This window comes from Oceaniglobus trochenteri (assembly GCF_020529025.1).
GTDB lineage: Bacteria > Pseudomonadota > Alphaproteobacteria > Rhodobacterales > Rhodobacteraceae > Oceaniglobus > Oceaniglobus trochenteri.
Map to the genome: position 1 here is coordinate 1 of NZ_JACNMM010000015.1, position 57457 is coordinate 57457.

General features: G+C 64.9%; 52 protein-coding genes and 1 tRNA gene (1 of these 53 cut by a window edge). 23 read left to right on the plus strand and 30 right to left on the minus strand.

Annotation, left to right across the window (positions count from 1 at the left end; translation table 11 throughout):
* Positions 1-457: 457 nt before the first annotated feature.
* Positions 458-1066, minus strand: coding sequence for a protein-methionine-sulfoxide reductase heme-binding subunit MsrQ (gene msrQ / locus H7828_RS19590; protein WP_226782763.1), 609 nt, complete (start codon positions 1064-1066; stop codon positions 458-460).
* Positions 1067-1110: 44 nt separating this feature from the next.
* On the minus strand, positions 1111-2040 hold the full coding sequence (gene msrP / locus H7828_RS19595) for a protein-methionine-sulfoxide reductase catalytic subunit MsrP (RefSeq protein WP_226782764.1): 930 nt from the start codon (positions 2038-2040) through the stop codon (positions 1111-1113).
* A gap of 203 nt (positions 2041-2243) precedes the next feature.
* Between msrP and H7828_RS19600 the strand changes: the two genes are divergently transcribed.
* The 7 genes from H7828_RS19600 (at position 2244) to H7828_RS19630 (ending at position 7099) form a co-directional block, all read left to right on the plus strand.
* Positions 2244-3164 carry a LysR family transcriptional regulator gene (locus H7828_RS19600; protein ID WP_226782765.1) on the plus strand — a complete coding sequence of 307 codons (921 nt, stop codon included), beginning with the start codon at positions 2244-2246 and terminating at the stop codon, positions 3162-3164.
* A 112-nt stretch (positions 3165-3276) separates the two neighbouring features.
* On the plus strand, positions 3277-3720 hold the full coding sequence (msrB, locus tag H7828_RS19605) for a peptide-methionine (R)-S-oxide reductase MsrB (protein ID WP_226782766.1): 444 nt from the start codon (positions 3277-3279) through the stop codon (positions 3718-3720).
* Positions 3720-4229: a peptide-methionine (S)-S-oxide reductase MsrA gene (msrA, locus tag H7828_RS19610; protein WP_226782767.1), complete on the plus strand. Its 510-nt coding sequence runs from the start codon at positions 3720-3722 to the stop codon at positions 4227-4229. Before msrB ends, msrA begins: the two co-directional genes overlap by 1 nt.
* A 102-nt stretch (positions 4230-4331) precedes the next feature.
* Positions 4332-4829, plus strand: a complete 498-nt coding sequence (locus H7828_RS19615; protein ID WP_226782768.1) for a peroxiredoxin family protein — start codon at positions 4332-4334, stop codon at positions 4827-4829.
* Between the two features lie 62 nt (positions 4830-4891).
* Entirely contained in the window at positions 4892-5431 is a 540-nt protein-coding gene (locus H7828_RS19620) for a GNAT family N-acetyltransferase (RefSeq protein WP_226782769.1), read from the plus strand.
* On the plus strand, positions 5424-5888 hold the full coding sequence (locus H7828_RS19625) for a carboxymuconolactone decarboxylase family protein (protein WP_226782770.1): 465 nt from the start codon (positions 5424-5426) through the stop codon (positions 5886-5888). Before H7828_RS19620 ends, H7828_RS19625 begins: the two co-directional genes overlap by 8 nt.
* Positions 5889-5890: 2 nt before the next feature.
* Entirely contained in the window at positions 5891-7099 is a 1209-nt protein-coding gene (locus tag H7828_RS19630) for a cation:proton antiporter (RefSeq protein ID WP_226782771.1), read from the plus strand.
* A 5-nt stretch (positions 7100-7104) separates the two neighbouring features.
* Here the strand turns inward: H7828_RS19630 and H7828_RS19635 are convergent, their stop codons facing one another.
* Positions 7105-8070, minus strand: a complete 966-nt coding sequence (locus H7828_RS19635; protein ID WP_226782845.1) for a CorA family divalent cation transporter — start codon at positions 8068-8070, stop codon at positions 7105-7107.
* A 5-nt stretch (positions 8071-8075) separates the two neighbouring features.
* On the minus strand, positions 8076-8777 hold the full coding sequence (locus H7828_RS19640; protein ID WP_226782772.1) for a hypothetical protein: 702 nt from the start codon (positions 8775-8777) through the stop codon (positions 8076-8078).
* A 194-nt stretch (positions 8778-8971) separates the two neighbouring features.
* On the opposite strand from H7828_RS19640, the gene H7828_RS19645 reads away from it, so the two are divergent.
* The 4 genes from H7828_RS19645 (at position 8972) to H7828_RS22885 (ending at position 17619) form a co-directional block, all read left to right on the plus strand.
* Positions 8972-9634 (plus strand): ImuA family protein, encoded by a 663-nt coding sequence (locus tag H7828_RS19645; RefSeq protein WP_226782773.1) that lies wholly within the window; start codon positions 8972-8974, stop codon positions 9632-9634.
* Positions 9537-11069, plus strand: coding sequence for a Y-family DNA polymerase (locus H7828_RS19650; protein WP_226782774.1), 1533 nt, complete (start codon positions 9537-9539; stop codon positions 11067-11069). Before H7828_RS19645 ends, H7828_RS19650 begins: the two co-directional genes overlap by 98 nt.
* Before the next feature lies 1 nt (position 11070).
* Complete coding sequence (locus H7828_RS19655) at positions 11071-14373, plus strand: error-prone DNA polymerase (protein ID WP_226782775.1); 3303 nt, start codon at positions 11071-11073, stop codon at positions 14371-14373.
* Positions 14374-14661: 288 nt separating this feature from the next.
* The gene (locus H7828_RS22885) at positions 14662-17619 is read left to right on the plus strand and encodes a PIG-L family deacetylase (protein WP_281070787.1); all 2958 of its coding nucleotides are present in this window, start codon (positions 14662-14664) and stop codon (positions 17617-17619) included.
* Between the two features lie 64 nt (positions 17620-17683).
* On the opposite strand, the gene doeB is transcribed toward H7828_RS22885, so the two are convergent.
* The 8 genes from doeB to ehuR form a co-directional block, all read right to left on the minus strand.
* Positions 17684-18676, minus strand: coding sequence for a N(2)-acetyl-L-2,4-diaminobutanoate deacetylase DoeB (doeB, locus tag H7828_RS19665; RefSeq protein WP_226782776.1), 993 nt, complete (start codon positions 18674-18676; stop codon positions 17684-17686).
* The gene (doeA, locus tag H7828_RS19670; RefSeq protein ID WP_226782777.1) at positions 18673-19857 is read right to left on the minus strand and encodes an ectoine hydrolase DoeA; all 1185 of its coding nucleotides are present in this window, start codon (positions 19855-19857) and stop codon (positions 18673-18675) included. Before doeA ends, doeB begins: the two co-directional genes overlap by 4 nt.
* Before the next feature lie 30 nt (positions 19858-19887).
* Entirely contained in the window at positions 19888-20685 is a 798-nt protein-coding gene (locus H7828_RS19675; protein WP_226782778.1) for an aspartate racemase/maleate isomerase family protein, read from the minus strand.
* A gap of 12 nt (positions 20686-20697) precedes the next feature.
* Positions 20698-21138 carry a universal stress protein gene (locus tag H7828_RS19680; RefSeq protein ID WP_226782779.1) on the minus strand — a complete coding sequence of 147 codons (441 nt, stop codon included), beginning with the start codon at positions 21136-21138 and terminating at the stop codon, positions 20698-20700.
* A gap of 18 nt (positions 21139-21156) precedes the next feature.
* Positions 21157-22443: a TRAP transporter large permease gene (locus H7828_RS19685; RefSeq protein WP_226782780.1), complete on the minus strand. Its 1287-nt coding sequence runs from the start codon at positions 22441-22443 to the stop codon at positions 21157-21159.
* Between the two features lie 3 nt (positions 22444-22446).
* On the minus strand, positions 22447-23049 hold the full coding sequence (locus H7828_RS19690; protein WP_425354962.1) for a TRAP transporter small permease: 603 nt from the start codon (positions 23047-23049) through the stop codon (positions 22447-22449).
* 109 nt (positions 23050-23158) lie between these two features.
* On the minus strand, positions 23159-24175 hold the full coding sequence (locus tag H7828_RS19695; RefSeq protein ID WP_226782782.1) for a TRAP transporter substrate-binding protein: 1017 nt from the start codon (positions 24173-24175) through the stop codon (positions 23159-23161).
* Positions 24176-24327: 152 nt separating this feature from the next.
* Positions 24328-25731 (minus strand): MocR-like ectoine utilization transcription factor EhuR, encoded by a 1404-nt coding sequence (gene ehuR, locus H7828_RS19700; protein ID WP_226782783.1) that lies wholly within the window; start codon positions 25729-25731, stop codon positions 24328-24330.
* Positions 25732-25803: 72 nt separating this feature from the next.
* Between ehuR and H7828_RS19705 the strand changes: the two genes are divergently transcribed.
* From H7828_RS19705 to H7828_RS19725, 5 genes are all read left to right on the plus strand, one after another.
* Positions 25804-26286: an Lrp/AsnC family transcriptional regulator gene (locus H7828_RS19705; RefSeq protein WP_226782846.1), complete on the plus strand. Its 483-nt coding sequence runs from the start codon at positions 25804-25806 to the stop codon at positions 26284-26286.
* A gap of 135 nt (positions 26287-26421) precedes the next feature.
* Positions 26422-27906 (plus strand): NAD-dependent succinate-semialdehyde dehydrogenase, encoded by a 1485-nt coding sequence (locus H7828_RS19710; protein ID WP_226782784.1) that lies wholly within the window; start codon positions 26422-26424, stop codon positions 27904-27906.
* A 50-nt stretch (positions 27907-27956) separates the two neighbouring features.
* Positions 27957-29330, plus strand: a complete 1374-nt coding sequence (locus H7828_RS19715) for an aspartate aminotransferase family protein (RefSeq protein ID WP_226782785.1) — start codon at positions 27957-27959, stop codon at positions 29328-29330.
* 186 nt (positions 29331-29516) lie between these two features.
* Complete coding sequence (locus H7828_RS19720; RefSeq protein WP_226782786.1) at positions 29517-29954, plus strand: RbsD/FucU family protein; 438 nt, start codon at positions 29517-29519, stop codon at positions 29952-29954.
* A gap of 52 nt (positions 29955-30006) precedes the next feature.
* Positions 30007-31050: an aldo/keto reductase gene (locus H7828_RS19725; protein WP_226782787.1), complete on the plus strand. Its 1044-nt coding sequence runs from the start codon at positions 30007-30009 to the stop codon at positions 31048-31050.
* Positions 31051-31098: 48 nt separating this feature from the next.
* Here the strand turns inward: H7828_RS19725 and H7828_RS19730 are convergent, their stop codons facing one another.
* The 11 genes from H7828_RS19730 to H7828_RS19780 form a co-directional block, all read right to left on the minus strand.
* A complete protein-coding gene (locus tag H7828_RS19730) occupies positions 31099-32583 on the minus strand; it encodes a hypothetical protein (RefSeq protein ID WP_226782788.1) in 1485 nt (494 codons plus the stop codon).
* A 78-nt stretch (positions 32584-32661) separates the two neighbouring features.
* Positions 32662-33363, minus strand: a complete 702-nt coding sequence (locus H7828_RS19735) for a class I SAM-dependent methyltransferase (protein ID WP_226782789.1) — start codon at positions 33361-33363, stop codon at positions 32662-32664.
* On the minus strand, positions 33356-34336 hold the full coding sequence (locus tag H7828_RS19740; protein ID WP_226782790.1) for a glycosyltransferase family 2 protein: 981 nt from the start codon (positions 34334-34336) through the stop codon (positions 33356-33358). Before H7828_RS19740 ends, H7828_RS19735 begins: the two co-directional genes overlap by 8 nt.
* A 191-nt stretch (positions 34337-34527) precedes the next feature.
* Entirely contained in the window at positions 34528-35172 is a 645-nt protein-coding gene (locus tag H7828_RS19745; protein WP_226782791.1) for a TetR/AcrR family transcriptional regulator, read from the minus strand.
* A gap of 65 nt (positions 35173-35237) precedes the next feature.
* Positions 35238-36977, minus strand: coding sequence for an aldehyde dehydrogenase family protein (locus H7828_RS19750; RefSeq protein WP_226782792.1), 1740 nt, complete (start codon positions 36975-36977; stop codon positions 35238-35240).
* A 3-nt stretch (positions 36978-36980) separates the two neighbouring features.
* A complete protein-coding gene (locus tag H7828_RS19755; protein ID WP_226782793.1) occupies positions 36981-38606 on the minus strand; it encodes a long-chain fatty acid--CoA ligase in 1626 nt (541 codons plus the stop codon).
* A gap of 21 nt (positions 38607-38627) precedes the next feature.
* Positions 38628-40274 carry a GMC family oxidoreductase gene (locus H7828_RS19760; RefSeq protein ID WP_226782794.1) on the minus strand — a complete coding sequence of 549 codons (1647 nt, stop codon included), beginning with the start codon at positions 40272-40274 and terminating at the stop codon, positions 38628-38630.
* Between the two features lie 215 nt (positions 40275-40489).
* The gene (locus H7828_RS19765) at positions 40490-41251 is read right to left on the minus strand and encodes an ATP-binding cassette domain-containing protein (protein WP_226782795.1); all 762 of its coding nucleotides are present in this window, start codon (positions 41249-41251) and stop codon (positions 40490-40492) included.
* Positions 41248-42192, minus strand: a complete 945-nt coding sequence (locus tag H7828_RS19770) for an iron chelate uptake ABC transporter family permease subunit (RefSeq protein WP_226782796.1) — start codon at positions 42190-42192, stop codon at positions 41248-41250. Before H7828_RS19770 ends, H7828_RS19765 begins: the two co-directional genes overlap by 4 nt.
* Positions 42185-43129 carry an ABC transporter permease gene (locus H7828_RS19775; protein WP_226782797.1) on the minus strand — a complete coding sequence of 315 codons (945 nt, stop codon included), beginning with the start codon at positions 43127-43129 and terminating at the stop codon, positions 42185-42187. Before H7828_RS19775 ends, H7828_RS19770 begins: the two co-directional genes overlap by 8 nt.
* A gap of 4 nt (positions 43130-43133) precedes the next feature.
* Entirely contained in the window at positions 43134-44036 is a 903-nt protein-coding gene (locus tag H7828_RS19780; RefSeq protein WP_226782798.1) for a siderophore ABC transporter substrate-binding protein, read from the minus strand.
* A 103-nt stretch (positions 44037-44139) separates the two neighbouring features.
* Here H7828_RS19780 and H7828_RS19785 point away from each other — a divergent pair, with 103 nt between their 5' ends.
* Positions 44140-44442 carry a DUF2218 domain-containing protein gene (locus H7828_RS19785; RefSeq protein WP_226782799.1) on the plus strand — a complete coding sequence of 101 codons (303 nt, stop codon included), beginning with the start codon at positions 44140-44142 and terminating at the stop codon, positions 44440-44442.
* A gap of 78 nt (positions 44443-44520) precedes the next feature.
* On the opposite strand, the gene H7828_RS19790 is transcribed toward H7828_RS19785, so the two are convergent.
* From H7828_RS19790 to H7828_RS19820, 7 genes are all read right to left on the minus strand, one after another.
* Complete coding sequence (locus H7828_RS19790; protein WP_226782800.1) at positions 44521-44823, minus strand: cytochrome o ubiquinol oxidase subunit IV; 303 nt, start codon at positions 44821-44823, stop codon at positions 44521-44523.
* Entirely contained in the window at positions 44820-45437 is a 618-nt protein-coding gene (locus H7828_RS19795; RefSeq protein WP_226782801.1) for a cytochrome c oxidase subunit 3, read from the minus strand. Before H7828_RS19795 ends, H7828_RS19790 begins: the two co-directional genes overlap by 4 nt.
* Positions 45434-47509, minus strand: a complete 2076-nt coding sequence (locus H7828_RS19800) for a cbb3-type cytochrome c oxidase subunit I (RefSeq protein ID WP_226782802.1) — start codon at positions 47507-47509, stop codon at positions 45434-45436. Before H7828_RS19800 ends, H7828_RS19795 begins: the two co-directional genes overlap by 4 nt.
* Entirely contained in the window at positions 47506-48483 is a 978-nt protein-coding gene (locus H7828_RS19805) for a cytochrome ubiquinol oxidase subunit II family protein (protein WP_226782803.1), read from the minus strand. The genes H7828_RS19800 and H7828_RS19805 overlap by 4 nt, the downstream gene beginning before the upstream one ends.
* A gap of 6 nt (positions 48484-48489) precedes the next feature.
* Positions 48490-50205, minus strand: a complete 1716-nt coding sequence (locus tag H7828_RS19810; RefSeq protein ID WP_226782804.1) for a thiamine pyrophosphate-dependent enzyme — start codon at positions 50203-50205, stop codon at positions 48490-48492.
* A gap of 9 nt (positions 50206-50214) precedes the next feature.
* Positions 50215-51864 carry an FMN-binding glutamate synthase family protein gene (locus H7828_RS19815; RefSeq protein WP_226782805.1) on the minus strand — a complete coding sequence of 550 codons (1650 nt, stop codon included), beginning with the start codon at positions 51862-51864 and terminating at the stop codon, positions 50215-50217.
* Between the two features lie 212 nt (positions 51865-52076).
* A tRNA-Leu gene (locus H7828_RS19820) sits at positions 52077-52161 on the minus strand.
* A 219-nt stretch (positions 52162-52380) separates the two neighbouring features.
* On the opposite strand from H7828_RS19820, the gene H7828_RS19825 reads away from it, so the two are divergent.
* The 6 genes from H7828_RS19825 to phnC form a co-directional block, all read left to right on the plus strand.
* Positions 52381-52845 (plus strand): Hint domain-containing protein, encoded by a 465-nt coding sequence (locus H7828_RS19825; protein WP_226782806.1) that lies wholly within the window; start codon positions 52381-52383, stop codon positions 52843-52845.
* Positions 52846-53002: 157 nt separating this feature from the next.
* On the plus strand, positions 53003-53680 hold the full coding sequence (locus tag H7828_RS19830) for a Crp/Fnr family transcriptional regulator (RefSeq protein ID WP_226782807.1): 678 nt from the start codon (positions 53003-53005) through the stop codon (positions 53678-53680).
* Positions 53681-54084: 404 nt separating this feature from the next.
* Positions 54085-55842: a SulP family inorganic anion transporter gene (locus H7828_RS19835; RefSeq protein WP_226782808.1), complete on the plus strand. Its 1758-nt coding sequence runs from the start codon at positions 54085-54087 to the stop codon at positions 55840-55842.
* Positions 55835-56740, plus strand: coding sequence for an MBL fold metallo-hydrolase (locus H7828_RS19840; RefSeq protein WP_226782809.1), 906 nt, complete (start codon positions 55835-55837; stop codon positions 56738-56740). Before H7828_RS19835 ends, H7828_RS19840 begins: the two co-directional genes overlap by 8 nt.
* A gap of 141 nt (positions 56741-56881) precedes the next feature.
* Positions 56882-57271 (plus strand): hypothetical protein, encoded by a 390-nt coding sequence (locus H7828_RS19845; RefSeq protein WP_226782810.1) that lies wholly within the window; start codon positions 56882-56884, stop codon positions 57269-57271.
* A gap of 150 nt (positions 57272-57421) precedes the next feature.
* Positions 57422-57457: the 5' portion of a phosphonate ABC transporter ATP-binding protein gene (gene phnC / locus H7828_RS19850; protein WP_226782811.1), read on the plus strand. The gene runs 780 nt beyond the window's last position; 36 of the gene's 816 nt are visible here — the first part of the coding sequence; it begins with the start codon at positions 57422-57424; its stop codon lies off the right edge, out of view.

Here is a 57457-nt window from a genome sequence, read left to right on the forward strand (position 1 = left end):
ACACAAAGAACAACCACGCTGTAAAAACCAACAGCGCCATCCGCTCCGCATGTTCCAGTAACTTTCGCGTCTCGTCTCCGTCTGTCTGCGTTTCCGCGTCCGTCCGGCCCGTCTGGCGCCCCGTTGGTGCATCTCTGCGCCGCCGGTGAGGGGGGTTCTACGGTTAGTGGTGGGGACCCGCAACCCCGATTTTCGATAAAGATGCATTTTTTGTGACGAACCCCGATTTTCCCGTGAAATCTGGGGGTTGGCGCAATCTGTGAGTCACGGAACCGCCCTTTCGCGCAATAAACATACCCGCCGAGGGCGCATCAGCCGGGGAATCGCAGGCCTGGCCCGAGTCGTTTTTGACCATCCGGCAAAAACGGCTCAGCCCGCGGCCCGATTCCGGCATCGGGAGGGGGAATCGAAGGCGAATCCCGGTGCACCGGCGCCCCTGCCCGAATCTGCCGGGTGGTCAGGTTCGGGCCAGCGCGCGGGGCATGGGCAGGCGCAGCGTCAGGAGAAACAGGATCGCGCCGAGATACAGAAGCGGTTCGATCTGCCAGCCCTTGACCAGAAGCACGAAATGCAACGCCCCCAGGATCGCCGAAAGATAGACAAGCCTGTGCAGCAGGCGCCAGCGCTTGGGCCCAAGCTTGCGGATCGAGATCGCGTTGGACGTGATCGCCAGCGGGATCATCAGCACGAAGGCCGCCATGCCCACGGTGATATAGGGACGCTTCAGGATATCGGCCCAGATCTGGCTCAGGATCTGCACGTCCAGCACAAGCCAGACCAGCAGGTGAAGCGATATGTAATAGAAGGTCACCAAGCCCAGCATCCGCCGGAACCGGATCAGGTTGATCCCGGCGAAGGTCCGCAAAGGGGTGACGCAGAGCGAGGCGATCAGCACCTGCAACCCCAGCTCGCCCAAGCGATGCTCCAGCGCCTCGATCGGTTCGACACCCAGCCCCCCGGTCAGGCCCAGGTAAAGCCACCACAGCGGGATCACACCGAAGATCGCGTAGAACGGCCAGGTCGGCACCCTGCGCTGAAACCTGTTTATGCTGTCGGCAATCGCCATGGCGCGTCTCCATCACGGGGCGCGGATCGCGCGCCCCGAAGGCTTCAGAAATTCTTGCTCAGGTCCATTCCCTCATAAAGCGAGGCCACCTCGTCGCCATAACCGTTGAACATCAGCGTCGGCTGGCGCTTGGCAAACAGCCCGCCCCCCACCTTGCGTTCGCTCGCCTGGCTCCAGCGGGGGTGATCCACCTCGGGGTTCACGTTGCTGTAGAACCCGTATTCGCGGGCGTTGGCCATGTTCCAGCTGGTGGGCGGCTCGCGGTCCATGGCCGAGATGCGCACGACGCTCTTGATCGACTTGAACCCGTATTTCCACGGCACCACCAGGCGCAGGGGCGCGCCGTTCTGGTTGGGGATCGGTTCATCGTACAGTCCGGTCGCCATGATGGTCAGCGGATGCATCGCCTCGTCGATACGCAGCCCCTCGCGGTAGGGCCATTCAAGATAACCGCGCGAGATGCCCGGCATCTCTTCGGGGCGCACGGCGGTTTCAAAGGCGATGTATTTCGCCCCCGGCTGCACACCCGCCCGGGTCAGAAGATCGGCCAGTTCGAACCCGGCCCAGGGAATGACCATCGACCAGGCCTCGACACAGCGGAACCGGTAGATGCGTTCTTCCAGGGTGACGTTCTTCATGATGTCGTCGAAGGCATAGTCGCCCGGCTTGTCCACCAGTCCGTCGATCTTCACGGTCCAGGGGTCGGTGGTCAGGGCGTCGGCATAGCGGGCCGGGTCTTCCTTGCCGGTGCCGAATTCGTAATAGTTGTTGTAGGTGGTGATCTCTTCCAGGCTGTTGGGTTCGGCATCGGTCGAGAATTTCGACGGTGCTGCATCCAGCTTGGCCAGCGCCGGCCCCCCGATCGAGCCAAGCGCAACCGCACCGGCCCCCGCCATCAGTTGCCGACGGTTCAGAAATGCCGATTTCGGGGTCACATCCGACCAGTTTAGGTCACTCTTGAAACGTCCTGCCATCTTCAAATCCTCGCATTTACAACGTGTGGTCTGGTGAAGAACCTAACGTCCCTATAGCCCGGGAACAGCCATTGCGGTTTCACGATCCCGTTCAGCCACTGAAACAATGGCACCCGAAGACACGGCGCCGGGCGGCGAAAGTTTCGCGGGGGCAAGCACGCCAAGGCTTGATCGGGCCGGCGGAACAGTGCCACTCTCGCACCATGGATCTGAACCAGATCAGATATTTCCTGCATCTCGCAGAGACGCTGAACTTCACCGAGGCGGCGCGCCGCTCGGGCGTATCCCAGCCCAGCCTGACCAAGGCGATCCGCCGGCTCGAGGATGAGTTGGGCGGACCGCTGATGTATCGTGACGGCAAGGATTCACGGCTCACCATGCTGGGCCGCGAGGTGCAGGTCGAGTTCATGCGGATCGAGAAGATCCAGCAGAAGGTGATCGAACTGGCCGAGAATTCGGTGCTGGGGCGCAGCCGGGTGCTGAACATCGGGGTCGGCACCACCATCGCGCCGCGCAACTTCACGCAGTTCATCGAACGGGTGCTGGCCGCCCTGCCCGATCTGCGCATCAACATCCATCCCCTGGCCCCGACCGAAGGCGCGGCCGAGGTCCTGTCGGGCCGGTACGATGGCTGCATCCTGCCCACCCCCCCGGCCGACAGCCCCAAGCTGGCGGTTCAGCCGCTGTTTTGCGAACGATACGTGCTGGCCACCGCCCTGTCCCACCCCCTCGCCCGGCAGAACGAAATCCCGCCCGAGGAATTGTCGCGCCACCCCTATGTCGATCGCCTGCACTGCGAATTCCGCACCCAGCTTGTCACCTACTTCATGGACCGCGACATCGTGCTTCACCCCCGGTTCAGCTCCGAAAGGGAAGACTGGGTGCAACAGGTGGTGGCGGCGGGGGATGGCATCTGCCTGATGCCCGAACGCTCGGCCATCGTGTCGGGGCTGGCCGGCGTGCCCATCGCCAACCTCGACCTAGAACGCGAGGTGGTGCTGGTCACCGTCTCGGGTTCGGGCAGCGCGCGGGAATTGCGGCAGATGTTCAGGATGGCCGCACAGTTCGACTGGGCGCTGGATTACCCGCCGGCGCCTGAACGCGCCGCCCCCGCCCCGCGCTGACCTGACAAGGCCCGGCGCGCCGGAATTGAATCTATAGCCGCCAGGCATTGGCAATCGGGCGCATTCGTTGCCATCTTCCCCTCAACGCCAACAGACAACCAGAGAGGGCCCGATGAAATACGCCAGAACCGAAGACGCCATTGCCCGCCTGACGCCCGAACAACGCCGGGTGACCCAGGAAAGCGGAACCGAACGCCCCGGCACCGGCGAATACCTGAACAACCATGAACCGGGGATCTATGTCGACATCGTGTCGGGCGAACCGCTGTTCGCATCGTCGGACAAGTTCGAATCCGGCTGCGGCTGGCCCAGCTTCACCAAGCCCATCGTCCCGGCCCACGTGAACGAACTGCGCGACACGACCCACGGCATGATCCGCACCGAGGTCCGCTCGACCCATGGCGACAGCCACCTGGGCCATGTCTTTCCCGACGGGCCGCAGGATCGCGGCGGGCTGCGCTACTGCATCAACTCGGCCTCGCTGAGGTTCGTGCATCGCGACGAAATGGAGGCCGAAGGCTACGGCGACTATATTGATCAAGTGGAGGATATCTGATGGCACAGGAACGTGCAGTTCTCGCAGGTGGTTGCTTTTGGGGCATGCAGGATCTGATCCGCAAAATGCCCGGCGTAACGGCAACCCGCGTCGGCTATACCGGCGGCGATGTTGAAAACGCCACCTATCGCAACCACGGCACCCACGCCGAGGGGATCGAGATTCTCTTCGACCCCGAGGTGACGAGCTATCGCAAGATCCTGGAGTTCTTCTTCCAGATCCACGATCCCTCGACGCCCAACCGTCAGGGCAACGACAGGGGCAGCTCGTATCGTTCCGCGATCTACTACGTGGACGAGGATCAGAAGGCCGTCGCGCTGGATACCATCGCCGACGTCGATGCCTCGGGCCTCTGGCCCGGCAAGGTGGTGACCGAGGTGGAGCCCGTCGGCCCCTTCTGGGAGGCCGAGCCAGAGCATCAGGATTATCTGATGCACCGGCCCAATGGCTATACCTGCCATTTCGCCCGGCCCGACTGGGTTCTGCCCAAACGGGCCGCCGCCGAATAACCACGCCACAATGACACTCCAGCGGCATCGACATGCCGCTGGCTTCCCGGCGCCGGCACCCCCGTCGGCGCCCTGGTGACGCTCGCCTTGAAAGGACATAAGTTGCAATTTGGATCAATCCACCAAACCGCCCAGGAACTGCGTGTCTCCCATTGGATCGATGGCGACGGCAAGCAGATGAAACCGCTGAAGCTCTCGGATCTCGGTGACGACTACAAGATCATCTACAGCTTTCAGCACTGGTGCCCCGGGTGTCATTCCCGCGGCTTCCCGACACTGAAGCTTCTGCATGATCGGCTGGCCGACAAGGGCGTCGGCTTTGCCGCCATCCAGACCGTCTTCGAAGGGGCCGAGTTCAATACCCCCGACAAGCTGCGTCTCAACCAGGAGCAATACGGGCTGAAGATTCCCTTCGGCCACGACCTGCCGCAGAAGGGGGATCGCCACCCCAGCTTCATGGAGGATTACCGCACCGGCGGCACGCCATGGTTCACGGTGATCGACCCGGCAGGCCAGGTTGTCTTTGCCGATTTCCGGCTGGATGCCGCGCGGTTTCTGAAGGCGATGGACGCCGAAACCCTCGACATGAACGCCGCCTGACACCGGGCGCGGCCGGGCACCGTGCCTGGCCGCGCCCTGCCCGATGCAGAACCGGAGGCAAGATGGAACACGACCTGACCCTGTTCGGTGAACTGCGCTGCCACAAGACGCGGTTCTACCGCGACGCGCTTATGGAACGCGGTGTCGCCTTCGAACTGGCCGAGGTGGACAAGGCCCCCGAAGCCGCCCGCAGGCTCACCGCCCTTGCCGGAGATGCGTCGAAATTCCCGACGCTTGCGGTGAAGGGGCGCAAGCTGCGCAACCCCACCCTGCCCCAGCTTGACAAGGAACTTGCCCACGCCGGGCTTTTCGACCCGGGCCTGGTTCATGATGCCCGTTCGCAACGGTTCGTGCGCCACATGTCACCGACCGACGCTTTCGTCAGCTATTCGTGGCAGGGTGGCCGGATGGTGCTGGGCCATATCGAGGTCGATCCGCGCCTGCGGGGCCTTGGTATCGGAACCCGCCTGGCGAAAGAGGTGTTTGATATGCTCGGGCGGGAACCCCACGAGATCAGGCTGACATGCCCCTTCCTGCGGAAGGTGGCCGCAACACGCGCCGAATGGCGCAAGAGATTCAACATGGAGAACAGAAATGAATGACATCGAATTCCGCGACACACGTTTTGACCCCGACCTTGTCGAATTTCACGGCATCGCCCAGCAGATGGCGAAATCAGTCGGCTATACCGCCGACCTCTCTGTCGATGGCAAGCTGGCCCAGCTTCTGCGCCTGCGCGTCGCACAGATGAACGAATGTTCCTATTGCCTGATCCTGCACACCCAGGCGGCCCACGATCAGGGTGTCCATCCCGCCAAGACCGCCCATCTGTCAAGCTGGCGTGAAAGCAGGATGTTCACCCCCGAGGAGCAGGCGGCCCTGGCCTATTGCGAGGGGCTGACCGCCTATGACCTGCCGGGCTTCGCGGCCCTGCACGATGCGCTCAAGGCGCATTTCGACGAAAAGGCCATCGCCGAGATCGCGGCCATCGTCATCAACATGAACCTCTGGACCCGGCTCAAGCTGGCCCAGGGCGCAATCCCTGTCCTGAAGGACTGACGATGCATCACATGGGCCCGAATGTCGAAATCATCCTGCTGGGCATTCTGGCCTGTGTGATCGTCTATTCCCTTCTGACCAAGGCGATCAGCCGAACCATACTGACGCTGCCGATCATCTTCATGGTGATCGGCCTGCTGGCCTCGGCGCCGATGACGGCGCTTGCCCCGCCTGCGGTCATGCATGATTTCAGCCGCCTCCTGGCCGAGATCACACTGATCCTGATCCTCTTCGCCGATGCCAGCCACGTCCGGTTCGCCAGGCTGAAGGGCAACATCCAGTATCCGCTGCGCATGCTGGTCATCGGAATGCCGCTGACCATCCTTCTCGGAACTCTCGTGGTCTACATGCTCAGCCCGACAGGCGGGGTGGCCATGGCGCTTCTTACCGCCGCGGTGCTGACCCCGACCGACGCCGCCCTGGGGCAAACCGTGGTGTCCAGCCCCGACGTCCCACCCCGGCTGAGCCAGACGATCAACATCGAAAGCGGGTTGAACGACGGTCTGGCACTGCCCTTCGTGCTTCTGGGCGCGATCCTGGCCTCGGCCGGGATGGAGCAGGCCCGGACCGAGGGGCTTGCCATCGCGGCATTGCTTCAGCTTGTCCTGGGCCCGGCCGTCGGCGTCCTGGTCGGCTGGGCCGTCGCCCGCGCGCTGGACATGGCGTTCGATCGCGATTGGGTGGCGGAAAGCGCGCAGGGTGTCGTCTTCCTCGCCACGGCCTTTGCCGCCTATCTCCTGGCCGAACTGATCGGGGGCAACGGGTTCATCGCGGCCTTCGTCGGCGGGGCCGTCTTCGGCAATGCCTTCCGCCACGACATCCACTTCATCACCGAGTTCATGGAAAGCCAGGGGCAGCTTCTGACCATGTCGGCCTTCCTGATCTTCGGCGCCGTCCTGTTGCCCGCGGGCCTGAACCACATGACCCCGACCGCCGTCATCATCGCCGTGCTGTTCCTGACGGTGGTGCGGATGGGGCCGATCGTCCTGTCGCTGGCGGGATCGCGGCTGAACCTGCGCGAAAAGCTGTTCCTGGGCTGGTTCGGGCCACGCGGCATCGCCTCGATCCTGTTCACGCTGATCATGATCGACGAATACGAATTCCCCCGCGAGGACGAGCTTCTGGCCTGTGTCTCGATGACCGTCTTCCTGTCGATCCTGCTGCACGGGGTGTCGGCGACGCCGCTGGCAAGACGCATCGGGCGGGCGTGACGGCCCTATAGCCACTTGCGCCAGCGGAAGAACCCCACCAGCCCGAGAACCAGCACGACACAGAAGACGGCAAGTATGGCGAAACCTGCCGGGTGCCCCTCGATCGGGATGCCCTTCAGGTTGACGCCGAACATCCCCGTCAGGAACCCCAGCGGCAGGAAGATCGTCGCCGCCACCGTGAAGATATAGGATGTCCGGTTCAACTGGATGTCGCGCAGCCGGTTGATCTGTTCGTTCAGGATGACCAGCCGCTCGCGCACGTCCTGCAAGGTTTCAAGCAGCCTCAGCAACTGGTCCAGGTTCTCGCCGATCCTGTCGCGGTCGCGAGGCGACAGCAGGCCGGTTTCGCTTTTCAGCAGATCCTCCAGCACGATGCGCTGCGGCCTGAGATGCCGCAGGAAGCCGGCCGCGCGCTGCTGCATTCCGGTCAGCCCGTTGCACACCCTGTCCATCTCGCTGCTGGTGACATGCTGTTCGGCCAGCCCCACCTGATCTTCCAGCGCCTCGACCGTGGGTTCGACGATATCGAAATGCAGATCCATGATATCCGCCAGAAAGGCGCCCGGCGTGCGCGGGCCGGCGCCCTTGCGGATCCTGTCGCGCATCTCGTGGATCGGATCGACATCCAGTTCGCGGGTCGTGATGATCCGGTTGTCGTCGATCCAGATCCGCAGCGATACCATGTCTTCCGGGGCCGCCTTGTCGGTCAGGTGCATCGCCTTCAGCAGCACCATGATGCCGCCATCCAGGATACGCACCCGCGACCGGGTGTCTTCGGCGGTCATCGCATCGACCACCAGATCATCCAGCGCGGCAACATCCATCAGGAAGGTGGCCGTCGCCTTGTGCCGGATACACATGTGCAGCCAGCGGGGCGGCTGGCCGGCGGGAAAGACATCGGCGTCGCTGCCGTCCAGTTCCTGCGGATTGCCAAGTTCGCAGAGGTGCAGGAACCCCGGGTTCTCGTTCATCGGTTTCAATGGGCTCTCCGCCGGGTCTGCTTGCGTGAAGGATCGCCGAAGCGGTCCGCGAAAATCTCGTGCGCCTCGGCCGAACCCATCAGGATCAGAAGATCCTCGGCGCCCGGTGCGATGGGGCCGGTCGCATCGCGCAGCGCCCTGTCGCCCGGGGCGCGGATGCCGAGGGGCAGCAAACCCTCGATCCCCCAATCGGCCACCGAAGGCGGCAATCCTTCGCGGGTCCAGTGTTCGGCGATGCTGCGGTCATCGGCAAACTGGAACAGCGTCACATAGCTGCGCCCGAAATCGCCATGGCGGTTCAGCCACCGATAGGCGGCGCCACAGATCAGGTCGTCGACGTATTTGCTGAACAGGACATAGCGCACGAAAAGCAGCGCCAGCACCAGCGCCACCCCCTGCAAGACCAGCCCGTCCATCTCGGTGCTGACGTTCAGGGCGCTGACGATCAGCGTTGCCGCCACCGAGGCGATACCGACACTGCCCGCGATCATCAGGAAGGTCAGAACCCTGCGGCGCGCGGGATGGCGCAGCAGGTCTTCGGATTCCGACGTGGTGAATCCCGTACCGCTAAGCGCCGACAGGGCCTGAAGCCGGGCCACCGACCGCGGAATCCCCGAGTGTTCCAGCACCACACCGGCAACCCGCACGATCGTGCTGGAAACGGCGAACAGAAATACGATCGTCAGCGCGGCGCCCATGCATGTCCCTCTTCTTTTTCAAGGTTAAGCGGGGGATGGCGGGGCCGCAATGCCAAGGCTCCGATTTCCGCGCGCCCCTTGCCCCTGCGCCGCGACGGCAAGGGGCCTCAGGGCCCGCTGGCGAGTTGTCAGGGCCGCACGGAGAGAGTAGAACATATGGTGAACATTGTCGGGAATCACCTGTGCCGTGCAACTTGTCGAACACACGCAACCAACGCCCCACGCCCCTGTCCTGCCCCGAGGGGCATACCCTGTCCGAGGTCTTCTCGGCCAGCGCGACGGATGCGGCCGCCATCGGCTTTCTGGTGGCCAGGCTGCCCCGGGCCGATGCACCGCTTTTCTGGGTGCAGGACCGGTTTTCCCAGCAGGAGGCGGGCCAGCCCTATCTGCCCGGGCTGGCCGGGCGGCGGATCATCCGCGCCGACCTGAACCGCCCGGTCGATGTGCTCTGGGCGATGGAAGAGGGGCTGCGCTGCACCTCGCTTGCCGCCGTGATCGGCGAGGTATGGGGCAACCCCAGGGCGCTGGATTTCACCGCCACCAAGCGGCTGGTGATGCGGGCCGAACGCCATGGCGTGCCCTGCTGGCTGATCCGGCGTGGCGCCGCGCCCGATCTCAGCTCGGCGCGCAACCGCTGGCGGGTCCTGTCGCTGCCTTCGCAGGCCAACCCGGACGACCCCGGCGCGCCCGGCGATCCGCGCTGGCAGGTCGAACTGTTCCGCTCGCGTCACATGCGCCCCGGCACATGGATCGCAACCCATGACAGGGCGGCGGATCGTGTCGATCTCACTGCCCCATTTCGCGATGGAGCGGTGGCACAGGACGATGGAGCGCCGGAACGTCGCGCCGCCCGATGACCTGGCCGTGGTCCTGGCGACCGAGGGGCGGCACGGCCCGGTGATCCATGCCGCGAACCGCGCCGCCCGCCTGGCCGGAATCGACGCCGGGGCGCGGATCGTGGACGTGAAGGCCATCTGCCCGGATCTTCAGGTGGAATATGCCGACATCGCGCAGGACAGGGCAGCGCTGGAACGTCTCGTGCTCTGGGCGCGGCGCTGGTGCCCCTGGAGCGCGGCGGATGGCGCCGACGGCCTGATCCTTGAAACCACCGGCGCCGATCACCTGCTGGGCGGCGAGGCGGCGATGCTGCGTGACATGGAAACGCGCCTGTCGTTCCTGGGGCTGACCGCGCGGCCCGCCGTCGCGCCGACCTGGGGCGCGGCCTGGGCGCTGGCCCGTTACGGGCCGGTCAGGGCGATCTGTCCGCCCGAAGCCCTGGCAGACCAGCTTGCCCCGCTGCCGGTTGCGGCCCTGCGGCTGGACGGTGACACCCTGCTTCTGCTGAACCGCCTGGGGCTGAAGACCATCGGCGCCCTGGCCCGTGCCCCGCGCCTGTCGCTGGCCCGCCGTTTCGGGCGCGAACCCCTGCGCGCCAACCCCCTGTTGCGGCTGGATCAGGCCATGGGCCACCTGGCCGAACCGGTGGCAAGCAAGGACGCACCGCCGCGCATCCAGGCCCTGGCACGCCTGGCCGAACCGATACAGGACCCGGCACCGCATCTGCCCGGCCTCTGCGCCGATCTCTGCGCCCAGCTTGTCCGGCACGGGCTTGGCTGTCGCCGCCTGACCCTGACCGTCTTTCGCACCGACGGAGAGATCCGCGCGATCACCGCCGGCACCTCGGCCCCCAGCCGCGATGCCGATCACCTGCGGCGCCTCTTCGACGACCGGCTGGAGCGGATCGACCCCGGCTTCGGCTTCGACCTCATCAGCCTTGCGGCCGGAACGGTGGAAACCATCGAAACGGTGCAGACCCGGCTTGACGGGCGCGCGGACGAGGATCTGCAACTGCCCCACCTCATCGACCGGATCGTGGCGCGGTTCGGGGAACGGTCGGTCCGGCGCACGGTGCTGCGGGCCAGCCACCTGCCCGAACGCGCCCAATCCCTTGTCGGCGCCGTGGCCCCCCCCGGCGATGAAATCGCCCCCCCGGCGCGCGAACGCCCCGTCCGCCTGCTGTCCTTTCCCGAAGAGGTGCGCGTGATCTATGCGGTGCCCGAGGGCCCGCCGGTACAGTTCATCTGGCGCCGCCAGACCCACAGGGTGGCGCGCTTTGCCGGCCCCGAACGCATCGCGCCCGAATGGTGGAAGGACCGCCCCGGCACCCGGCTGCGCGACTATTTCAAGGTCGAGGATCAGAACGGCAAACGGCTGTGGCTGTTCCGCGAAGGGCTGCACGAGGACGGGCGCGGCGGCGATCCGCGATGGTTCATCCACGGGATGTTCACCTGATATGCCCGAGAAGGACCATCAATACCCAAGACGCACGCTGGCCCGGGGCGGTTTCACGCCCAACCCGCGCGCCGCCTTTGTCGAACTTGGCGTCACCACCTGTTTTTCCTTCCTGCGCGGGGCCTCTGACGCGGTGGACCTGGCCGCGACCGCCTGGGCGCAGGGCCACGATGCCCTTGGCGTGGCCGACCTGAACACCATGGCCGGTGTCGTGCGGCTTCACACCGAGGCGCACAAGGCCGGCCTGCGCCCCGTGATCGGCTGTCGGCTGCACCTGGTCACGGGCGAGATGTTCCTGGCCTATCCGCGCGACCGCGCCGCCTATGGCCGGCTTTGCGAACTGCTGTCGCGGGGCAAGATGCGCGATACCGATGGCCACTGGCAGGCCAAGGGCGTGTGCGACATCACGCTGGGTGACCTGGCCGCCCATGCCGATGGCGTGCAGCTGATCGCGCTGCCCGGCGACGATCTGGGCCATTTCGCCGCCAGCCTGCGCCGCCTGGCCCGCACCCTGCCCAGCCTGCGCCATGTCGCGGCCAGTTACCTTTACCGGGGCGACGACCGGGCGCGCATCAACCGGCTGGACCGGATGGCGCGGCGGCACGGCCTGTCGATCCTGGCCACCAACGACGTGCATTACCACGCCCCCCAGCGCCGCCCCCTTCAGGACGTGATGACCTGCATCCTGCACAAGACCACCATCGCGCGGGCCGGATACCTGCTGCACGCCAATGCCGAACGGCACCTGAAATCGCCTGCCCAGATGCAGCGCCTTTTCGCCGAATGGCCCCAGGCCATCCGCGCCACCCGCGAGGTGGCCGATGCCTGCACCTTCGATCTGCGCCAGCTGTCCTATGAATACCCCCAGGAAACCATCCCCCAAGGCCGCACGCCCCAGGACTACCTGACCGAGCTGACCTGGAAGGGCGCGGCCCGCCGTTACCCCGGCGGCACCCCGCAAAAGGTGCGTACCGCGCTGGAAAAGGAACTGGCGCTGATCGGCAAGCTGAACATCGCGCAGTATTTCCTGACCATCTACGATGTCATCCAGTTCGCCCGCCACCAGGTCAGCCCGCCGATCCTGTGCCAGGGGCGCGGCTCGGCGGCCAATTCGGCCGTGTGCTATGTGCTGGGCATCACCGTGGTCGACCCCGACAAGAGCGATCTTCTGTTCGAACGCTTCATCAGCGAGGAACGGACCGAGCCCCCCGATATCGACGTGGATTTCGAACACGAACGCCGCGAAGAGGTGATCCAGCATATCTATGCCCGCTATGGCCGCGACAGGGCGGGGCTTTGCGCCACCGTCATCCACTATCGCCCGCGCATGGCGGTGCGCGAGGTGGGCAAGGTGATGGGCCTGTCCGACGACATCACCAGCGCCCTGGCCAAGACCATCTGGGGCAGCTGGGGGCGCGAGGTGGGCGCCCGCGAGGCCGCCGAGGCCGGGCTTGACCTGCGCGACCCGGTGATCGCGCGCACGATCCGGCTGGCCGACATGATGATCGGGATGCCCCGCCACCTGTCGCAGCATGTCGGCGGCTTCATCCTGACCCAGACCCCCCTGACGCAGATGGTCCCCATCGGCAACGGCGCCATGAAGGACCGCAGCTTCATCGAGTGGGACAAGGACGACATCGACGAGTTGCGCATCCTCAAGATCGACGTTCTGGCCCTGGGGATGCTGACCTGCATCCGCAAGGCGTTTGACCTGATCGCGGCGCATCACGGCAAGCGGTTCGACCTGGCGACGGTGCCCCAGGAAGACCCCGCCGTCTATGACATGCTGTGCCGGGGCGACAGCCTGGGCACCTTCCAGGTGGAAAGCCGGGCACAGATGAACATGCTGCCCCGCCTTCGCCCGCGCGAATTCTATGATCTCGTGATCCAGGTCGCCATCGTCCGCCCCGGCCCGATCCAGGGCGACATGGTGCACCCCTTCCTGCGCCGGCGCAGCGGGCGCGAGCCGGTGGAATACCCCTCGCCCGGCCCCGCGTACGACCCGGACGAGTTGAAGAACATCCTGGGCCGCACCCTGGGCGTTCCGATCTTCCAGGAACAGGCGATGAAGATCGCCATCGACGCCGCCCGCTTCAGCCCGGCCGAGGCGAACGAATTGCGCAAGGCCATGGCAACATTCCGGTCGCGCGGCACGATCGAGGCCCTGCAGGAAAAGATGGTCGGGCGGATGAAAGAGCGCGGCTATGACCCGGATTTCGCCCAACGCTGTTTCGACCAGATCAAGGGCTTCGGCGAATACGGCTTTCCCGAAAGCCACGCCGCCAGCTTTGCGCTGCTGGTCTACATCTCAAGCTGGATCAAGTGCCACTATCCCGATGCCTTCTGCGCGGCGCTTCTGAATTCACAGCCCATGGGGTTCTACGCCCCCGCGCAGATCGTCCGCGACGCCCGCGAACACGGGGTGAAGGTCCGCCCCCCCGACGTGAACTACAGCGCCTGGGACAACACGCTGGAACCCGTGGGCGCGGGCGCCTTCGCCGTCCGCCTTGGCCTGCGCCAGGTCGACGGCATGTCACGGGCGGCGGCCGAACGGATGATGCAGGGCCGCCATCACCCCTTCACCGACCTGCCCGATTTCAAGACACGCAGCCGTGCCGACGTGGGCACCATCCGCCGCCTGGCCGCCGCCGACAGCTTCCGTTCCATGGGGCTGGACCGTCGCCAGGCCCTGTGGGAGGCGCGCGCCCTGCGCGATGCCCCCGACCTGCCCCTGTTTCACGACGGCGCCGATGAAGGCGCGGAAACCGCCTTTGCGATGCCACGAATGCCGACCTGCGAACATGTCGTGGCCGACTATCAGACCCTGCGCCTGTCGCTGAAGGCCCATCCCATGGCCTTTCTGCGGCGCAGCCTGTCGCGCCAGGGCTATGCCGCCGCCGCGGATCTGGACAGGATGCGCAGCGGGCAGAAGGTATCACTGGCCGGGATCGTGCTGATCCGCCAGCGCCCCGGCAGCGCCAAGGGCGTGTGCTTCATCACGCTGGAGGATGAAACCGGCGTGGCCAACCTGGTGGTCTGGCCCAAGGTGATGGAGGCCTTTCGCAAGACCATCATGCAATCGCGCCTGATGGACGTGCGCGGCACGATACAACGGGGCGACAACGTGCTGCATATCGTCGTCGAGGGGCTGGTCGACCGCAGCGATGCGCTTGACCGGCTTGCCAACGATGCCCTGCGCGTTCCGCTGGCCCGGGCCGACGAGGTGCGCCGCCCCCTGCCCCAGACCACGCACCGCCACCCCCGCGACGTGCGGATCATCCCGAAATCGCGCGATTTCCACTGATCGCGAAGGCAGCACGGTGCACCCGCGCAAACCGGCAGGGTGATTCCCGGCCTGTCCGCCTGACACAGGATCAGGACCGACACAATCGGGCCACTGAAACAGAACCGTTTCCAAAGAGGCCGGCAATTCAAAGTGACGTTACGGGACAGATTGCCGCCCGCATCGCGCAAGTCATTGATATTGCTAGAACTGACCCAGCGGCACCGTTTCAGAAAACTTGAATTTATTCGCATTCTCGTCTTTAAGAGGCCGCAATTACCGACAAATCTTCACAACAAGGCTTAGAAAATGCCCCTTTTGAATTCCGCAGGATCGACTCTTTCCGTCGTCGCCCATGCAGACGATGACCTGCTGTTTCAAAATCCCGACATCCAGCACAGCATCAGCGATGGTGGCGGTCATACCACCGTCTACCTGACCGCGGGCGATGCCGGGCAGGATGCCGATTACTGGGAAGGCCGCGAGGCCGGGGCCAAGGCCGCCTATGGCCACATGGCCGGGGCAAACGACTGGGTCGATACCGTGGCCACCTTCGGCGCCGGCGACTCCAGCTTCGACGTGCAGACCTCATATCTTGAAAGCAACCCCGAGGTGCGGCTGTATTTCCTGCGCCTGCCCGATGGCAACCCCAATGGCGGGGGCTATTCCGGTACCGGCGAACAAAGCCTTGAACAGCTTTGGAACGGCGACATCGAAAGCATCTCCAGCGTCGACGGGGCAAATGCCTATACCGCAGACCAGGTATCAGGCCTGCTGCTTGGCCTGATGGAGCATCATCAGCCCGATGCCGTCCTGATCCAGGATCACAGCTCGCAGCATGCCGGCGGCAACCATTCCGACCATGTCCATTCATCGCAGTTCGCCTTTGACGCCCAGCAGCACTATTCCGGCGATCACCAGGTGATCTCCTATGTCGAATATGCCTCGTCCGGGCTTGACGCGAACCTGTCGCCCGAGGACGCCGAGCAGAACCTCGAAACCTTCTATGCCTACGCAGCCCATGACCCGCATGTCTCAAGCGGGACAGACGCCCAGGGCAATCCCGTCATCTCCGACCGCTACCACGCCTGGACCCAGCGCAGCCACGAGGTGGACAACCTGCCCGACACGCCCGCCGGCACGGAACCCGAATACGAAACCCTGGCCTTCGTGTCGGAAGCCAACCCGCCCGAGGCCGATCCGCTGACCCTCACCGGAACCGAGGGCGACGATATCCTGCTGGGCGGCGAGGGTGACGAAACCCTTCTGGGCCTTGGCGGTGACGATTCGCTGAACGGCGGGGCGGGCGACGATTCCCTTGTCGGGGGCGACGGCAACGACACCCTGCGCGGCGACTACGGCAACGACACGATCCTGGGCGGCGACGGCAACGACGAGATCGAGGGCCTTTTCGGCGATGACCGCATCTATGCGGGCGCGGGGGACGATCACGTCTTCGCCCGCGACGACAACGACATCGTCTATGGTGAAGAAGGCAACGATACCCTGATCGGCGGCATTGGTGTCGACACGATCTATGGCGGCGACGGCAACGACCTGCTGGCCGGCAGCCAGGGCAACGACGAAATTCACGGCGGCGACGGCAATGACCTGGTCTTCATCGGCGTCCACGAGGATTCGGACCGCATCTTCATGGATGGCGGCAACGATTTCCTGGATGGCGGCACCGCCGGTTCGGGGTTCTATGCCGAAGGCGGCGATGGCAACGACATCATGAATTCGGGCGTCGGCAACGACACCCTGCTGGGCGGGGCGGGCAACGACCAGTTGAACGGCGGCGCGGGCAACGACATTCTTGACGGCGGGCCCGGCATGGATGTGCTGACCGGCGGCGACGGTGACGATGTTTTCGTCCTGCAGGACGTGCCGGGCAGCGTGCGGATCACCGATTTCGGCGCCAACGGCGCGGCCGACCTGATCAACCTGTCACAGCTTTCCGGCTATCAGTCGGCCGAGGCCCTGTCCCAGGCGATGACCGTCGAGAATGGCGTCACCACGCTGACCCTCGACGTCACGGATGGCACGCTGTCGGTGGAAATCCACTCGGCAGCGCCCCTTGAAGCGGCCGATTTCGGGCTGAGCGGTGAACTGGTGCTGCCCACCGATCCGCAGGATCCCGGCGATCCGACCGACCCTGTCGACCCGACCGACCCTTCCGATCCGACCGATCCTTCCGACCCCACAGGCGGCGAAGGTGTCACCTATTCGCTGGACGGGCCCGACGCCGGCCATTTCGACGTCGACGCCGAAACCGGCGAGATCAGCAACAAGGACTGGTTCACGCCCAACTATGAACAGGTCTGGGACGTGAACGGCGATCACATCTACGAAGTCTCGGTCCTGGGCACGAACCCCGACGGAACCGAAGCCAGCAACAACGACCTGCAACTTGTCGTCACCGAAACTGGCAGCTTCTGGCGCGATGCCGAAGACGCCCCGACCGACCCCGTCGATCCTTCCGATCCAGCCGACCCCGACGAAGGCTTCGACCCCTTCGAGGGCGAAGGCGGCGTGGGCGACAGCTTCGCGCTCGAAGGGCCGGATGCCGGGCATTTCAACATCGACGCCGACACCGGAATGATCAGCAACAAGGACTGGTTCACCCCCGACTATGACAACGTCTGGGACGTGAACGGCGACCATGTCTTCGATGTCTCGGTCATCGGGCTTGACGCCGCAGGCACCGAAGTCAGCAGCCGCGACGTGGAACTGGTGGTCACCGAAACCGGATCGTTCTGGCAGCAGGCCGGGGCCGACACCGGCGGCGAAGACCCGGCCGATCCCAGCGATCCGGCCGACCCCGTCGATGCCTTCGATCCCTTCGACGGCAACGGCAGCCCCGCCGCCAGCCACGCGCTGGAAGGCCCGGACGCCGGGCATTTCGATATCGACCCGGTGACCGGCGCGATCAGCAACAAGGACTGGTTCAGCCCCTCCTATGGTCAGGTCTGGGACGTGAACGGCGATCACATCTACGAAGTCTCGGTTCTGGGGCTGGAAGATGACGGCGAAGAGATCAGCCGCGCGCCGTTCCAGCTGGTGGTGTCCGAAACCGGGGCCACCTGGCAACCGGGCAGCCCCTCGGACGACGACGACACGGCGCAGGACCCGGCGGCAGAAATGCAGCAGGACACCTCGGAAGACGAAGACATCATGAACGCGCTTTTCGTGCCGGAAGACCCCGAGGAATCGGACATCCCCGACGATGGCGAGGAAGAATCCGCCGAGATGATGTACGACTACTGACGCGTGGCCATGAACCGCCCTGCCCGTCGATCGCGACAGGTGGGGCGGATGGCCGCGTCTGGCGTCACGTTACCCGCTGCGCCACCACCGCCACGCAATCGCCCATGCCGACAAGGCCGGGCACATGGCGCGCCGTCAGAATCCCCGACAACCGCGCCGGAATCTCCTGCGCCGGGCTGCCGCTGCGGTCGGTCGGCCAGATCCGCGCCAGGGGCTGGCCGCGTTCCACTTCTTCGCCAAGGTCCACCATGGGCTCCAGCAGGCCGGGGGTTTCGCAGAAGGCGAAGCAGCGTTCGTCAGGCATGTCGAGCATTTCCGACGGCGCCTTTTGCGGCGTTCCCTTCAGGATTCCGGCATGGATCAGCAGGTTTCGCGCCCCCTTGCGCGCTACCGCGACGCTGGCCGCCGTGGCGGTGCCGCCGCCGCCCAGTTCGGTCGTGACAAAGACCTTGCCCTGGGATTCCACTTCGGTGTCGAACATGCCGACACTGTCGATTTCCAGCATCCGCATCGACCAGGGGGCGTTGAAAGCCTCCATCGCGGCCATGCAGGCGGCCTCCTGGGTCTTGTCGGCCAGGATATGGGCTGCGGCGAAGGGCAGGAAATCCAGCGTCCGCCCGCCCGAATGGTAATCGAGCACGATATCGGCCATGGGCACCAGCCGGGTGGCGATGAAATGCGCGATCTTCTGGGTCACCGTTCCGTCGGGACGGCCCGGAAAGCTGCGGTTCATGTTGCAGCCGTCGATGGGCGAACAGCGCCGCCCGGCCGAGAAGGCAGGCAGGTTCATCATCGGCAGGATGATCACCCGACCGTTGATCGCCGCCGGGTCCAGCGTCGCGGCAAGCTCTTGCAGGGCAATCGGCCCCTCGTATTCGTCGCCATGGTTGCCGGCGGTCAGAAGGGCCGTCGGCCCCTGCCCGCCCGCAATCACGGTGATCGGAACCATCACCGCCCCCCAGGCGCTTTCGTCGCGGCTGTGGGGCAGGCGAAGAAAGCCGTGATGCACGCCTTGGGCATCCAGGGGAATCGTCGGGGTGATCGGGCTGTATGTCATACTTTCACGAACAATTCGCGGGGGGTTGAGCAGAAACACTCGTGCCCCGTTTCGGTGATGCGGATCGGCTCGGTGATTTCCAGGCCGCCGTCGTCAAGCCAGAGCGCGGGCATGAAATGGAAGGTCATCCCCGGCTCAAGCACGGTCATGTCGCCGCGCCGGAACGAGATCGTGCGCTCGCCCCAGTCGGGGGGATAGCTGATCCCGATGGCATAGCCACAGCGGCTGTCCTTTTCGAAACCTGCCTTGTTCAGCGTGGCGTTGAAGGCATTGGCGATATCTTCGGCCCGGTTGCCGGGGCGGGCCTGCTCCAGCCCCGCCGCGATGGCGTCCAGAACGGCCCTTTCGGCATCGCGATACTTCTGCGGCACCTTCCCCAGGAACAGGGTGCGGGATTGCGGGCATTGATACCGGCGGTGGGCGCCCGCGATCTCGAAGAAGGTCGCCTCGCCGGTTTCCATCGGCCGGTCGTCCCACGTCAGGTGCGGCGCGGTCGCATCAAGCCCCGAGGGCGCCATGGGCACGATGGCTGGATAATCGCCCCAATAGCCGAAAGCGCCCCGGATGCCGGTGGCATAGATCTCGGCCACCAGGTCGTTCTTGCGCATCCCTGGCTTGGCCACGTCAAGAATATGCTCGTGCATCTTCTCGACGATCCGGGCGGCGCGCTGCATGTATTCGATCTCGCGCTCGGACTTGACGGCGCGCTGCCAGTTGACCAGCGCCGTGGCGTCCGAAAAGCGCGCCTTGGGCAGGGCGGCAAGAAGGGCCGCGTGGGCGGCGGCGGCGTAATAATAATTGTCCATCTCGACGCCGATCTGCGCCTTTTCCAGCCCCAGTTCGGCAAGAAGTTCGGCCAGGTTGGTCATCGGGTGCTTTTCGGGGTTCTGCACGAAGGTGTCGTCATAGCCGCGAATACTGTCGTCATCTTCCATGAAGACCGTGCGCCGCGCCCCCTGGGTATCCATTGCGCGCCCCCACCAGACCGGCTCGCCCTCGTGGGTCAGGATCACCGCCTGGTAGACGTAGAACGACCAGCCGTCATAGCCCGACAGCCACGACATGTTCGACGGATCGCTGACAACGATGGCATCCAGCCCCCTGTCGGCCATCACCTTCCGGGTCTTGGCGATCCGGCGCCGGTATTCCGCTCCGGTGAAATTTGCCTCGAAGGTTGTCATGGTGTTCCTTTCCCACTGTCGCGATGCCCGTCAGCCAGCGATTCCGTCGGTGAAGCCGTAGGGCAGGCCATGATCGAACAACCGCCCAAAACCGACAGGTCGCAGATCAGCCCCGGCCATCCGGCCAAGCACCCAGCACAGCGCCTGGTTCGACGTGACCACGGGCTTGCCCAGCCGCGTCTCGATCCGGTCGATCACATCGGCGCCGCGCATGGCGGTACAGGACAGGAACAGCGCCTGAACCTCGGGGGTATCCATGGCACAAGCCGCTTCGATCATGCTGTCGTCATCGATGCGGGCCATGTCACGGTCGTCCTCCAGGGCGAAACAGGCGCTTTTCACCACATCTATACCCTGATCGCAGAGGTAGGCGGCCATCGGCTCGGTCGTTTCGCGGACATAGGGGGTCAGCATGGCCACACGGCGCACGCCAAGCGCGGCAAAGGCGGCCATCGCGGCAAAGGAAGGGGTGATGACAGGAACACCCGGCAAGGCGGCGTGAACCGCCTCGGCCACAGCGGCATTGCCGATGGTGACCGAGGCCGAGGTGCAGGCAAAGCCCACCGCCGAAAGGTCGGCCCCCGGCACCAGCAGGGCGGCGGTGCGGGTCAAGTCGGGGGCCATGGCGCGCAGCCGCTCGGGCGTTGTCGGGTTTTCGAACCCGATCCGGGCCACGTGCAGCACCGTGGACTCATCGCGCAGGAGGTGGGCGGCATCCGCCTCGAAAACCTGGTCGGTGGACAGGAGGATCGCCCCGATCCGCGCCGGGCCTTCGGAGGTGGCCCGCAGCTGGCAAGTGACGATGTCCGTTTGCGGGAGGGGGGCCAATTCAGCCGCCCCTCAAACGACGAGGACGGGGCATTTGGCCAGCCCCGTCACCTTGTGCGACACGCTGCCCAGAAGGTAGCTGTCGCCCGACGCGCCCAGGCCGCGACTTCCCAGGATGATCAGATCGACCTGGTGCTTCTGGGCGAATTCATGGATCGCCCGTGCAGGCCGGCCCGACCGCACGAAGGCGCGCACGTTCTGCACCCCCGCCTCGAGAAGAAGCTTGCGGCCGTGTTCGATGATGCCGGTGGCATGTTCGCGCATGGCATCGTCGATGCTGCCCGGATCGCTGACCCGCACCATCGACAGCGAGGCTTCCAGCATCGAATGGTGGCGAAAGACGGTCAGCAGCGACACGCGCGCATCGGTCAGTTTCGACAGTTGGGCCGTCTTCTCCAACGCCCGGTCCGCGTTCTTCGAACCGTCATAGGGCGCAAGGATATGGGTGAACATTCAGGGCTCCTCCACGGGTTACTTGGCAAAGGCGAGATCGCGCAGGAACAGGGCGATTTGCGGGAAGAAGATCAGCGCAATGGAAACGCCCAGCAGCATGATGATGAAGGGCGGCGTGCCGCGGATCACCTCGATATAGGGGCGCTTGAACACCGCGATGGCCGTGAAGATGTCGCATCCGAAGGGCGGCGTGGCCGAACCGATGGCCACCTGCAACGTGATCACCGTTCCCACCAGCACGGGGTCAAGCCCTACCGATTCCACCACCGGGGCGAAGATGGGTACGAAGACCAGGATCACGACGATCGGATCGACAAACATGCAGCCGATGAAGAAGGCGATGGAGATGACGAAGAGAACGCCGATCGGCCCCATCTCGTCGATGCCGATGCCACCCAGGATCGCCTGGGGGATCTGCGCGAAGGAGATGACCCAGGAAAAGGCCGCCCCCGCCGCCACCAGGATGAAGACAACGGCGGTGATAAGGCCGGTCGACTTGGCGGTGTCGTAAAGGCCCTTGAGGTTCAGCGACCGGAACACGATCAGCTCAAGGAAGATCGCATAGAGAACGCAGGCCGCCGCCGCCTCGGTCGGGGAAAAGATGCCGCCATAGATGCCGCCGATGATGATGGCCGGAAAGCCAAGGGGCCAAAGCGCCTGCTGCACCGCCTTCAGGCGCGCGCCCCAGGTCGTCTTCTCTTCGGTGGGCACGTTGTGGCGGATCGCATAGATCACCGAATAGGCCGAGAACAGCACGAGGATCAGCAGCCCGGGCCCGATACCGGCGATGAACAGCTCGGCAATCGAGGTGTTGGACACGACGCCATAGATGATCATGCCGATGGAGGGCGGGATCAGGAAGGCGATGTCGGAGGAGTTCACGATCAGCGCCAGAACGAAGCTGTCCTTGTACCCGGCCTTGAGCATCCGGGGCCGCAGGGGAGAGCCGATGGCAACCACCGTCGCCTGGGTCGACCCCGACACGGCGCCGAACATGGTGCAGGCCGCCGCCGTCGAAACCGCCAGCCCGCCCTTGAGATGGCCGACAAAGGACATGACCATGTCGATCAGCCGCCCCGCCGACTGGCCGCGCGTCATGATGTCGGCGGCGAAGATGAACATGGGCACCGCAATCAGAGAGGCAGGCCGGATGCCCGCCATCATCTGCTGAACCATGGTTTCAAGCTGCCCGAAGCCGCCGAACAGGGTGTAGAACCCCACAAAGGCCCCCACGATCAGCGGAATCATCATCGGAAAGCCGACAAGAAGCAGGACGATCATGATGGAGAAGATGGTGATGGCCATGGTTCAGACCTCCGTCTCGTTGTCGTCGTAGCCTTCAAGAACGTTGGTCGACAGGTAGATGTCCTTTTCGATCAGGTTCTTGATGGCCGTCAGAAGGTATTGAACCCCGGTCATGAAGAACCCGACGGGCACCCAGACCAGCGTCATCCAGACCGGGATCTGCAGAGACGGCAAAACCCGCCCACGCCCCGCCTGGGTGAGGATGTATTGCAGGGAATACCAGGCCAGCCCCAGCATGAAGGCGGCGGTGACCAGGGAAATCACGATCATCAGAAACTTGCGCACCCGCCCGGGCATCGCATCGAAGATGGCCGACATGCGGATATGCCGCCCATGGCGTGCGGCATAGGAAATTCCGGCAAAGGTGATGAGGATGATCAGGATGCGGTTCAACTCTTCCGAGAAGAACAGCGAACTTTGAAAGACGAAACGCCCGACGACATTGGCGCTTGTGTTGGCCGCCATCAGCAGCACGCCGATGGCCAGCATCGCGGATTCAACCTTGCTGATCCAGGTGTCGATGGTGCCCAGGAACCCCGGAAGGCTGGATTGATAGACGTCGAGTGGCGGATCATCCGTACCGGTGGTGTCGGTCTGCGATTGCAATTGCGAGCGCTGGGTTTCGTCTGTCACCGGCATGATCCCGTCAGTTGGTTTGAACGTCGCTTACCCCCCGGCACGGGCGCGCCGGGGGGTAACGTGGATGCTGCGTCGCTTACTTGACGGCGTCCAGGTCCGCCTTGAACTGCTCCAGAAGCGCCTTGCCGCTGTCGCCGGTCATTTCGATGAAGGCCTCCTCGACCTGGCCGGCGGCTGCCTTGAAGGGCTCGCGCTCTTCTTCGCTCAGCGTGGTGATCGTGTAGTCGGGCTTGGCTTCCTGGATGCCCTTGATCGCCTCTTCGGTTTGACCGCGCTGGTAATCGAGGATGTATTCGAACGCGACGTCGATTGCCGCTTCGACCATCTTCTGGTCTTCCTCGGGCAGGTCGGCATAGAAGTCCTGGTTGGCCATCACCGCGGTGGTGAAGTTGTTGTGGCCAATGTAGGTCATGTAATCGCTGACCTCATACAGCTTGTTGGACAGGATGTAGAAGGTCGGGTTCTCCTGCCCCTGGATGATGCCGGTCTGCAGGGCGCCGTAAACCTCGCCCCAGGGCAGGGGTGTCGGCGTGGCACCGAAGGCCTTGTAGCTTTCCACCAGCAGCGGGTTGGTCATGACCCGTACCTTGACCTCGTCAAGGTCGGCCGGCGATTTCAGCGGTTCACGGGTGGTGATCGCCACGTCGCCCTCGGGGAACATGGTCAGCAGTTCCAGGCCCTGCTTTGCGTAAAGCTCGGGGAACATCTCGTTGATCGCCTTCGAGGTGCGGAAGAACTCGAACAGTTCCTCGTCGTCCTGCGGCAGCAGGTAGGGCACGAAGAAGACCTGGGCTTCGGGGATCAGCGCGCCGGTGAAGCCGGGCGACTGGTCGACGAACTGCAGGATGCCGGCCTGGGCCTGCTCCATGATGTCGGCGGATTCGCCAAGGGTGCCATAGGGGAACAGCTGGATCTCGTGATCCGAGTTCGCCTCGACCTCTTCCTTGAACTTCTGAGCGAACTTGCCCTGGACTTCGTCCATCGCTTCTTCGAAGGCATAACGCCAGGTATCGGCCTGTACGGCGCTGACCCCTGAGATCGTGGTTGCGGCGGCAAGGATGCTCCCTGCCAGGACGGTGTTATAACCAGCCATCGTTATTCCTTTCGCTATTTCATTCTCTCCACCTGCACAGCCCGAAAGCCGCGCCAGTGGATTGTTCTGACTGCCGGATCATTTAAAGCCATGACAATCATGTCAATGTGTATATTGAACCATTACAATCTACCCCACTGAATTCAAACGCTTCATCGCTGCGCCCCCAATTGGCCGTTGCGAATTTCCCGGGCGATACGGGCGACAATCCGCATTCCGCGGGCAAATTCCGGAAATCCCTGACCGCCCAGCGCGACCCGAATCCCCGTGTGATGAAAATGCGGTCCGATGGAAAAACTGGCCGCCGAAGCCACGGCAACGCCGTCGCGCCGGACCGCCTCGATCAGGGCGCGTTCCTCCTGCGCGTCGCGGCAATCGACCCAGACGTGCAGCCCGTTGGGGCTGGTGCGATACTCCAGCCCTTCAAGAATGCGCACCGCGTATTCCGTGCGGTCCCCCAGCGCCAGCCGCTGGCGATGCAGCAGGTTCTCCGCGGTTCCGTCGCTGATCCAGCGGTCGGCGATTTCGGTCATCAGGCCGCTTGCCATCCAGTTCGTCACCATGTGCCGGCTGGCCGCGGCGGGGCCAAGGTGATCGGGCACCGCAAGGTATCCCACACGCAGGCCCGGCATCAGGCATTTCGTCAGGCTGGTGAAAAACAGCGTCCGCTCTGGCGCCAGGGCGGCGATGGGGGGCGGTGGCGCATCCTGCAGCGGCCCCCAGGCGTGGTTTTCGATGATGAGGAAATCGTACCGCCGCGCGATATCCGCCACCTCGGCGCGGCGCTGTTCGGACATGGTGAAGGCCAGCGGGTTCATCCCCGTGGGCATGAGATACAGGGCTTTTACGCCATCGGTGCGGGCAATCTCCTCCAATGCGCGCGGGCAGATCCCGCCGTCGTCCACCGTCACACCGCGCAGACGCAGCCCCATGAACCGGGTCAGGGGGCGCAGGGTGTGGTGGCCGATCTCTTCGGCCAGGATCAGATCGCCGGGCTGTGCCGCCGTCATCAGGGCAACGGTCATCGCCGCGGTGCTGCCGTTGGTGCGGATGATCGCCGCATCCTCGGCCCGCAGACCGCACAGCCCCAGCCAGCGCCGCGAAGGGCCCGGCATGTGGTCGGCCCCGAAATCGTGGCCACGGTCGGGGCGCGACATGGTCAGCACCGTTCGCGGCACGGACCGCGCCATGGCCCGCAGCACCTCTTGCAGGGCGTCTTCGTGGGCGTGGTCGATGACCGGCTTCAGAATCGACATGTCCAGCAGACCAAGCGAGGTCTTGCGCGTCACGAAGGGCATCTGAACATCGTCCTGCGAGGCGCGCACATAGGTGCCGCGCCCGACCTCGCCCGCGATTTTCCCGGATTCGATCAGCTTGCTGTAGGCGCGGCTGACGGTCTGCACGCTAAGGTTCAGATCGAAGGCAAGCTGACGCTGTGTCGGCAGGCGGTCGCCCGGTTTCAGGGCGCCGTTCTGGATGGCCGCCTCGACCGCCTTCACCAGCGATCGATAGGCGGGGCGCGTCAGCGTGCCGGGGTCCGGTGGCCAATTTGTCATGATCCCTAGCATGTCATAATCAGGACAATTGACAAGGGCGCGCCCCCTGCGCATCACTTCGCCATGAGCTTTCTGAAACTCGATCCCCGCGATATCGCGATCCTCAGCGTGCTTTCGACCGAGGGCCGGATCTCGAAAACCGCCCTGGCGGAAAGGGTCAATCTGGGCACCAGTGCCTGTGGTGACCGGCTTGCCCGGCTGGAAGGTGCGGGCATCGTCGCGGGCTATCGCGCCGAGGTGGCGCTGCGCCGCCTGGCCCCCCATGTCACGGTCTTCGTCCTGGCCGAGCTGAGCAGCCACCAGGCCGCCGCGTTCCAGCTTTTCGAGGCGGCGATCGACCGCCACGACGAGATCACCGGCTGCTGGGCGCTGGGGGGCGGGTATGACTATCTTCTGCAGGTGATCACCCGCGACATCGACAGCTATCAGCGACTGATGGATGTGCTTCTGGAAGACCGCATCGGGCTGGTACGCTATTTCACCTATGTCGTGACCAAGGCTGTCAAGAACACGCCGCCGCCCCTTACCATCCTGCACCCCGACAGCGCCGACTGAAACGGCCATTTTCCGCCAGAACCGCCCGGCCACCAGAAACCCCGACCGATTTCGCCGCGATATCCGGCGTTTCTGCGCCACGCCCCCGGTATCCTGCCCCCGAACACCGCATTCGGACACCGAAGGAGCCCGGCGATGAGCAAGATCACCCCACCCCCCGCCAACGGCCTGCCCGTGCTGACCCATGGCGCGCTGAACCGCAGTTTCGCCTATGTGGGCGGCGCCTGGGTTGCGGGCACCGGCAATGCCACCCTGCCTGTCACCGATCCGGCCAGCGGCGCCACCCTGGCCGATGTCGCGCGCCTGAACGGCGACGACAGCCGCCGCGCCGTGGATGCCGCGCACGGTGCCTGGAACGGTTGGGCGGCCCTGCTACCGCAGGAACGCTCGGCCATCCTGCGCCGCTGGTTCGAATTGATGATCGAACACCGCGAGGACCTGGCCCGCATCATGACCGCAGAACAGGGCAAGCCGATCTCCGAGGCGCGGGGTGAAATCGACTATGCCGCCGCCTTCCTGGAATTCTACGCCGAAGAGGCCCGCCGCCCCAACATCGAAGGCGTCACCTCGCACCTGCCCGACGCCGAGGTTGAAATCTGGCGCGAACCGGTGGGCGTGGCCGCGCTGATCACGCCCTGGAACTTCCCCTCGGCCATGTTGACCCGCAAGGCGGGGGCGGCACTGGCCGCCGGATGCACCGTGGTGGCGCATCCTTCGGCCGAAACCCCCTGTTCCGCGCTGGCGCTGGCCGAACTGGGCGAGAGGGCCGGCCTCCCGCCCGGCGTCTTCAACGTGGTGACAGGCCACGCGCCTGAAGTGGTGGGCGCATGGATGGCGGATTCGCGGGTGCGCGCCGTGTCCTTCACCGGCTCAACCGAGATCGGCCGCCTGCTCTATGCCCAGGGCGCCGATACCATCAAACGGCTGGTGCTGGAACTGGGCGGCCACGCGCCCTTCCTTGTCTTCGCGGATGCCGACATGGACCGCGCCGTGGACGAGGCGATCAAGGCGAAATTTGCCACCTCGGGGCAGGATTGCCTGGGCGCGAACCGCTTCTTCGTGGCGCGCGAGGTTTACGATACCTTCTGCGCCCGCTTTGCCGAGGCGACGCAAGCCCTGACCGTGGGCAAAGGCGCCGACGATCCCGACATCGGCCCCCTGATGAACGAAAAGGCCGTGGCCAAGCAGGAGGAGCATATCGCCGATGCGCTGGAACGCGGTGCGCGGCTTTTGTGCGGGGGCGGGCGCGATGACGCCGGGCCGCTGTTCTTTCAGCCCACGGTGCTGGTGGATGTGCCCGCCGATGCGAAGATCATGCACGAGGAAACCTTCGGCCCCGTCGCCGCCATTGCCGCCTTCGATACCGAGCAGGAGGCCCTGACGCGGGCCAATGACACCGAATACGGGCTGGTGGCCTATCTGCACACCCAGGACCCGCGCCGCATCTACCGCGCCAGCCGCGCCTTGCAGTTCGGCATGGTGGCGGTGAACCGCACCAAGGTGACGGGCGCGCCGATCCCCTTTGGCGGGATGAAGCAATCGGGCCTGGGGCGCGAGGGGTCGCGCCTTGGCATGGAAGCCTTCACCGAAGTGAAATATGTCTGCCGCGACTGGGCCTGACAGGAAATCCGAAAACCGGCGGGAGCGCCCGCCAGACGAAAGGAAAGACGATGCTGAAGAACGACATGCTGGAGCAGTGGGACCGCGAGAATTTCTTCCACCCCTCGACCCACCTGGCGCAACATGCCCGTGGCGAAAGCGCGACTCGCGTCATCAAGACCGCCGAGGGCTGTCACATCACCGACCGGGAGGGCAACCGCTCGCTTGATGCCTTTGCCGGGCTTTACTGCGTCAACGTCGGCTATGGGCGCACCGAGATTGCCGAGGCGATCGCCGCCCAGGCCCATGAGCTGGCCTATTACCACGCCTATGTCGGGCACGGCACCGAGGCCTCGATCACCCTGTCGAAGATGATCCTCGACCGCGCGCCGGAAGGCATGAGCAAGGTCTATTTCGGGCAATCCGGGTCGGATGCGAATGAAACCAACATCAAGCTGATCTGGTACTACAACAACATCCTTGGCCGCCCCGAGAAGAAGAAGATCATCAGCCGCTGGCGGGGCTATCACGGCTCGGGCCTGATGACCGGCTCGCTCACGGGGCTGGAGCTGTTTCACAACAAGTTCGACCTGCCGCTGGCACAGGTGATCCACACCGACGCGCCCTATTACTATCGCCGCCCAAAGGAAAACATGAGCGAAGAGGCCTTCACCGCCCACCTGGCGGCCGAGCTTGAGGCGCTGATCGAACGCGAGGGCGCCGACACCATCGCCGCCTTTATCGGCGAACCGGTTCTGGGCACGGGTGGCATCGTGCCCCCGCCCGCGGGATACTGGGCCGCGATCCAGCAGGTGCTGGACAAGCATGACATCCTGCTGGTGGCCGACGAGGTGGTGACGGGCTTTGGCCGTCTCGGCTCGATGTTCGGGTCGGATCACTACGGCATGCGGCCCGATCTGATCACCATCGCCAAGGGGCTTACCTCGGCCTATGCGCCGCTGTCCGGGTCCATCGTGGGCGACAGGATGTGGAAGGTGCTGGAACAGGGCACCGATGAAAACGGCCCCATCGGCCATGGCTGGACCTATTCGGCCCATCCCATCGGCGCCGCCGCCGGGGTTGCCAACCTCAAGATGCTGGATGACCTGAACCTGATCGACAACGCCCGCGAGGTGGGCGCCTATCTCAACACCCAGATGCGGGCCGCCGTGGGCGATCATCCCAACGTGGGCGAGGTGCGCGGCACGGGCATGCTCTGTGCCGTCGAACTGGTGGAACGGCGCGAGGGGCGGCAGTTCTTCGATCCGGCCCGCAAGGTGGGGGCCGCCGTTTCCGCCGCCATGGCCAAGCAGGGCGTCATCGCCCGCGCCATGCCCCAGGGCGACATCATCGGCTATGCCCCGCCCTTCTGCCTGACCCGCGAAGAGGCCGATACCATCGTGACCACCACAGCCGATGCCCTGTCTTCGGTCCTGGGCAAGTAAGCCCCCGGCCCGCCCCCCAACGGGCGGGCCGCATCATCCTGGCCGGCCGGTGATTGCGCGCGTGATCGCCGGGCCGGTTTTGCGGCGCCCGCCCCCCGTGGAACCGCCGATCTGCGCCACGGGGGATTGATGGCAGGGCCGGTTCGCGTCAAATGAACCTGTCACTGCAATCAACCCGAGGTTCCCATGCTGCGCAACATTCCCCCGATCCTGTCCCCCGACATCCTGTGGTCGCTGGCGGCCATGGGCCACGGCGACACCCTGGTCATTGCCGATGCGAACTTTCCCGCCGCCGCACTGGCCGGGCGCTGTCACCGGCTCGACGGGATCGCCGCGACCGATACCCTTGCGGCGGTGCTGAAGCTGATGCCGCTTGATACCTTCATCGAGACACCGGCGATCACCATGCAGGTTGTGGGCGACGCGGCAGCGGTGCCGCCGATCGTCAGCGCCTTTCAGGATATCGTGAACGACACCGCCGACGCCCCCGCCACCCTGGGCGCGATCGACCGTTTCGCCTTCTACGAACAGGCCCGCAACGCCTTTGCCATCATCCAGACCGGCGAATCCCGGCTTTACGGCAACATCATCGTGACGAAGGGCGTAATCGGCGCACCGGCCTGATGGCCTTTGCCGCACCCTTCCCCCTGCCCCAGGAAACGGACAATACCCCGACATGAAAATCTCGACGACAACGCCCCTGAACGAACGCACCGCCCGCCCCGTGCCGCTGACCACCATGGGGTTCGGCACTGCACCGCTGGGCAATCTCTATCGCAAGATCACCGACGAAGAGGCCGCCGCGACCTTGCAGGCGGCCCATGATGTGGGCGTGCGCTATTTCGACACCGCGCCGCAGTACGGGCTGGGGCGCGCGGAAATGCGCACCGGCGCCGCCATCGAGAAGTTCGGCCGAGACACCATTCAGCTTTCGACCAAGATCGGGCGCCTGCTGCTGGATTGCGAACCCCACGAGGTGACGCCCGAAGCCTTTGTCGATGTGCCGCAGAAACGCATCGTGTTCGATTACACCTATGACGGCGTCATGCGCAGCTATGAGGCCAGCCGCGAACGCATCGGCGTGGCCAATGCCGATATCCTGCTGGTCCACGATGTCTGCGCCTTTTCGCAGGGGTCGCAGGAACAGAGCGACGCCAAGGTGCGCGAACTGTTCGACGGCGGCGGCTATCGCGCCCTGACCGAGCTGCGCGACGCGGGCGAGGTTGCCGCCATCGGTGCCGGGGTGAACGAATGGCAGGTCTGTGAAAGGCTGCTGGGCCTGGGCGATTTCGACGGCTTCCTGCTGGCCGGGCGCTATACCCTTCTGGATCAGGAGGCCCTGGACAGTTTCCTGCCGCTTTGCGTGAAACGCGACGTCGGGATCATCCTGGGCGGGCCCTTCAATTCGGGCATCCTGGCCACCGGTGCCATCAAGGGCGCAAAGTACAACTATGCCGACGCGCCCGAGCACATTCTTGACCGGGTCCGCCGGATCGAGGCGGTCTGCGCCGCCCATGACACGCCGCTGATCGCCGCCGCGCTTCAGTTCGTTCTGGGCCACCCTTCGGTCAAGACGGTGATTCCCGGCGCCTCCAGCGCGGACGAGGTGCGCACCAACGCGGCCCTGCTGGAACGCGACATCCCCACGGCCCTGTGGTCGGACCTTGCAACCGAAGGGCTGATCCGGCCCGACGCCCCCACCCCCGGCGGGCAGGCCTAAACCAGAACGCGCGATGCCCCCGGCAGCGGGGGTATCGCGACTTCCGCCCTAACGATCCGGCGGATCGCAGCCTTCCCTGGCATAGATGCCGAAGTCGCCCACCTGCCCTTTTCGCCTGTAGTCGCGCCAGGCCTCGGCAAAAGCGCGATCCTCGCTGAAATAGGCCAGATAGTCGAAGGCGGCGCCGTTGAAGTAGGGCTTGCGCGCAGCTTCATCGACGATCACCAACTGCGGCGCGGCACGGAAGAAATCCTCCAGCACCCGCGCCCGCGCATTTTCAAGCGTCGCGCGGTAGATCGCCCGCTCTGCCGGGTCCTTGGCAAGACTCAACCGATAGGCGGCACCGGGAAACAGCCAGAGCGTGGGGGCGCGGTTGGCCGGGGTGGCGCCGGCCAGATTTGCCAGCGGGAAACCCGTCGAGACGGTCGAACTGAATATCTGGAAGCTCCGCTCGCCCGGTGCACAGGCGAAATAGGGTTCCACGGCCCTTGCGAAGGGGCTTTGATAAGGCCCCTGGCGCAGCGCCGGAAGCAGCAAAAGCGTCAGCGACACAAAGGCAATGGCCATGGGCCACCACTGCGCCCGGGCCCGCGACAACGTCACCGCCGTCCATGTCACCGCCATCGTCACGAAAAGGTCGGCCGGGATGCGCTGATAGCTCCACCCCTTCGATTGGATCAGGAACACCGCAATGCCCGCAGCGCCCGACAGCACCGCCACCCGGTTCGATTGCGGCCGCGCCCGGTTCACCAGAAGCAGCGCCAGCGCGACAAGAAGCAGGAGAATCGGAAGGCCTGCCCGCGACACGGTGAAAAGGAACGGCGCGTCGAAGGCTCCATAAACCTGAAGTGTAAGCGGCACCACACTGTCGAAATAGGCCGGGTGAAGGACCACCGAGGCCGCGACATAAAGCACCAGCATCCCCGCCATGACAAGGTATTCCACCCTGAACACCGGCCGCAGACCACGCGCCGCAACCATCTGGCAGACCAGAATCGCAAGCGGCAAAAGCAGGAAGTAATGTTTGAGCGCGACACCGAAGGTCGCCCATACTGCGACCCCGGCGCGCATGGGGCCCGACACCGGACGGGACACGAGGTTCATCACCAGAAACGGCAGGAACAGGATGGCGAACAGGTGGTCGCGCTGTCCGAAATCTGCGATCGGCAGCAGCAGAAGGCCAACCGCCGCCACGGCAAGAACCACCGGGCGCGCCGCCGCTGTCGGCCCCCCCTCGCGCGCCAGAAGCCGCTGTGACAGGGCCAGCGACACCGCCGCAAGCACCAGCACGAACCCCTTGAAGGCGACAGTTGGGTCAATCCCTGCCACGCGCGACACCCAGACCGGAATCGCGGTAAGGTAGAAGGCCAGCGGCGGATTGAGCTCAAGGATTTCCGCGTAGATCCCGACCCCGTCCAGCCACCAGCCCGTCGAGATCAGGTACCAGCTTATATCGTGGCTCAGAAGCGTGCCCCAGAGAAGATGGATGGCAACCGCCATGACGGCGGCGGGGGCGGCAAGGTCTTTCATCATGTTCGGGCAACCGGTTCTTTCATCACGACGCGAAAGGCCCGCAGGCAGGCCAGGGGCCATTGCCCCAGTGCATGCCGATCATCGGGCCCGGCCGATGGCCGCATATTGCGCGCCCAGCGGCAACCAATGCAGCCGCCGCTCAAGCGCCCGGAAGGCCGGGCGGTTGGTGGGGAAGAAAACGAAGTTGCGCGTCGCCACCTCGGCCAGCCCTGCGCGTCGCATGTAGCCGCGCATCTTGCGGGGCCCCAGCAGGACGGCATCTGCGTCAAAGGGACAGCGGGCCACCGAAATCCGCGTGCCCGGGTTGGCCGGATTGTGCTCGACAAGGCAGACCATGCCGCCGGGCGATACCACGCGGGCAAGTTCGGCCATGAAGCCCGTCCATTGCTCCACCGGCACATGGTGCATGACGCAGATCGACAGAGCCATGTCGAAACTGTTGTCCGCGAACGGAAGTCTTTTGCCGTCATAGGCGTCATAAAGATTGCCGGGGTTGTCCTGTTTCGCCCGTTCGATGCTTTGGCCCGAGATGTCGACACCATGGATCGATCCGAACAGGCCCGAGAGCAGAGGGTGCAAGGCCCCAACGCCACACCCCACGTCAAGAAGGCTTGGCTCTGGCCGGTCGGCAAGCCGCATGGCCAGAAGATCGCGGATCATCAGCGCCTTGGACTGCTGGAAAAAACCATGGGACAGCCCAGAGAAGCTGATCGATTGCTCGACCGTGTCCACATAGGAATCGCGGTAGGCGTCGAACTCGGTCTGCACGATGTCAGCCATGGACCACCAGTTTCGGTTGCGGCATCCGAACCGGTTCGGTGATGCCGATGCTTTCGGAAACGAAGTAAAGCGGGCGGTTCTTGCTTTCGTTGTGGATGCGCCCGACATAAAGGCCGATCACGCCGCTGATCAGCAGGTTCATGCCCGCCAGGAACGACAGGATCACGATGGTCGAGGCCCAGCCCGCCACCAGCCCGCCGGTAAAAAGCGCAATAACGAAGATGTAGATGCCATATGTCATCGCGCCAAGCGACACCAGCGCCCCCAGCCAGAGCGCCAGGCGAAGCGGCACGTCCGAGAACCCGATCACGCCATCCATCGCAAGGCGCATCATCTTCTTCAGGGGGTACTTGGTCTTGCCCGCCAACCGCTGTGGCCGGTCGAATTGCACGATGGTCTGACGGAAGCCCACCCATGCGAACATGCCGCGAAGATACCGGTCGCGCTCGGGCATCGATCGGATCGCCTCGACCACCTTGGCGTCGACCAGTCGGAAATCGCCGACGTTGCGCGGAATCTCGACCGACGACAGCCGCGCCAGAAGCCGATAGTAAAGGTTCGCCGACCACTTCTTGAACCGCGTTTCCCCTTCGCGAAGGCGCCGCTGCGCATGGACGATCTCGTAACCCGCGCGCCATTGCGCGACCAGGTCATGCACCACCTCCGGTGGATCCTGAAGATCGGCGTCCATGATGATGACGGCCGCGCCGCGCACCGTGTTCAGCCCCGCCGTCACTGCGATCTGGTGGCCGAAGTTGCGCGACAGGCGGATCAGCTTGACGCGTGGATCGCGCCGGGCCGCGGCTGCGACAATTGCCGCGCCGGCATCCCGGCTGCCGTCATCGACGAAGACCGCCTCGCAAGGCCCGTCCAGCGCGCCCATGAGATCGCTCAGGCGCAAGAGCAGCGTTCCCAGCACCTCTTCCTCGTTCATGAAGGGGATTACGAAGCTGTATGTAATCTGGGTTTTCATTGGTTCTGCCGCCACCGTTGTCATGAAAGCGATTGGGGATACTCATTTCGATTTCCCTTGGTCACAATCAATGGCGGCGGAAGTATGACTATTTCCGGAAGATTGGGCCTAAAAGGCGGGAAAGAACCGCAATCGAATTCCCCCTCATTTGCCCCGATGAAAATGACCGCTGTGCAATCCCCCCTTGGGGATCAGGCCCGCGCCGGTGGCGTTCCGGTCAGCGTTGCGATGGCCGTCAGTTGCCTGAGCACATGGGCGTGGAAGTGGTCCAGCGCGTCGGCGTCGTCGGCAAGGTGGCGGTGCAGGTAATAGCGGAACGCGCCGTCCAGCCCAAGATATGCGTCCAGCGCCAGGTCGCGTGGCAGGCCCAGGCGCGCGAAAAGCCGCGAGACGAGGGCGATGAGCTCGGCCTCGATCTCTTCGACGACATCGGCGAAATCGGGATCGAACAGGGCCTGCGAGCGGATGTCGTACCATAGGCGATGGGTTTCCGCCTCGCGCCGGATCGATTCGCGCAGGCCCTGGGCAAAGGCCTCGGCAAGGGGCTGGCCTCCGGTCCGGTCGTTCATCACGGCGTCGAGTTCGGCAATGAAATCGGCCTTGTACTTGCGCACGCAGAACTTGATCAGGTCGGTCTTGTCGTCGAAATAATAGTGCAGCATCCCGACCGCGACGCCCGAAAGCTCGGCGATGTCGCGCAGGCTGGTGCGGGCATAGCCAAGCTGCTTCAGCGCATTGATGGCCGCTGTTCCCAGCTCGTCCTTGCGCTTCGATCGCTTTTCGGATCGCTTGCGCGCCTTGCTTTCCAGCTTGTCGATTTTTTCAAGTTTGCCCAATGCCTCGTCCGTCCCTTGGTCTTGGAGAATGCGCAGCGGCCCGGTGACGGACCGCTGCCCCGTAATCAGCCCAGAAGGGCGTTCAGGAAGATGCGCGGCAGCTTCAGCCAGGACGGCCGATGCTGGAACCCGGTCAGCAGCTTGCCCACCTTGTCCTGCTTGCGGTTGGTGATGAACCAGGGCGGGCGCGGCAGCAGCGAAAACCGCCCCGACAGCAGGTTGCGCGGGAAGGGTTGCCAGGGCGCCTCGATCACCACCCGTTCGGGGGAATCGAACATGAAGGTATTGTGGGCAAAGCCGATCCCGCTTTGCACATCGTCAAGGGTGTGGCCCGGAAACGCGCCCCAGGGGCAGGCAGAGGCCAGGAAGCCAAGGCCAGTCCAGGCGTTGATGGCGATGGTGCCATAGTGCAGATCGCCGATGATCTCTTCAAAGCGGCTGGCCCCGATCTGGCGGATCGTGTCGGGGTGGATGATGATGTTGGCCCCCAATGTTCCGTAAAGCGCGTCATTGGCATAGGCCACCGCCGCCCGCAGATAAGCCTCGGGGTCGGTTTCCGCGATCTCGTGGGTCGACAGGGCCGGGGCGAAAATCTCGTTCCGGCGATACCAGTCGTCCGTCGTCGCATCGACCGGCACCAGCGCGACGGGGGGCACCCCGCCACGGTCCAGCCGGACCACGTTTTTCCCCCGGCTTTCGAATTCGGCCATCCTGTCCTTTGCGCCCGGATACCAGGGCTGGCGCTGTGCCTCGCCCGACAACACGTCGCGCAGGTTGGACATCAGCCTGTCCTTGCCATCCCAGTCGCGGGGCAGCACCAGCATCTGGCAGGCCACGCAGTTGAACCCCGAATTGTGCAGCTTCTGCGTCGCCAGGTGTTCGGCCTGGAACCTGAGGTCGGCCGCGCTCCAGGCGCCCGGCACCACGATGGTGGGGCAGACGGCGCCCAGTTCCGACGTGATGTGCTTGGTCAGTTTCGGGGTGCCCGCGGCCTTGTTCGCCGCACCCTCGGCCCCCGGGCCCCAGACGATGGCATCATGGGTCGCCGCGGCGCCGGTGATGTGGATTTCGGCCACGTCGGGATGGTTGCACAGGTAGGCACCCACATCCGCGCCGCCCTTGACGATGCGCAGGGCGTCGCGGTCGATCAGCGGTTTCAGGGCGGCCTCGAGGTATTCGGTCAGGTAGTCGTTGACCGGGTTCATCTTCAGCACCACCACCTGGTGCTCCGAGAACAGCTTCTGGAAGGCGTCCAGCGGCGAGATGGCGGCGATGTTGCCCGCCCCCAGCACCAGCGCCACCTTGCCCTGCCGACGGGCTACGGGGGTGTCATAGGCGGCTGCGGTGTGGTCGGCCAGGTTGGCCTGGGTCACGCCCTCGCGCATCCAGACCTCGGCCTTCACCCCCGAAAGCAGCAGCCGATCCCAGATCGTATGGGGCAGCACCCTGACCGCCAGTTGCCCGGTCGCGGTGCGGCGTTTGCCAAGATGGTCGAGATAGGCCTTCCCCTCCATCTGCGACAGGGTCTGGATCAGCCCGTTGCAGGCCGACATCACCGCATAGGGCCCCGAGGTCCATTCCTCGCCCACCAGCGCCGACCCCTCGGGGATCAGCTTGTGACGGGCGGCGGTGGTGGCCCAGCCTTCGGCCACCTGCATCAGGTTGTCCTTGATCTCTTGCAGGATCGCTATGCGTTCGGCATTCGTGGTGCGCGCCCAGCTGTCCCTTGCCGCGCCCAGCGTGGCAATGACGGCGTCAAGATCGGGGCGGGGTTCAAGCGCGGGCGTCTTCGGTGCGGCGGTCATGGTCTATTTCCCTTCCATCAGCACATCGCCGAATTCTTCGCGCAGCTTGTTCTTCATGACCTTGCCGGTGGCACCCAGCGGCAGATCCTCGACAAAGATCACCCGGTCGGGCACCTGCCAGCTTGCCACCTTGCCATTGTAGAAATCGCGCAGCTCCTGTTCCGAGGGATCGGCGTTCTTGGACTTCACTGCGATCAGCACGGGGCGTTCGCCCCATTTTTCATGTTGCGCGGCGATGGCGGCGGCATTGGCGACCTGGGGGTGGGCAATGGCGATGTTCTCAAGCTCCACCGTCGAAATCCACTCGCCCCCCGACTTGATGATGTCCTTGGAGCGGTCGCGGATGATGACGTAGCCATCGGAATCGATGGTCGCGACGTCGCCGGTGTCGAACCAGCCATCCTCGGTCAGCGCGCTTTCGTCCTTGCCGAAATAGCTTTCGACAATCCAATGCCCGCAGATCTGCAGGTTGCCCTGGGTTTCGCCGTCATGGGGCAGGAGGGCGCCGTTTTCATCGACGATCCGCAGGTCCACCCCCCAGGGCGCGCGTCCTTGGCTTAGCCGGACCCTGGCCTGTTCGTCCTCGGAAAGGGCGCGGTGCTTTTGCAGAAGCTGGTTCAGGGTGCCAAGGGGGCTGGTTTCGGTCATGCCCCAGGCATGGACCAGATCGACCCCGTATTTGTCGCGGAAGGTGGGGATCATCGAGGGCGGCAGGGCCGAACCGCCCACGACCGTGCGGGTCATGCTGGCAGCGCTTGAACCGGTCTTCTCCAACCCGTCCAGAAGGCTCATCCAGATGGTGGGCACGCCCAGCGACAGCGTGACCTTTTCGGCGTCGATCAGTTTCGCCAGGCTTTCGCCATCCAGCTTCGGCCCCGGCAGCACCAGCTTTGCCCCGGTATGCGCCGCGATATAGGGCACGCCCCAGGCGTTGACGTGGAACATGGGAACCACCGGCATCACCGTATCCGAAGCCGAGATCGCGATGCCGTCGGGCTGGTTCCCGGCGATCGAATGCAGCACGGTGGACCGGTGCGTATACTGCACGCCCTTGGGGTTGCCGGTGGTGCCCGAGGTATAGCACAGCGCGCCGGGGGTGTTTTCATCGAGGTTGGGCCAGGAATAGACGGCATCGCCCGAGGCCACCAGCTCGTCATAGAACTTCAGCCCGTCGATCTTCGTCGCCGCCTCGTCATCGCGCGCGCCCAGCAGGACGAAGTGCTGCACCGTGTCGAGATGGTTCTTCACGGCCACCACCAGCGGCAGGAAGGTGCTGTCGAACATCAGCACCCGGTCCTGGGCATGGTTGACGATATAGGCCAACTGTTCGGGGTGCAGGCGGGGGTTCAGGGTGTGGGTCACGCGCCCGCCGCCGGCCACGCCGAAATAGATCTCAAGATGGCGGCGGTTGTTCCAGGCAATGGTCCCGACCCGCGCGCCTGGCTCCAGCCCCAGGCTGTCAAGCGCCGAGGCCAGCCTGCGGGCATTGGCGCCCACCGCGCCCCAGGTGCTGCGCGCCACCTCGCCCGATGTCTCGACCGAGACGATTTCGGTGCCGGCGTGAAACCGCTCGGCGTGTTCGATCAGCGAACTGATGGTCAGTTGCTTCTGCATCATGGTTCCGGACATTTCGTGCTCCTCCACTTTTCCCTATTCGGCGGCCACTGCGGCCTGTGCCGTGCCGCGGATCATGTCGGCGGCGCGTTCCGCGATCATGATGGTCGGCGCATTGGTGTTTCCCCCGATCAGCCGCGGCATGACCGAGGCGTCGACGACGCGCAGCCCGTCGATACCGTGAACCTTCAGTTCGGGATCGACAACGGCCATGTCATCGACCCCCATCTTGCAGGTGCCCACGGGGTGATAAATGGTATCGGCGCGGGCGCGGATGTGCCTTTCCCATTCCGCCTCGGGCATGTCGTCTTTCACCCCGAACAATTCCTTGTGGCGGTACTTTCCCATGGCGGGCGCCTGCAGGATGTCGCGGGTCATCCGCGCGGCCTTGATCGTGGTGTCAAGATCGCGGGGGTCGGACAGGAACCTGGGGTCGATGCCCGGGGCCGCCATGGGATCGCCGCTTTGCAGGAACACCTCGCCCCGGCTGTGGGGCCGCAGGGCGCAGACATGGCAGCTGTAGCCATAGCCAAGGTGCAGCTTGCGGGCGTGGTCATCGACGATCGAGATCACGAAATGCAACTGGAAATCGGGCCGTTCCAGAGATGGATCGGTCTTGAGGAACCCCGCGCCCTCGGCGAAGGGGGTGGCGATCATGCCGGTGCCGTCCTTGCGCCATTGCAGGATGTTCTTCAGCAGCCGCCCGGTTCCGGACAGGCCGATGCCGAAATTGTCGGTGTCCTTCGTCTTGTAGGCCAGGATGAAATCAAGGTGATCCTGAAGGTTCTGCCCCACACCGGGCAGGTCATGCACCACCTCGATTCCGTGGCGGCGGATCTCGTCGGCCCGCCCGATGCCCGAAAGCATCAGAAGCTGCGGCGAATTGAACGCACCGCCCGAAAGGATCACCTCGCGCGTGGCCATGGCGCGTTTCGTTTCCTTGCCGACGCGGTATTCCACGCCGGTGGCGCGCTTGCCCTCCATCACGATGCGGGTGGCATGGGCGCGGGTCACCACCGTCAGGTTCGGGCGGCTGTTCATCACCGGAAAGAGGTACCCAGCCGCCGCCGAGCAGCGTTCACCGTTGCGCTTGCGGTCGTGGAACTGTGTCACCTGGTACAGCCCGACGCCTTCGTTGTCGCCGGTGTTGAAATCCTGAACCTCGCGGTGCTGCATCTGGGTGGCCGCCTCGATGAAGGCGCGGGTGATGGGGCGGGGGCTTTTCTGATCCGACACCTGAAGCGGCCCCTCGGCGCCATGAAAGGCATCCGCGCCATTCTGGTTGTTCTCGGACCGGCGGAAATAGGGCAGGCATTCCTCCCAGGACCAGCCCTCGCACCCCAGATCGGCCCATTCGTCGTAGTCGGACTTGTGGCCGCGCACGTAAAGCATGGCGTTGATCGCGCTTGAACCGCCCAGCCCCTTGCCCCGCGGCTGATAGCCCTTGCGCCCGTTCAGGCCGGGTTGCGGCACCGTGTCGAAGGCCCAGTTGGAAATCTTGCCATGGCCCGGCATCATCGCCACCACCCCGGCGGGTGCGCGGATCAGCAGGTGCTTGCCCGCTCCTCCGGCCTCAAGCAGGCAGACCCTTGTTTTGCCGTCCTCGCTCAGCCGTGCCGCCAGGGTTGCGCCCGCAGATCCGCCCCCCACGACGACATATTCGAATCTCGTCTCCGAAGTCATGATTTCTCCTCCCGTCGCGGCCGAGTCGACGCAACCGGCCCCTCCACAAGAATATTGAACATCTAAATTGGTCATCTGTCCAATTTATTTGTCCTGACTTTGGAAATGACGTCACCGTCACACGACCTGCCCCGCCATCGCGCAGGGCAGCCAGCACACAACCGAAGTGAGAGTGGGAAATCAGGGCGCAGGCCCCGGGGAAGGATCGTTTCGCCCTAGACCGGCACGACGACATCGCGCCCCTTGATCCGCTCCAGCGCCAAACCGGTGCCGAACAGATCGCTGAGCATGCCGCCCGTCATCGCCAGAACCCGCGGCCCGGACGTGACCAGCCTGCCATCCTTCAGCGCCACGATACGGTCGGCATAGCGCGCTGCGACGCCAAGATCGTGCAGAACGATAACCACGCTGCGCTGTGCCGGGCCCGGGCGGGTCAGGGCGTGCAGGCGGTCCATGATGTCGCGGGCATGGCGCGGGTCCAGCGCCGAAAGCGGTTCGTCCAGCAAGAGCCAGGGCGTTTCCTGGGCCCAGGCCATGGCAACGAAGGCCCGCTGCCGTTGTCCGCCCGACAGCGCATCCAGCCGGCGTTCCGCCAGCGGGTTCAGATCGAAGATATCCAAGGCATCCCGCACCATCCGCCTGTCCGCATCGCGCGGCCGCCCGTGGTGGTGCGACCAGCGCCCGAAACCGACCAGGTCGCGCACGGTCAGGCGGGCCGTCACCCTTTCGTCCTGCGCCAGAAGGGCGACATGGCGGGCGCGTTCCGGCGGCCTTGCGCGGGCCATGTCCAGGCCTTCGACGCGCACCGTGCCACAGGTCGGCGCCACAAGTCCGGCGATGGCGTGCAGAAGCGTCGATTTGCCCGCGCCGTTCGGCCCGATCAGCGCGGTGATGCCCCCCTGCCCGAAGGACAGCGAGATGTCGTTCAGGATCGGGGCGCCGCTTTTCTCGACGCTGACGGCATTCAGTTCGATCATGGCCGGGGTCTCCGCAAGACAAGAAACAGGAACAGCAGGCCGCCCAGGAATTCGACGATCACGGTCAACGTGGATTGCAGGCCCAGAAGCCGTTCGAACACGAACTGGCCCGACACAAGGATCGTCGCGCCGATGATGGCGGCCCCGGGCAGAAGAAGCGCATGGCGCCAGCTTTGCAGAACCGCATGGGCCAGGCTGGCGGCCAGCAGCCCCAGGAAGGTGATCGGCCCCACAAGTGCCGTGGAAACCGCCACCAGCATCGCCACGATTCCCAGCGCCACAAGGATGATCCGGTCGTGATCCAGGCCCAGCGGCATTGCCGTCACCCGGCCCAGGGCGGCCAGATCAAGGTGGCGCGCCAGCCGCATGGCCGCCAGAAGGCCAAGCGCCAGCAAGGCGGCGGCAATGGCAAGCTGCGTGCGGTCGACCGCCCCGAAGGTGGCGAAGGTGGCCTGCTGGACGATGGCGAATTCCGAAGGATCAAGCAGCCGCTGCGCCAGCCCGGCAAGCCCGCGCAGCAGCACCCCAAGGATCACCCCGGTCAGCACCAGCCGCAGGATATCGTCGCCCCCCTTGCGCAAAAGCACGCCGAACAGCACCAGCGCCGCGACGATCAGGATGGCCGTTTCGGCCCCGAACTGCGCCAGCGCCGGCAGCGCGGCAAAGCCCGCGCCGCCAAGGGACAGGACAAGCATCGTCTGGATGAAGACGAACAGCGCGTCGAACCCCACGATGCCCGGCGTCAGCAGCCGGTTGGCCGCCACCGTCTGGAACAGCACCGTCGCCGTGCCGATGGCCGCCCCCACCACGCAAAGCGACGCCAGCTTGGTCAGCCGCAGCGACAGGATGAAGCCATAGGGCGCGCGCAGGTTCCAAAGCGTGAACAGCGCCGCCATGGCAACCAGGACGGCAGCCAGAAGGATCAGGCGCCGCTCAGCCATGGGCCCGCCTTGGCGCGGCATGCAGCAGCCACAGGAACAGGCCCGCGCCCAGCACGGCAAAGACCGTTCCGGCCGGAATTTCATAGGGGTAACGGATCAGCCGCCCCAGGATGTCACAGGCCAGCACCAGGCAGCCGCCCAGCCAGGCCACCACCGGCAGGTTGCGCCGCAGGTTGTCGCCCCGCCAGCGCGACACGACATTGGGCACCACAAGGCCCACGAAGGGAATCGATCCGACGCTGACCACCACCACCGATACCGTCACGGCAACCAGGACAAGCCCGACCAGCAGCGCCTGGCGATAGTCAAGCCCGAGGCTGCGCGCCGCATCCTCGCCCAGACCCAGCATGGTGATCCGGTCGGCGGCCAGCCACAACAGCCCCGCCACCACGGCCACGATCCAAAGCAGTTCGTACCGCCCGCGCAGCACGCCCGAGAATTCGCCGCTCTGCCAGACGCCCAGGTACTGCACGAGGTCGGCGGTCCAGGCCATCCACAGCACCGCCGCGCCGATGATGCCGCCATAGATCAGCCCCACCAGCGGCAAGAGCACCGGATCGCGGCGCGGCACATGGCGCGCCAGCCACAGGAACCCCAGCGTGCCCGTCATCGCCGCCACGGCCGCCACCGACATCTTGACCATCAGCGCCGCACCGGGTGCCAGCAGCGTCACCACCAGCAGGCCCAGCATGGCCGATTCCGGCGTGCCCACCAGCCCCGGTTCCACCAGGCGGTTCTGCACGCTCATCTGTACCACGACACCGGCAAGGGCCAGGCCCGCACCCGCCAACAGCGCGGCAAAGGTGCGCGGCAGGCGGCTGACCATCAGCACCATCTGCGTATCCAGGTCGCCACCGAACAGATCGGCGACCCCGACAAGGCAACTCGCCCCCACAAGGAGGGCGAGCGCCACAAGGGCAAGAGTCCAGAGCCGCATCGCCTTAGCCGGCGACGCCCTTCATGGCGACGGTGACTTCTTCGATGGTGCCCATCATCGACTGGATGCCGCCCCCGACCAGGTAAAGCGACGCCGCGTCGAGGTAGACGATCTGCCCTTCTTTGGCGGCGGTCGTTCCCGCAACCAGAGGGTTGTCGAGCGTCGCGGCGGCGGCCTCGCCCTCTTGCCCGATGGCGGCGCCGCGGTCGATCACGAACAGCCAGTCGGGATCTACATCGGCAATGAACTCGAACGAGACCGCCTCGCCGTGGGTTTCGGCCGTCAGGTCGGGATAGGCTTCGGGCAGGCCAAGGGCGGTATGCAACCAGCCAAAGCGCGAATCGTCCCCATAGGCCGACACCTTGCCGCCATTGGTCAGCAGGATCAGAACATCGCCCTTCCCCTCGGCGGCGGCTTTTGCCTGCGCCATGGCAGTGTCGAGATCGTCCAGCAGGGTCTGCGCGGCCTCTTCACGCCCGAAGATCGCGCCATAGGCCGTGACGCGCGCACGGGCGTCATCGACAAGGGTTTCACCCGCAATGGTCATGTCAATGGTCGGGGCCACCTGACCAAGCGCGCCAACCTGTTTCTGCGACCGGCCCCCGGCCACGATCAGATCGGGCGCCATGACGGCCAGTGCCTCGAAATCGGGTTCGAACAGGGTGCCGACGGTGGGTTTGCCAGCAAGGGCATCCGCCAGCCGGGCGGGGGGCGCGATGGCGGGCACACCGGCCAGCGTCACGCCCAGCGCGTCAAGATCGTCGACCGCCGCCAGATCGAAGGCAACCACCTTTTCCGGCGCCACCTGCACCGTGGCGGGGCCAGCGGCGGTGTCGATATCGACCGTCTGTGCAAAGGCAAAGGCCGGCAGGGCGGCGGCCGTCAGGGTGGCGAGAATCGTTTTCATTGGGGTTGGTCCTTTTCGCAATGCCCTTGCCAGCCGGAGACTCGACAAAGGCGACTTATTTTGTCAGGTACTTATCCGACAGAAATACTCAGGACAATGTGTGATGCAGAAAAATCTGACCGAAGAAGGCCGCTTTGAAACGGTGAACGCCAGCCGCTACCTGCAACAGCTTTGCAAGCACTTCGCCCACAGGGTCGAGGTGCGCTTTGATGCACAGGACGGCACGGCGATGCTGCCCGCCGGGCCGGCCACCCTGAAGGCGACGGGCGATGCGCTGACCGTCACCTTGACGGGCGATGATGCCACCGGGTTGGAAAAATCGCGCCACGTCATCGACAGCCACCTCGAACGCTTCGCCTTCCGCGAGGGGTTCACGACGATGCAGTGGTCCGGGCCCAGGGCCTAGCGGCGCTGTCCGGAGGCAAAACAAGGCATGGCAGAGGTGGACCGCCGCAGGCTGATCGCAAGGTTCGCCCAAAAGCCTTCAGTGCATCCGCACCGCCAGGCTGCCCATGATCCAGATGGTGCCGCCGATCATCAGCCCCAGCAGCACAAGCGAGAACAGGATCAGTTGCAGATCCTCGCGCCGGGAATGCCAGCCGATATGCAGGAAACAGCGCAACTGAACCACGATCTGCGCCAGTCCAAGCCCCGCCAATACCCACAGCCGGACCGGCCGCGCCAGGTCAGGGCCCATCACCACCCAGAAGGCGAGAAGGGTCAGCACGCCCGAGACAAGCGCGCCCGTCACATAGCGGATCGTTTCGCTGCGGCGGTCGTCCTTCATGCCATCCCCCCAAGGAACACGATGGTGAAAATGCCGATCCAGGCCAGATCGAGGAAATGCCAGTAAAGCCCCAGCAACAGCAGCCGTGATTTCACCGCGTCGTTCAGCCCCCGCAGCGCGAGAAGCGCCAGCATGACGGCGATCCACAACAGACCGGCGGCCACATGCAGCCCATGCAGCCCCACCAGCGCCCAGAGCGCCGAAAGCCAGCCGCTGCGGCTGGGGACTCCGCCCTCCCCGGCCATGTGGATGAAATCGCGCATCTCAAGCGTGATGAAACCGGCGCCAAGTACCCCGGTCAGGGCAAGCCACAGCGCCACGGGGGCCCGGCGCCCGCCATGCTTCATCGACAGGCTGGCCATGCCGTAGGTGAAGGAGCTGGCCAGCAGAAGGGCCGTCTGGGCGCCAATGCTGGACAGGTCGAACAGGGTTTCGGGGCCGGGCCCGCCCGCGCGGGCCGGAAGCATCACGATATAAGTGGCGAACAATATGCCGAAGATGATGAGATCGCTCATCAGGAAGACCCAGAACCCGAAGGCGCCCTTTTCGGATCGGTCACGGGCCTTGCCATGGGCGGCACCAAGGTTCAGGCCGGGGTGTGCGGTACCGCTCATGCCGGCACCTCGGGGCGGGCAAGGCCCTTGTTGGCGGGGCCGGTTTCATCGTCGCGGTCCACGGCGCGGGTCTGGCGGACGCGCCGCAGGAAGGCCAGGTGCGCCTGCCGCAGCTCATCCGCCGGGATGCGTTGGTGGGTGTCTTCCACGAAGGCGCGGGCGATGACGGCGCCGATCACCGCAACCAGCGCCAGCGCGGCCAGCCACCAGACCCACCAGACCAGGGCAAAGCCCATTACGCCCGTCGCCACGGCCAGGATCATGCCCAGCGCGGTGTTGCGCGGCATTTCGATGTCTTCATACCCATCAGCCTCTTCATAGGGGGTGCCTTCGGCCTTCTCGATCGTCAGCGGGTCAAGCGCCCTGACGCTGGGCGTGGCAAAGAAGTTGAACGCCGGCGCGGGGCACGGCACCGACCATTCCAGGGTGCGCCCATCCCAGGGGTCGCCCACCGGGCAGGCCAGGGCGGCACGGTTGCGGATGCTGGCAACGAAGGTCCAGACCGTCGTTGCCAGGGCCGCCAGTACCAGGAGCCCCCCGGCAAAGGCCAGCCACATCGCCGGTTCGAAGGCCGGGTTGTCATAGCTGGCCGACCGTCGCGGCATCCCCATGAGGCCCAGCCAGTAAAGCGGCAGGAAGGCCAGGCAGAACCCCGCGAACCACAGCCAGGCGGCGCGCCGGGCCAGGGTTTCGTCAAGGCGGAAGCCGAAAGCCTTGGGAAACCAGTAATGAATGCCCGCGAAGATGCCGAACAGCGTGCCGCGGATCAGCACGTTGTGAAAATGCGCCACAAGGAACTGCGAATTGTGCACCTGATAGTCGATGGTCGGATTGGCCAGGATCACGCCGGTCAGCCCGCCGAAGACAAAGAGGATGAAGAACCCGGCAAGATAGATGATCGGCACGCTCATCCGGATGCGCCCCTCATAGAGGGTGGCCAGCCAGTCATAGACCTTTACCCCCGTGGGCACCGCGATGATCATGGTGGCGATCCCGAAGGCCGCGTTGACCGGGGCCCCCTGCCCCATGGTGAAGAAATGGTGCAGCCAGACGCAGAACGAGATCACGGCGATGGCCATGGTCGCGATGACAAGGCTGTTGTAGCCGTAAAGCCGCTTGGCCGCGAAGGTGGCCGAGATTTCGGAGAAGACCCCATAGGCCGGCAGCACGACGATATAGACCTCGGGGTGGCCGAACATCCAGAAGACGTTGGCGTAATGCATCATGTTGCCGCCAAGGTCGTTGGTGAAGAAATGGAAATCGAGGTAACGGTCCAGCGCCAGCATGGCAGTGGCCACGGTCAGCGGCGGAAAGGCATAGACCATCATGATCGCAGTGCACAGCGCGGTCCAGGTGAACATCGGCATCCGCAGCCATGTCATGCCCGGACAGCGCATCTTGTAGATGGTCACCGCGAAATTGAGCCCCGAGAGCGTTGAGCCGATCCCCGAAATGCCGATGGCCCAGAGCCAATAGTCGACACCTGGCCCGGGGCTGAAGGTGGCGCCGGTATAGGGCGGGTACATCGTCCAGCCGCCGGTGCCGAACTGCCCCACCACAAGGCTGACCATCACCAGCCCCGCCCCCGCCGCCGTCAGGCCCAGGCTGACCTGGTTGAGCACCGGAAAGGCCATGTCGCGCGCCCCGATCTGAAGCGGGACGGCAAAATTGATCAGCCCGGTGATCAGCGGCGTGGCGACAAAGAAGATCATGATCGTGCCATGGGTGCTGAACAGCTGGGCAAAGTGATCGGCCGACAACATGCCTCCGTCCAGCGCCGTCACCTGATGCGTGCGCATCACGACGCCCTCAAGCACCCCGCGCACAAGCATCACCCCCGCCAGCACGCAATACATGATGCCGATCTTCTTGTGATCCGCGCTGGTCAGCCAGTCACGCCAGAGCGGTGCCCAAAGCCGGTGGCGCGTCAGCATCCACACCACCGCGACCACGCCAAGGATCACCGCCAGCGCAGCACCCGAGGCGACGGCCTCGTTCACCGAGGGGTTGCGAAACAGATCGTCGAAGGGTGTCACCGACCCGTCGAGGCGGCCGAAGATCGGATCAGTCATCCACCGCCCCCCGCATAGGCCGGTGCGCCGGGCTGGGCGGTGGCCGCAACCGGCCCACCCTGATGATAGCGGGCGATCACCCGGTCGAAAAGATCGCGGCGGCCCAGACCGAACCGCGCGGACTCTTGTCCCTCCAGCCCCAGCAGGGCCAGCGTTTGGGCCGGGGTCGCCGCCTGCCCCAGCCTGGCATAGGTGGCGCGGTCCAGCACCCTGTCGGCGGGGACCTGCGCCCAATCCTGCCAGGCGCCATCGGACAGGGCGGTGACGGCAAAGTGCTGTTCGGCAAATCCGGCGCCGCTGTATTGCGTGTTCTCGCCCCGCGCGGTGCCCGGGCGCGCGGCGATGAAGTTCAGTTCGGTCCGCATGCCGGGCATGGCATAGATCTGCCCGGCCAGGGCCGAGATGCGGAAACTCTGCATCACCGTGTCGGTGGTCAGGGCCACGCGCACGGGCCTGTCGACCGGAATCACCAGTTCGTTCAGGGTGGCGATGCCAAGGTCGGGGTAGAGAAACAGCCATTTCCAATCCAGCCCGATCGCCTGAACCTCCAGGGGTTCGGGGCCCAGCGCGCGATAGGGGTCAAGCCGATCGCTTTCATGCCAAAGCCACCAGCCCAGAACCGCGATGATGGCGAAGGGCACCCCCCACATCGCCACCTCCAGCGGGCCGGAAAATTCCCAGTCGGGGCGATAAAGCCGCTTTTCCGGCCGATAGGCGCCGCTGCCGTGCACCCGGTGAAACCGCCACAGGATCAGCGGCGTCGCGATCAGGACCGGCACGATGGCGATCATCGTGATCAGGGTCACGCGGATCAGGTGGCTGCGCTGCGCTTCGGCCACCGGGCCGAGGGGCGCAAGAAAGCTGTCTTGCGCCAAGGCGGCGACGGGCAGCAGCAGGCACAGCGCCTGCACAGCTGCCCACGCGACCTTGCGCGCGGCAACAGGTGACAGGATATGCAGGCCGAAGGGGTTCACGGCACGCTACCGCAGGAAGTTGTCGCGCAGCAGCGACACCACCTCTTTCAGGCGCCCGCCCGCAGCGGCCTTGGCCCCGAAAAGCGCGGTGGACAGAACCTGCCCCGCCTCGATCTCGGGCGGCATGACCAGTTCAAGCGAACTGACCGGAACATCCAGAAGCGCCGGCCCCTCTTCGGCCAGCCAGGCGCGCATCTTGCCTTCCAGGTCGTCGGCGTTCTCGGCCCTGTGCCCTGCGATCCCGCAGACCCTGGCCAGCGCGGCGAAATCGGGATTGTCGAGGGTCGTGAAGGCATCCAGAAGGCCTTCGACACGCTGTTCCATCTCGACGAAGGCCAGCGAGCCGTTGTTGAAGACGATGATCTTGATCGGCAGTTTCTCTTGCTTCAGCGTCAGCAGATCGCCCATCAGCATGGTCAGCCCGCCATCGCCGCACATGGCGATCACCTGCCGGTCGGGATAGGCCGCCGACAGCCCCATGGCCTGCGGATAGGCATTGGCCATCGTGCCGTGCATCAGGCTGTTGAGAAAACTGCGCCCGCCCCGCGCCGTCAGATGGCGCAGCGACCAGACCATGGGGCTGCCCCCATCGGCGGCAAAGGCGGCATCGTCGTCGGCCAGCCTGTCGAGCATGCGCGCAACGAATTGCGGATGGATCAGGTCGCTGTCCTTTTCGGTGCCGCGATCCTCATAGGTCTCGCCGTCCTTGCCCCATTGCTTCAGTGCGCCGTCAAGGTGGCTGCTGTCGTCCTTCTGCGCCAGCAGGGGCAGAAGGGCGTCGATGGTCGCGCCGACATCGCCCACCAGCCCCATGTGAACCGGCGCGCGGCGGCCCAGGTGCGACGCGTCGGTGTCGATCTGCACGACCCGGGCCTTTTCAGGCCAGAACTGCGTATAGGCGAAATCGCTGCCAAGGCAGAGCATCAGGTCGCAATCCTCGATCGCGCTCATCCCCGCCTTGTTGCCAAGAATGCCGGTCATGCCGACATTGTTGGGATTGTCGGGTTCGATGAACTCTTTCGCGCGGGTGGTGTGCACGACCGGTGCCTTCAGATGCCGGGCCAGCGCGACGACCTGACGCGCCGCCCCCCGTGCGCCGATCCCGGCATAGAGGGTGACGTTCTTCGCCCCGTTCACCACCTCGGCCAGGGCCGACAATTCACCGTCCGAGGGGCGGACGACCGGCGCGGCGCGATGTACCGACCAGGCCAGATCGTCATCGGATGTCTCGGTGAACATGTCGCCGTTCACGATCACGACGGCAACGCCGCCCCGCGCCAGCGCCGCCTGCGCGGCCATGGCGGTGATGCGGCGCGCCTGGTCGGGATGCGAGACATATTCGCAAAAGACCGAGGCCTGTTCATAGACCTTCCTCTGGTCCACCTCCTGCGGAAAGCCCAGCCCCACCTCGCTGCGCGCCACGTCGGTGGCGATCAGCACCACGGGCGATCCGTTGCGGTGGCTTTCGAAGATGCCGTTGACGAAATGCAGGCTGCCCGGCCCGCAGGTGCCCGCGCAGACCGCAAGTTCGCCGGTGGCATAGGCCTCGGCCCCGGCGGCGAAACCTGCCACCTCTTCGTGGCGCACATGCATCCAGCGCAGCGAAGACCGGCGCACCGCATCGGTGAAATGGTTGATGGTGTCGCCGACAATGCCCCAGACGCGCCGGGCGCCGGCCTGTTCCAGGGTGTCGACCATGATCTCGGAAACGGTTTGGGCCATGAGAATATCCTAGATTGCCTGTGTTTTCGGTTCATTGCTGGAGCGGCGCGTCACAAGGTCGGTGGCGGGCAGGAAACTGTCGGCGCGCGCGGCCCGCCACCATTCGGCATAGATCGTGTCCTCGGGCGCATCGAGCAGCGCGCCCTCTGGCAGGAAGGCGTGCACCCGGTCGATCGTCGCCGCCTTTTCCGGGCCAATCCGGTGCATCAGGTGATGGGGCTGAAGATCGTGCGGATGCGTCAAGCCGGCCGAGGCGACAAGATCGGCCAGGGATTCGACGGTCTTGCAATGGAACCGCGCGGCGCGTTCCGCCTGCACCTCGGGGATCAGCCCGCGCTGGCGCCAGGCATCCTGCGTGGTCACCCCCGTCGGGCAGGTGCCAAGATGGCAGCGTTGCGCCTGGATGCAACCGACCGAGAACATGAAGGCCCGTGCGGCGTTGCACCAATCGGCCCCCATGGCGATATTGCGCGCCAGCCCCATCCCGGAATAGACCTTGCCGCTTGCCGCCAGCTTGATCCTGTCCTTCAGCCCGCAGCCGACAAGCGCGTTGCGCATCAGGATCAGCCCTTCCTGCAGGGGCAGACCCACCCAGTCCGACAGTTCCAGCGGCGCCGCCCCCGTGCCACCCTCGCCGCCGTCCACCACGATGAACTCGGGCGTGATGCCGGTTTCGCGGATCGCCTTCATGATCGCGAAAACCTCGTAGGGTTGGCCCACGCAAAGCTTGATCCCCACCGGCTTGCCCCCCGACAGGTCGCGCATCCGGGCCGCGAATTCCAGCATCTCGATGGGGGTGGAAAAGGCCGAATGGCTGCGCGGCGACAGGCAATCCTCGTGGGCGGGCACCTGGCGGACCCTGGCGACCTCCTCGGTCACCTTCGCCGCGGGCAGCAGGCCGCCGTGTCCGGGCTTGGCGCCCTGGCTCAGCTTGATCTCGGTCATCTTCACGGCGTCGTTCTGCGCCTTGTCGGCGAACGACGCCGCATCGAAGCGCCCCTCGCTGTCGCGTGCGCCGAAATAGCCCGAGCCAAGCTCCCACACGATATCGCCGCCACCCCAGAGATGATGATCGCTCAGCCCGCCTTCGCCGGTGTCGTGGTAGAAGCCGCCCTTCTTCGCCCCGAGGTTCAGCGCCTTGACCGCATTCGCGCTGAGCGCGCCGAAACTCATCGCCGAGATGTTCAGCACCGAGGCCGAGTATGGCTGCTTGGTCTGGTCGTTGCCCACCAAGACGCGGGGGTTCTTCTCGGGGTTTTCTGCCGCGGCGATGGAATGCAGCAACCATTGATAGCCGGCATCGTCGGTCTTGCGTTCGGTGCCGAAAGGATGGGTGTCGGTCTCGCCCCGCGCGCGGGCGTGGACAAGGTTGCGTGCCTCGAACGAGAATGGCGTGCCGTTCAGGTCATCCTCGACGATATAGGCGCGCAGGTAGGGGCGCAGCTTGTAGAAAAGCCAGCGGATGCGCCCGGCCACGGGATAGTTCCGCGTGATCACCCATGTACGTTGCGCGAAATCGTAGATCCCCAGCGCGACAACCGGAAGGCTGAAGACCAGAACCCAGAGCCACGAGCGATCATGAAACGCGAAGATCAGCGCCAGAAGGCTGACGGCGATAGCCGCCACCGGAACGACGGCACGTTTCAACAGGTCGGTCATGGGCACTTTCTGTCTGGTTTCCGCGTGTTACGCCCCGTTGCGCCGGTCGGCCGTTCATCTTGAAACCAATGAGGAACGCCGGGTTCTCCTGTCGCGGGACAGGAAGACAACAGATGCGCCTGCCGAAGGTTCCCGATCGGATTAGCAGGCCGTCCCCGGAGTCGCCGATCGAACGGGTATCGGGCAAGCGATGAATTGCGGCAGGTCCAGTATGGTGCGGGTGAAGGGACTTGAACCCCCACGCCTTGCGGCGCCAGAACCTAAATCTGGTGCGTCTACCAGTTCCGCCACACCCGCACGTTTCGACCCTGGGGGCCGATGGGTGTTGCATTAGCAAAGCCATCCCGCCATGGCGAGAGGTCCGTGGCAAAAAATCTCTCGTCGGTAAGCAATTGTTAGCCTAGTGTCGTCAAAAAAGACCGAGGCAGCAAAGCGAGACCGAAGATGCAGAACGCCCGTTTGGGCGGGCGGCACCCTGTGCCTTCCGCAGACGATCATCCTCCGACAGCCGAAGGCATGACCGGTTTCAGCGGCGCAACCCGCATTCTGACGATGGAGGGTCTGATCGCCATCGACTGCCTGCAACCGGGCGACAGGATCATCACCCGCGATGCGGGGATGGTGCGCCTTGTCGGGGTCGACTCGCGGTTCCATCGCGACTGCGGCCCGGTCATCCTCATGCCGCGGGCACTGGGCCATTCGCGCCCCGACCGGCCGATGATCCTGGGCGCTGACCAACCGATCCTGCTGCGCGATTGGCGCGCGCGCGGCATCTACGGACGGGATGCCGTGCTGGTGCCTGCGGGGCGATTGGCCGATGGCCGGCATGTCTGCCGCGCCGACGCCCAGCCCCGGCTGCGCCTGTTCCGCCTGCTGTTCGACGCGCAGCATGTCATCTATGCCGAAGGTGTGGAATGCGCGGTCGCACCTCGGGTGGCGAAGGCATCGCCGTTTTCCCATCAGGGCCGGTCGGCGGGCTAGATACGACGACCGCCTTTCAGCGCGCTACCCTGCGGCCCCGGTAAGGCGCCGACAGCGCGAACATCTTCAGTCCTGATCGTCCTTCGCCATCGGCCATCTGGACTTGTCCAAAGCGAAAGGCCAGCCTTCAGCCAGTATCGCCCGCCGAGGAAAGAGAATGAAGCCGGATCACGGACCCTGGATCGATCAGTTCGAGGGGCTGGCGCAGTTGCCGCCCGACCTGCGCGATGCCCTTGTCGCGGGCAGCCAGGTGGTGAAGGTGCCCGAAGGCACGCAGGTTTTCGAACCGGGTCAGTCGGCGGACAATCTGTTGTTGCTTTTGGACGGCACAGTGCGGGTCCGGCAGAAATCCGACACCGGGCGCGAGATTTTCCTCTATCGCGTCCATGCCGGGGAAAGCTGCGTTCTGACCACGGCCTGCATGATGGCCTTCGAGGATTATGCCGCCGATGGCATCGCCGAAACCGACGTGCGTGCCGTGGCCATTCCCCGCGCGACCTTCGATGATCTGGCGGGGCGATCGGCCGTGTTTCGCCAGTTCGTCTTTCGCGCCTATTCGCGCCGGATCACCGACCTTTTCACACTGATCGACGATATCGTCTTTCAACGGCTGGATGTGCGGCTTGCGGCGCGGCTGCTGGAACTGGCCACGGATGACACCGTGCGTGCGACCCACCAGATGCTTGGCACCGAGCTGGGCACCGCCCGCGAGGTCATTTCGCGCACCCTGGCCGAGTTCCAGCGACGCGGCTGGATCGAGCAGCACCGCGGCGAAATCCGGCTGGTCGGGCGCGTCGCGATGGAGCGGCTGGCACGATCTTCCGGAGAACGGTGACGAAGTCACCAAGAGATTCGGCATGGATGGGTCAATGTCGGGGCAACATTGATTCTCGGGGCAAACTCTCCATGAATACGAACATGTGAAAAATCGTTCGGCGGCGACGGCTGACCGCACCCGTTGATGATCGCGGCAGGGGGCATCCTGATGCTGCCCGCCGCTATCGGCATCTGCCCGGTCGGCAGGCCGTTGCCATCCTCCACCCCCCGTGGATCATCGACGGAACCAAACCCAGCCGCGCCGCGTGGTGCCAGTAGGAAGAGTTGCTTCCACCGACCACGCGAAATGCCATGCTGAAAGGGCGCGAAGACCTGACCCAGCTCTCCTGACCCGGCGCCTGCTGTGCAATGTCAGCCACATCGGGTTCGCAAAGGCAGAACCCGGACCACAAAAGGAAGACCATGAGGCCGAACCTGTCACGCTATCTGCCGATTCTCGATTGGGGTGCCCACTATGGCCGCAGCGAGCTGAGCGGTGATCTGATTGCCGCGGTCATCGTGACGATCATGCTGATTCCGCAATCCCTGGCCTATGCGCTTCTGGCGGGGCTTCCGCCTGAGGCGGGGCTTTATGCCTCGATCGTCCCGATCACCCTTTATGCGCTGTTCGGCACCAGCCGCGCCCTTGCCGTCGGCCCGGTTGCGGTGGTTTCGCTGATGACGGCGGCGGCCATCGGAGAGGTCGCGCAGACGGGCACGGCCGGCTATGCCTTCGCCGCGCTGACATTGGCGGGGCTTTCGGGTGCGATGCTGCTGGCCTTGGGCCTGTTCCGGCTGGGGTTCCTGGCGAATTTCCTGTCGCACCCCGTCATCGCCGGGTTCATCACCGCATCGGGCATCCTGATCGCCGTCAGCCAATTGCGCCATATCCTGGGCATTGGCGGCGGGGGCCATACCCTGCCGGAAATGCTGACCTCGCTGGTCCGCAACATCGACGGGCTGAACCTGCCAACCCTGATCCTTGGGGTCGGGGCAACGGCCTTCCTGTTCTGGGTGCGCAAGGGGCTGAAGCCGCTGCTTCAGGCGATGGGCCTGCCCGCGGCCGCGGTCGGCATCCTGTCGAAGGCCGGGCCCGTCCTTGCCATCGCCGCGACCACCGCCGCGACTGCCCTGCTGGGGCTGGCCGAAAGCGGCGTTGCGATTGTCGGCACCGTTCCGCAGGGATTGCCGCCCCTGACCTTGCCAAGCCTCGCGCCCGACCTGGTGGGTGCATTGCTGCTGCCGGCCCTTCTGATCTCGATCATCGGCTTCGTTGAATCCATATCGGTTGCGCAAACCCTCGCGGCGAAGAATCGCCAGCGGGTGGACCCCGACCAGGAGTTGATCGGCCTCGGCGCCGCCAATATCAGTTCGGCGTTCACCGGCGGCTTCCCGGTGACGGGCGGGTTCTCCCGCTCGGTCGTGAATTTCGATGCGGGGGCCGAAACCCCGGCGGCCGGGGCCTATACAGCTGTCGGCCTGCTGATCGCGTCGCTGTTCCTGACGCCCCTGATCCACGACCTGCCCAAGGCCACGCTGGCGGCGACGATCATCGTGGCGGTTCTGTCGCTGGTCGATCTGTCGATCCTCCGGCGGACCTGGACCTATTCCAAGGCCGATTTCGCCGCCGTTTTCATCACCATTGCCCTGACCCTGGGTTTCGGGGTCGAGGTCGGGGTGTCGGCCGGGGTGGCGGTGTCTATCCTGATCCACCTCTACCGGTCGTCGCGCCCGCATATGGCCATCGTCGGGCGCGTCCCCCAGACCGAGCATTTCCGCAACGTCGAGCGTCACGAAGTGGAAACCCGCGACGACATCATTTCCCTGCGCGTCGATGAAAGCCTCTATTTTGCCAATGCCCGGTTTCTCGAGGATCGCATCCACGATCTTGTCGCCCGCCAGCCCGCGGTGCGCCACGTCATCCTCATGTGCCCGGCGGTGAACGAAATCGACATGAGCGCGCTGGAAAGCCTTGAGGCGATCAACGCCCGCCTGCGCGATCAGCAGGTTCTCTTTCACCTGAGCGAGGTCAAGGGCCCGGTCATGGACCGCCTGAAACGCTCGCATTTCCTGTCGGAACTGACAGGGCAGGTCTTCCTTTCGCAACACCTGGCGGTCCGCACCCTGTCGGAGCCGCCGCAAACCGACCCTTCAGACAAGAAAGGACCCATCCATGTCTGACCATCAACACCTTACCCGGCACAGCCCGTCGACCGGCGCAGGTTCCCCCGATGTCTGGGGCATCTACGAGGCCGACACAGGCTCGATCCAGTATGTCATGGCCTGCCCCGAAACGAAGAAGGCTGCGGCGATCGACGTCGTGCTGAACTTCGATCCGAGATCGGCGCGCACCTCGACCGAAAGCGCGCAGAAGGTGCTGGATCTTGTCAGGGATCAGGGCCTGGAACTGGTCCATATCCTCGACACCCACCCCCATGCCGACCACATGATCGCCGCCGCCTGGCTGAAGGAACAGACCGGCCTGCCCAATGCCATCGGCGCCCGCACGTTGCAGATCGCCGAGCTGTGGCGGACATTCTACAACCTGCCCGATCTTGACCCGAAGCCGCATTATGACCGGTTCTTCGAGGATGGCGACAGCTTCAAGATCGGCAACCTGGAGGTGACGGTCGAACTTTCCACGGGCCATACGCTGGGGTCGATCAGCTATTTCGCCGGGGATGCCGGTTTTGTCCATGATACGCTGATGTATCCCGACAGCGGATCGTCGCGGGCCGACTTCCCCGGGGGCAGCGCGGCCGAACTCTGGGACAGCATCCAGTCGATCCTCTCGCGCCCCGATGCCACGCGGCTGTTCGTTGGCCACGATTACGGCAAGGGCGATCGCAAGGAACCCGCCTGGGAGGCAACCGTGGCCGAACACAGGAAGAACAACATCCACGTCAAGACGGGGATCGACCGCGCCACCTTCATCAAGACCCGCGAAGACCGCGACGCCACCCTGGCCCTGCCCGACCGCATCCTGCACGCCCTGCAGGTAAACCTGCGCGGCGGCACCCTGCCCCCGCAGGAAGACGACGGAAACAGCTATTTCAAGATCCCGGCGAACCGGTTCTGACACGTGATTTCAGCCTCGATCCGGCCCGGATCAGGCGGCATCACCTGGGGTGCTGAGAGGGACCGGAGTTCGGTCTTGATCAGTCGACGAAGGGCGCGAACAAGGCACCCTGCGGTCGGCCGGCATTTCGCCCATGTCACGATGAAGCGTGACAAGCTGTTCGACCTGTTCATCCGTCATCTTCGCGGCGGCCCCGGCAAAGGTGGCGATACGGCATGCCGGATTGGTCAACAGATCCATGCGTCCGCCCATTTGCCGGCCAGGCAACTGAACGATTACAATCGCCCTGGCCAGGTCACCACTCGTCCAGTCGTGGACCATCCATCAGCGGCACCACATGCCACGGCATTGCCCGGTGAAATCAACGACATGTTGCGGTGTCTCGAAGCCACCACCCTCGTCCGCAGGCAGCGTTCTGGCACAGGCCGGAACGGCTTTGCGGCAAGCTGCAACGGTGGCCTGCCTGATGCACGCCAGAACGATCACCTGCCCGCCAATCCGCGCCACGCAAGGGAAATGATCGCGACGTGATGGGACGATTGCAATCACCATTGCCTCCACACATTCTTTGCAAGATCGCCGCTGTCACAATATCGTTGTGAAGATGCAACGAAACTGGCTCAAAAGCGTCACGAACCTGTAGCTTGCCGCCGGTATCCGCCCCCTAAACATGGGGGCAATATGCTAAAGATCGATGCACTGACGAAGCGCTTCGGG

Excerpts from the sequence above, each read along its gene's own strand:
- msrQ (WP_226782763.1), bottom strand. The coding sequence starts at position 1,066 with ATGGCGATTGCCGACAGCATAAACAGGTTTCAGCGCAGGGTGCCGACC.
- msrP (WP_226782764.1), bottom strand. The coding sequence starts at position 2,040 with ATGGCAGGACGTTTCAAGAGTGACCTAAACTGGTCGGATGTGACCCCG.
- H7828_RS19600 (WP_226782765.1), top strand. The coding sequence starts at position 2,244 with ATGGATCTGAACCAGATCAGATATTTCCTGCATCTCGCAGAGACGCTG.
- msrB (WP_226782766.1), top strand. The coding sequence starts at position 3,277 with ATGAAATACGCCAGAACCGAAGACGCCATTGCCCGCCTGACGCCCGAA.
- msrA (WP_226782767.1), top strand. The coding sequence starts at position 3,720 with ATGGCACAGGAACGTGCAGTTCTCGCAGGTGGTTGCTTTTGGGGCATG.
- H7828_RS19620 (WP_226782769.1), top strand. The coding sequence starts at position 4,892 with ATGGAACACGACCTGACCCTGTTCGGTGAACTGCGCTGCCACAAGACG.
- H7828_RS19625 (WP_226782770.1), top strand. The coding sequence starts at position 5,424 with ATGAATGACATCGAATTCCGCGACACACGTTTTGACCCCGACCTTGTC.
- H7828_RS19630 (WP_226782771.1), top strand. The coding sequence starts at position 5,891 with ATGCATCACATGGGCCCGAATGTCGAAATCATCCTGCTGGGCATTCTG.
- H7828_RS19635 (WP_226782845.1), bottom strand. The coding sequence starts at position 8,070 with ATGAACGAGAACCCGGGGTTCCTGCACCTCTGCGAACTTGGCAATCCG.
- H7828_RS19640 (WP_226782772.1), bottom strand. The coding sequence starts at position 8,777 with ATGGGCGCCGCGCTGACGATCGTATTTCTGTTCGCCGTTTCCAGCACG.
- H7828_RS19650 (WP_226782774.1), top strand. The coding sequence starts at position 9,537 with ATGACAGGGCGGCGGATCGTGTCGATCTCACTGCCCCATTTCGCGATG.
- H7828_RS19655 (WP_226782775.1), top strand. The coding sequence starts at position 11,071 with ATGCCCGAGAAGGACCATCAATACCCAAGACGCACGCTGGCCCGGGGC.
- H7828_RS22885 (WP_281070787.1), top strand. The coding sequence starts at position 14,662 with ATGCCCCTTTTGAATTCCGCAGGATCGACTCTTTCCGTCGTCGCCCAT.
- doeB (WP_226782776.1), bottom strand. The coding sequence starts at position 18,676 with ATGACATACAGCCCGATCACCCCGACGATTCCCCTGGATGCCCAAGGC.
- doeA (WP_226782777.1), bottom strand. The coding sequence starts at position 19,857 with ATGACAACCTTCGAGGCAAATTTCACCGGAGCGGAATACCGGCGCCGG.
- H7828_RS19680 (WP_226782779.1), bottom strand. The coding sequence starts at position 21,138 with ATGTTCACCCATATCCTTGCGCCCTATGACGGTTCGAAGAACGCGGAC.
- H7828_RS19685 (WP_226782780.1), bottom strand. The coding sequence starts at position 22,443 with ATGGCCATCACCATCTTCTCCATCATGATCGTCCTGCTTCTTGTCGGC.
- H7828_RS19695 (WP_226782782.1), bottom strand. The coding sequence starts at position 24,175 with ATGGCTGGTTATAACACCGTCCTGGCAGGGAGCATCCTTGCCGCCGCA.
- ehuR (WP_226782783.1), bottom strand. The coding sequence starts at position 25,731 with ATGACAAATTGGCCACCGGACCCCGGCACGCTGACGCGCCCCGCCTAT.
- H7828_RS19710 (WP_226782784.1), top strand. The coding sequence starts at position 26,422 with ATGAGCAAGATCACCCCACCCCCCGCCAACGGCCTGCCCGTGCTGACC.
- H7828_RS19715 (WP_226782785.1), top strand. The coding sequence starts at position 27,957 with ATGCTGAAGAACGACATGCTGGAGCAGTGGGACCGCGAGAATTTCTTC.
- H7828_RS19720 (WP_226782786.1), top strand. The coding sequence starts at position 29,517 with ATGCTGCGCAACATTCCCCCGATCCTGTCCCCCGACATCCTGTGGTCG.
- H7828_RS19725 (WP_226782787.1), top strand. The coding sequence starts at position 30,007 with ATGAAAATCTCGACGACAACGCCCCTGAACGAACGCACCGCCCGCCCC.
- H7828_RS19730 (WP_226782788.1), bottom strand. The coding sequence starts at position 32,583 with ATGATGAAAGACCTTGCCGCCCCCGCCGCCGTCATGGCGGTTGCCATC.
- H7828_RS19735 (WP_226782789.1), bottom strand. The coding sequence starts at position 33,363 with ATGGCTGACATCGTGCAGACCGAGTTCGACGCCTACCGCGATTCCTAT.
- H7828_RS19740 (WP_226782790.1), bottom strand. The coding sequence starts at position 34,336 with ATGAAAACCCAGATTACATACAGCTTCGTAATCCCCTTCATGAACGAG.
- H7828_RS19750 (WP_226782792.1), bottom strand. The coding sequence starts at position 36,977 with ATGACCGCCGCACCGAAGACGCCCGCGCTTGAACCCCGCCCCGATCTT.
- H7828_RS19755 (WP_226782793.1), bottom strand. The coding sequence starts at position 38,606 with ATGTCCGGAACCATGATGCAGAAGCAACTGACCATCAGTTCGCTGATC.
- H7828_RS19760 (WP_226782794.1), bottom strand. The coding sequence starts at position 40,274 with ATGACTTCGGAGACGAGATTCGAATATGTCGTCGTGGGGGGCGGATCT.
- H7828_RS19765 (WP_226782795.1), bottom strand. The coding sequence starts at position 41,251 with ATGATCGAACTGAATGCCGTCAGCGTCGAGAAAAGCGGCGCCCCGATC.
- H7828_RS19770 (WP_226782796.1), bottom strand. The coding sequence starts at position 42,192 with ATGGCTGAGCGGCGCCTGATCCTTCTGGCTGCCGTCCTGGTTGCCATG.
- H7828_RS19775 (WP_226782797.1), bottom strand. The coding sequence starts at position 43,129 with ATGCGGCTCTGGACTCTTGCCCTTGTGGCGCTCGCCCTCCTTGTGGGG.
- H7828_RS19780 (WP_226782798.1), bottom strand. The coding sequence starts at position 44,036 with ATGAAAACGATTCTCGCCACCCTGACGGCCGCCGCCCTGCCGGCCTTT.
- H7828_RS19785 (WP_226782799.1), top strand. The coding sequence starts at position 44,140 with ATGCAGAAAAATCTGACCGAAGAAGGCCGCTTTGAAACGGTGAACGCC.
- H7828_RS19790 (WP_226782800.1), bottom strand. The coding sequence starts at position 44,823 with ATGAAGGACGACCGCCGCAGCGAAACGATCCGCTATGTGACGGGCGCG.
- H7828_RS19795 (WP_226782801.1), bottom strand. The coding sequence starts at position 45,437 with ATGAGCGGTACCGCACACCCCGGCCTGAACCTTGGTGCCGCCCATGGC.
- H7828_RS19800 (WP_226782802.1), bottom strand. The coding sequence starts at position 47,509 with ATGACTGATCCGATCTTCGGCCGCCTCGACGGGTCGGTGACACCCTTC.
- H7828_RS19810 (WP_226782804.1), bottom strand. The coding sequence starts at position 50,205 with ATGGCCCAAACCGTTTCCGAGATCATGGTCGACACCCTGGAACAGGCC.
- H7828_RS19815 (WP_226782805.1), bottom strand. The coding sequence starts at position 51,864 with ATGACCGACCTGTTGAAACGTGCCGTCGTTCCGGTGGCGGCTATCGCC.
- H7828_RS19825 (WP_226782806.1), top strand. The coding sequence starts at position 52,381 with ATGACCGGTTTCAGCGGCGCAACCCGCATTCTGACGATGGAGGGTCTG.
- H7828_RS19830 (WP_226782807.1), top strand. The coding sequence starts at position 53,003 with ATGAAGCCGGATCACGGACCCTGGATCGATCAGTTCGAGGGGCTGGCG.
- H7828_RS19835 (WP_226782808.1), top strand. The coding sequence starts at position 54,085 with ATGAGGCCGAACCTGTCACGCTATCTGCCGATTCTCGATTGGGGTGCC.
- H7828_RS19840 (WP_226782809.1), top strand. The coding sequence starts at position 55,835 with ATGTCTGACCATCAACACCTTACCCGGCACAGCCCGTCGACCGGCGCA.
- H7828_RS19845 (WP_226782810.1), top strand. The coding sequence starts at position 56,882 with ATGAAGCGTGACAAGCTGTTCGACCTGTTCATCCGTCATCTTCGCGGC.